Here is a 56228-nt window from a genome sequence, read left to right as displayed (position 1 = left end):
TACACGATTAGCCGCGAGCCTTCATCGTGTTGGTATCGCCTATACTTTCGGATTTCCGATGGAATCCTATGCAAACGGAAAGTGGAACAGTAGGACCGGTCGTGCGAATTTCGATATGCAAAGTATGTAGCGAGCCGGCGCCTCTCTACGGCGTCACCGACTTCAACAAGAGTTGCGAAGAACGGCGCGGACGATATTTGCCGCTCACAGGCGTTCCGGTCTATTACCACCGGTGCGATAGTTGCGGTCTCATCTTCACGAGTGCATTCGATCACTGGAGCAAAGGCGACTATCTGCAGCACATTTACAACGACGATTACGTGCTGGTCGACCCCGACTACATCGATATCCGACCCGCGGGCAATGCCGTTTTCATCCTCGATTTCATCAAGAAGGCTCACGCGCTGAGGTGCCTCGACTATGGCGGCGGCAACGGCAAACTGACGTCGTTGTTGCGTGAGGGCGGGGTTGACGGCCAGAGTTGGGACCCGATGGACGAGGGCGATGCGTCACCGTCCGGCTCCTTCGATTTCATCAGCGCATTCGAGGTTCTGGAGCACACGCCCGAACCGCTAGCGACGATTCAGCAAGCGCTAGGGCTGCTGAACGGGCGTGGCGTATTGTTGTTTTCGACGTTGACGATCGATCACGTGCCGCCGCGGGGTATGGACAACTGGTATATCGCGCCGCGCAACGGACATATCACGCTTTACACGAGGCGCTCATTGCAGACCCTGTTTGCGGGATTTGGATATCGGGTGCATCACTTCAACGACAACCTTCATATGGCGCTGAAAGATGATCCGAGCTGGCTGAGTTAAGACCTGCAAACGCGCTAACGCGGGAGGAATAACAGACTAAGCCGCCGGCACCACACCTACGATCCGCGTTCCGGCCAGCCGGTCATGCAAGAACTGCCGCGACGGATCGAGCCAGACCGCTGCGGCCCAGAGCACGATCCACACGGCGCTCAGAACGAGCGTGGCGGGAACGGGAAGCTTGAGCAGCGGATGCAACGCCAGCGGCGGCAAGAACCATAACCACGCAAAAACAAATCGCAGAACGGCGCGCACGATTGAAACCGGCGCTCCCCGCGCGTCGACTACTTTCAACCGCCAGGTTTTCATGGGCAGCGTCTGCCCGCCATGCGTCCAGAAATAGACGAAATAAACCGCGAGCACGAACCCGATCCACGTCATCAGAAGATTGTGGTGGGTGAGCCCGTTGCGTTGCTGCGTGAGTGTACTGAACAGATATCCGGCGATAAAAACAATCCCGAAGAGGATCACGCCTTCATAGAGCATCGTAGCCAGCCGGCGACGCAGCTTGGGCGCGATCAATTCGGGAGACTCGATAGATTCAAAAGACGCGCTCACTGTTCGCCTACGAGCCGTTGAACACTGAGGGCGCTTGCTGCGGTGAAACGGGAATCGGCGTTGCCGGCACAAAACTGGCAGCGCTGGGAATAGCGGGTGCGGCGGCCCCAGCAGATCCGGAAGCGCCCATTTCAGCGATAGCCTCGGAAGCGCGCGCATGTTCCCGCGCGGTCATCAGCCGGTCGATATCCTTGACTTCGGTTTTGCCGGTAGGCGGCGCGCTGACAACGGTTGGCCGGCGAGGCCTTTCGGTCGCGGCGAGCTTTTTCTTCTGGTCTTCTGGAAGCTTTTGGTAAGCATCCCAGGCGCGCTCCCGCTTTTCGACGGGAACGGACTTGGACACCTGATAATTTTCGCGGGCGACCTTGCGTTGATCCGGCGTCATGCGGACCCATTCGGTCATTCGCTCATGCAGGTGTTTTTGCTGATCGGGCGTCATCTTCTTGTAACGCGACGCGATCTTCATCCAATTACGCTTACGCTCTTCGCTGAACTGGTCCCATTGGGAGGCGAACGGCGCGAGCGCGACTCGTTGAGCCTCGGTAAGCCGTGCCCAGGCCATGGGACTTCCGGGGGACGAGAGCGAAGAAAGCGGCGACAGGACTTCTCCCGCGCTGGCCCCGGCAGGGGCGGCAGCAACGGGAACCGCCGAAGCGGACGAGTAGAAACGCGGATAGGTGGCGGCAAACGCGACGAGTCCCGCAATTGCGCATCCAAAGACAATCGCGAGGCCGCGCTTGTAACTCACCCGATGACTCCTGCGTTCTTTAATGATTGCGCGTCAGGTACGCGTTGAAACCGTGGTCGAGATAGGCGTCGAGCGGGAGGTTGTCGCTGAGCATGGCGGCGTCGATATCGGCGAGTTCCGCGGTGCGCTGCTGGTCCTCCCAGTAAGCGATGCCAGCCAGCCCGATGACGAGCGCGAGCAGCGGCCACGCCAGCGCGAGGCGCGAGAAGCGGCCACGTTTACCCGCAGGGCCAGATCCGGCGGCGCCGAACGAGCCCGGCGCCATGCCCGTTCCGGCGAGCGCGGGCGCAAAAACCGGCGCCGCGACCGCGACTTTTTCCGGTTTTTTGCGTGCGATCGCCGTCCGGCGCGCCGCCGCGAGCTTGTCGAGCGATGCGGCGGGCAGCGAATTGATATTTTCGTCGAGCGCGCGGCGTACCTTCAGCGCGAACTCGTTTTCCTTTTGATCGAGAGCGTTGCTCATAGCGTGATTCCTTTCGCCTTCAGCGCGTGTGCCAACGCATGCGTGGCCCGCGAGCAATGCGTTTTTACGCTGCCTTCAGAGCAGCCCATTGCAGCGGCGGTTTCGGCGACATCCATATCCTCCCAGTAACGCATGAGAAACGCTTCCCGTTGACGTGCTGGTAGTTTCTGGATCTCCGCGTCGATCAGGTTGAGCACCTGTTCACGCTCGAGCCGGCTTTCGCTGCTCTCCGCACCGACTGTCCCGTCCTGCGATTCGAAGGTCTCCAGGGGGTCGAATTCGTCGTCGTCGGCGTTGCCGAACGAGGAAAACAGGCTCACCCAGGTATTTCGGACCTTCTGCCGGCGAAAGTAATCGTGCGTCGCATTCTGCAGGATACGCTGAAACAAAAGCGGCAATTCGGGCGGAGGGCGGTCGCCGTATTTTTCGGCGAGCTTGATCATCGCATCCTGAACGACGTCGAGCGCCGCATCGTCGTCGCGTACGGTGTACACCGTCTGCTTAAACGCGCGTCTTTCGACGCCCGCCAGAAAATCGGCGAGTTCCTTGTCTGATGCCATCCGTGAGGCCCGGCGCAACGAGCGTGCGTCGATAAGGGTTGGTGAGAGGTTAAAACCTGCGGATGCTAGCAAACTTTCGAGTGAACAGCGAGGAAATGCATGGCTGTTACAGGCTGAAACACAGACATTTCTTCACAATTTCAGATAAATCCGAGCTTTTCGAGCCCGATTTCGGTGGGTTCCGATGGTTGTCGTGGAAATTTTTCCTTGACGAGAATTGTTGCGTCGGGATATCGTTTCCGACTCGCATCATAAAGTGAACTGTCTCTTTGAGGCGAGCCCAAGAAGCCCGCTTCCCATTAAGACGCGCCGCTTGAACCCGAGCCACAAGCCCGGCAGAGAGCACCCAATCAATTTTTTGCCGAAAATTCGAAAGGTGAATGTATGAATATGCCCAGCGCGGAATTCTCCACGTCGGATACGACTCCCCCCCTCGAAGCTGAATCCATTGGCGGCACCGTGCTCATGCGCGCGCTCGCTGACGAAAAAGTCGAGTTCATTTGGGGCTATCCCGGCGGCTCGGTACTCTATATCTACGACGAGTTGTACAAGCAGGACGATATCCAGCACATCCTCGTGCGCCACGAACAGGCCGCGGTTCATGCCGCTGACGCCTACGCGCGCTCCACGGGTAATGTCGGCGTCTGCCTTGTAACCTCCGGCCCCGGCGTCACCAATGCGGTGACCGGTATTGCCACGGCCTACATGGATTCCATCCCGCTCGTCATCATCAGCGGCCAGGTTCCTACCGCCGCGATCGGCCAGGATGCATTCCAGGAGTGCGATACGGTCGGCATCACGCGTCCGTGCGTCAAACACAACTTCCTCGTCAAAGACGTGCGCGAACTCGCTGCGACCGTCAAGAAAGCGTTTTATATTGCCCGTACGGGACGTCCCGGCCCGGTGCTGATCGACATTCCGAAAGACGTGTCGAAGACGCCGTGCAAGTACGAACCGCTCAAGACGGTGTCGCTGCGTTCGTACAATCCGGTTACCAAGGGCCATTCCGGCCAGATCCGCAAGGCCGTGCAGTTGTTGCTGTCGGCGAAGCGTCCGTACATTTATACGGGCGGCGGCATCATTCTCGCGAATGCCGCGCGCGAGCTGAACCAGTTCGCCGATCTGCTCGGTTATCCGGTGACGAACACGCTGATGGGCCTGGGCGGTTATCGCGCGGACAACAAGAAATTCCTCGGCATGCTCGGCATGCACGGCACGTACGAAGCCAACATGGCGATGCAACATTGCGACGTGCTGATCGCGATCGGCGCGCGTTTCGACGACCGCGTGATCGGCGACCCGGAGCATTTTGCGTCACACGCCAAGAAGATCATTCATATCGACATCGATCCGTCGTCCATCTCCAAGCGCGTGAAGGTCGATATTCCGATCGTCGGCGACGTGAAGGAAGTGCTGAAAGAGCTGATCGAACAGTTGCAGACGGCCGAACACGGTCCGGACACGGCGGCGCTCGCCGACTGGTGGAAGGACATTGAAGCGTGGCGTTCGAAGGACTGCCTCAAGTTCGACCGCGAAAGCGAGATCATCAAGCCGCAGTACGTGGTTGAAAAGGCATGGGAACTGACCGACGGCGAAGCGTTCGTCTGTTCGGACGTCGGCCAGCACCAGATGTGGGCGGCACAGTTCTACCGCTTCAACAAGCCGCGCCGATGGATCAATTCGGGTGGTCTCGGCACCATGGGCTTCGGCCTGCCGGCGGCCATGGGCGTGAAGATGGCGCACCCGGACGACGAGGTGTTGTGCATCACGGGCGAAGGCTCGATCCAGATGTGCATCCAGGAATTGTCGACGTGCAAGCAGTACAACACGCCGATCAAGATCATCTCGCTCAACAACCGCTATCTCGGCATGGTTCGCCAGTGGCAGCAGATCGAATACAAGAAGCGCTATTCCAGTTCGTACATGGACGCGCTGCCTGACTTCGTGAAGCTGGCTGAGGCGTATGGTCACGTGGGCATGCGCATCGAGCACACGCGCGATGTCGAACCGGCGCTCAAAGAAGCACTGCGCCTGAAGGATCGCACGGTGTTCCTCGACTTCCAGACAGATCCCACCGAAAACGTCTTTCCGATGGTCCAGGCAGGTAAGGGCATCACGGAAATGCTGCTCGGATCGGAAGATCTATAACGGCTGTTTTCCCTTGCGCGGCTCGCGCGCGCACGTCTTCACAAAAGACGATCGTAGCGCGCGGGTTTTGCGGGATCACGCTTTTCTATCTGGATAAATCAGGAACGCAATCATCATGAGACACATTATTTCCGTGCTGCTGGAAAACGAACCGGGCGCGTTATCGCGTGTCGTCGGCCTCTTTTCCGCACGCGGCTACAACATTGAAACCTTGACGGTGGCACCGACCGAAGACAGTTCGCTGTCGCGGCTGACCATCGTTTCCATTGGCTCGGATGACGTGATCGAACAGATCACAAAGCACCTGAACCGCCTGATCGAGGTGGTGAAAGTGGTCGACCTGACAGAGGGCGCCCACATTGAACGCGAGCTGATGCTGATCAAGGTGAGAGCGGTCGGTAAGGAGCGGGAAGAGATGAAACGGATGGCGGACATCTTCCGCGGCCGCATCATCGACGTCACCGAAAAAAGCTACACGATGGAACTGACGGGCGCGAGCGACAAGCTCGATGCCTTTATTCAGGGGCTGGATGCGACGGCGATTCTCGAAACCGTGCGCACTGGAAGTTCCGGCATTGGCCGGGGCGAGCGCATCCTGAAGGTTTAAATCGCTGTAACGAACTCGCGGTTATTAGCAGTTGTTAGCACCCAATTTCACAAATTAAATCAGGTAAAGGAACCACCATGAAAGTTTTCTACGACAAAGACGCCGATCTCTCCCTCATCAAGGGCAAGCAAGTCACGATCATCGGTTATGGCTCGCAAGGCCATGCACACGCGCTGAACCTGAAGGAAAGCGGCGTGAACGTGACGGTCGGCCTGCGCAAGAACGGCGCATCGTGGAGCAAGGCCGAGAAGGCCGGACTGAAGGTCAAGGAAGTGGCCGAAGCCGTGAAGGGCGCGGACGTGGTCATGATGCTGCTGCCGGACGAGCAGATCGCTGAAGTCTACAAGAACGAAGTGCACGACAACGCCAAGGAAGGCGCTGCGCTGGCATTCGCGCACGGCTTCAACGTGCATTACGGCCAGGTCATCCCGCGTGCCGACCTCGACGTGATCATGATCGCCCCGAAGGCGCCGGGTCACACGGTGCGCAGCACGTACGCCCAAGGCGGCGGTGTTCCGCACCTGATCGCCGTGGCACAAGACAAGTCGGGCGCAGCACGCGACGTCGCATTGTCGTACGCAGCCGCTAACGGCGGCGGCCGTGCCGGCATTATCGAAACGAATTTCCGCGAAGAAACCGAAACCGACTTGTTCGGCGAGCAAGCTGTGCTGTGCGGCGGTACGGTCGACCTGATCAAGGCTGGCTTCGAAACGCTGGTGGAAGCGGGTTATGCGCCGGAAATGGCGTACTTCGAATGCCTGCACGAACTGAAGCTGATCGTCGACCTGATCTATGAAGGCGGCATCGCCAACATGAATTACTCGATCTCGAACAACGCCGAATACGGCGAATATGTGACGGGTCCGAAGATCGTGACGGAAGAAACGAAGAAGGCGATGAAGCAAGTCTTGACCGATATCCAGACCGGCGAGTACGCAAAGAGCTTCATCATTGAAAACAAGGCGGGCGCGCCGACGCTGCAATCGCGTCGCCGTATCACGGCTGAGCACCAGATCGAAGTGGTCGGTGCCAAGCTGCGCGCCATGATGCCGTGGATTGCGGCAAACAAGCTCGTTGACCAGTCGAAGAACTAAAAAAGCCTGAACGACCGGCCTTGTGGGCTGGTCCTAGTGAAGACTGCAAGCCGTCCGGTGTCGCTTGGCGCCGGACGGCTTTTGCTATCCTACGGTTTTACTAAAAACATAGAACCCGTTCATGAACTATCCACATCCGATCATCGCGCGCGAAGGCTGGCCGTTTATTGCCATTGCGGCTGTCGTTGCCGTGTTGATCCAGGCCATTGGCGGCTTTGGTTTTGCCTGGCCCTTCTGGCTCCTGACGATCTTCGTCGTCCAGTTTTTCCGTGACCCGGCCCGGCCGATTCCCGTTCAGGCGAACGCCGTGCTGTGTCCTGCCGACGGCCGCGTCGTTGCCGTGGAAACCGCACACGATCCCTATGCGGGCCGCGAAGCGCTGAAGATCAGCGTGTTCATGAACGTGTTCAATGTCCACTCGCAGCGCTCGCCGGTGGATGGTGCGATCAGCAAGGTCGAATACTTCCCGGGTTCGTATCTGAACGCGGCTGTCGACAAAGCCTCGACCGAGAACGAACGCAACGCGATCGTCATTCAGACCGCAGCGGGACATACGGTGACGTCGGTGCAGATCGCCGGCCTGATTGCGCGGCGCATTTTGTGCTATGTCCACGTTGGCGAACCGCTTAACCGTGGCCAACGTTATGGTTTTATCCGCTTCGGATCGCGGGTCGACGTGTATTTGCCGGTGGGCAGCCGTCCGCGCGTCGCGATTGGCGAGAAGGTGTCGGCGTCGTCCACGATCCTTGCCGAGTTCGCAGAGCAATCAGCTTAAATAAGCGGTAAAACCAGGCTGCACAAGGGAGGACTCGATGGCGGCACTCAAACCGCGCCGGACGCGAAGCACCACAACACCCCCGCGGGCGTTTCGCCGCAATAAAGCGGCTCAGGACATCGGTGTGCTGGAAACGCGGCGTGCGAAGCGGCAACAGTTTTTGAGGAAGCGCGGCATTTATTTGCTGCCCAACGCGTTCACTACGGCCGCGCTGTTCTGCGGGTTTTTCGCGGTCGTTCAGGCCATGAACGTGCGCTTCGAGGTCGCGGCCATCGCGATCTTCGTCGCCATGGTGCTCGATGGCATGGACGGCCGTGTCGCGCGCATGACACATACGCAGAGCGCGTTCGGCGAGCAGTTCGACAGCTTGTCCGACATGGTGTCGTTCGGCGTCGCACCCGCGCTGGTCATGTACGAATGGATCCTGAAGGATCTGGGCCGATGGGGCTGGCTAGCGGCGTTCGTCTATTGCTCGGGGGCGGCGTTGCGCCTCGCACGCTTCAACACGAACGTAGGTGTCGTCGACAAACGCTATTTCCAGGGCCTTCCAAGCCCGGCAGCGGCGGCGCTGATTGCAGGGTTTGTCTGGCTCGCCACCGATAACCGTGTGCCGCTGAAGCTGGTCTGGCTGCCGTGGGTCGCATTTGCGCTCACCATCTACGCCGGCGTCACGATGGTGTCGAACGCGCCGTTCTACAGTGGCAAAGCACTCGATGTGCGTTTTCGCGTCCCATTCGCGGGCGTCTTGCTGGTGGTGGTTGCATTCGTGCTCGTATCGTCGGATCCGCCTTTGATGTTGTTCGGCTTGTTCGTGCTTTACGGGTTTTCTGGCTACGCATGGTGGGGATACATGGCCATGCGTGGGAGGCCGAATCCGGCCAGGTCGTCGGAGAAACCGCATTGAGCGGGGCGCGCATCGGCTTGTCGGCGGTGCGCGCTTTTAGCTTTTGTGCCGCCTCGCGACCAAAGGCTGCGCAGGAAACGTCAATCGGCGCCATCGGAAAGCCCAATTGCACGCTCTCAAAAATCTCGTTATAGTCTGCAAATGATTTTTTTCGCCCATCCCCTCTCGTCTCTCCTAGCTGGTGCGCCGCTACGCGCGCTACCGCTACTAGCGCGCCTACCGCGCTAAGCTTCCCGCCTCCCGTCTGCTCGTTCGTGGTTTTCGACGCCAGCGGTGGCGCGAACACCCGAATTCCGCATTGCTTTTCTCCACCGTTTTTTAAAATCTAAAAGCCCCCACTGGAGCCCGACATGGCAGACAAACTGATCATTTTCGACACGACCTTGCGCGATGGCGAGCAATCCCCCGGCGCGTCGATGACGAAGGAAGAAAAGATCCGGATCGCGAAGGCGCTCGAACGGATGAAGGTCGATGTGATCGAAGCAGGCTTTGCCGCCAGCTCTAACGGCGACTTCGATGCGATTCACACCATCGCAGGCTTGATCAAGGACAGTACGATCTGCTCGCTCGCCCGCGCCAACGACAAAGACATCCAGCGCGCCGCCGATGCCCTGAAACCCGCCGATCATTTCCGCATCCATACGTTCATCGCTACTTCAGCGCTGCATATGGAAAAGAAGCTGCGCATGAGCGCCGACCAGGTCTACGAACAGGCGCGTCTCGCGGTGCGTTTCGCCCGCAAGTTCACCGACGACGTCGAATTCTCGCCGGAAGACGGCAGCCGCTCGGATCTCGATTTCCTGTGCCGTGTGCTCGAAGCGGTGATCGATGAAGGCGCGACCATCATCAACATTCCAGATACCGTCGGCTACGCCGTGCCGGAGGGCTACGGCAACCTGATCAAAACCATCCGCGAACGCGTGCCGAATTCGGACAAGGCGGTATGGTCCGTGCATTGCCACGACGACCTCGGCATGGCGGTCGCGAATTCGCTGGCCGGCGTGCACATCGGCGGCGCGCGTCAGATCGAGTGCACGATCAACGGCTTGGGCGAGCGCGCGGGTAATACGGCGCTGGAAGAAGTCGTGATGGCGATGAAAACGCGCAAGGATTACTACGGGCTGGAACTTGGTATCGATACAACGCACATTGTGCCGACCTCAAAGCTCGTCTCGCAGATCACCGGTTTTGTCGTGCAGCCGAACAAGGCTGTGGTCGGTGCGAATGCATTTGCGCACGCGTCCGGCATTCACCAGGATGGCGTGCTCAAAGCGCGCGATACCTACGAAATCATGCGCGCCGAAGACGTGGGCTGGTCGACCAACAAGATCGTGCTCGGCAAGTTGTCGGGTCGTAATGCGTTCAAGCAGCGCCTGGAAGATCTCGGCGTGACGCTGGAGTCGGAAACGGATGTGAACGCCGCGTTCGTGCGCTTCAAGGAACTCGCTGACCGCAAATCCGAAATCTTCGATGAAGACATCATGGCGATCGTCTCGGAAGAATCGGCGGAAATGCAGGCGAAGGAAACGTTCCGCTTCGTGTCGCTCGCGCAGCACTCGGAAACGGGTGAGCAGCCGCATGCACGCGTGGTGTTTGCCGTCGATGGCATCGAAGTGCAAGGCGAAGCGCATGGTAACGGCCCGGTCGATGCGACGCTGCATGCGATCGAATCGAAAGTGACGAGCGGCGCCGAGCTGGTGCTGTATTCGGTGAACGCGATCACCACCGGCACGCAGGCGCAAGGCGAAGTAACCGTGCGTTTGTCGAAGAGCGGCCGGATTGTGAACGGCGTGGGCACGGACCCGGACATTGTGGCGGCATCGGCGAAGGCGTATCTCGCGGCGCTCAACAAGCTGCATTCGAAAGTCGAGAAACTGAATCCGCAGCTTTCGTGATGTGATTTTTTTGCAAACCAGCGAGGCACGTAACCGGTTGCCTGGCTGATTAAAAACGGCTCTCGCCAAAAGCGGGGGCCGTTTTTTATTGCGCCGGGCTGCCGTGCTATTTCACCGGTACTCGTTTAAAGAACGCCATGCGTTGCTGCAAACCCGGCCGTTCCCGTACCGTGCGCTCAAGTTGCCGGCATTCCACATGAATGCCGCGCGCGGGGGCATCGGCGACGAATTTATCGATGAGCTCACGCACGTCGGGATCGACGAAATCAGCGCGGCTTGCATCGACTATCACGGTCGCGTTGTCGGGAATCTGCTTGAGGTGATGCTTGAGCGACACCTTGCCGAGAAACGACACGTCCTTGCGAAACGACAGCAGGAAGTGGTCATCGTGCTGAGCGATGGTGATAGGCCGCTGCAGATTCGCATGAATGGCGAGCCCGATGCTGCACGCGATCCCCAGCAAGATGCCGATCAGCAGATCGGTCATCAGCACGCCCGCGATCGTCACGATGAACGGTGCAAAACGTTCGAATCCCTGTTTGGCGACGGCCGCGAACAGCGACGGTTGCGCCAGTTTCAGCCCGGTGAAGATCAGGATCGCGGCGAGGCAGGCGAGCGGGATCAGGTTGATCACGGCCGTCAGCGCAAACACGCTCGCGAGCAGCAGGACGCCGTGCACGACGGCCGACCATCGGCTCTGCGCGCCCGCGTGGACGTTGGCGGAACTGCGCACGATCACCGATGTGATCGGCAACGCGCCGATCGCGCCCGCCACCATGTTGCCGATGCCCTGCGCCTTCAGCTCCCGGTCGGGATGCGCGGTGCGCTTTTTCGGATCGATTTGTTCAACCGCTTCGAGGCTCAGCAAGGTCTCCAGACTCGCCACGATGGCAAGCGTCATCGCGAGCCGCCAGACGTCGGGATTGACGAGTTGCGCGAAGTTCGGCCAGTCGAACGCGGCGTTCAACGCGGCGAACGAAGCCAGCGACGGCAGCGACACGCGATGTTCAGCCGGCGGTGCAAAACCCGGCGCGGCGAAGTCGAGCGCCAATGTGATCGCGATACCAAGCATCACGACTGCCAGCGGCGCGGGCAGGGCCCGTACAAGCGCAAACCGGCGCATCGCGTTCGTTTCCCAGCTGGCCAGAATCGCGATGGACAAGAGGGCGACAGCGCACGCGGCAAGGGACATCGCGCCGAATGGCGTGGCGAGCGTGCCGGGCGTTTGCGCGGCGACATGAGCGCTGCCGCTGGCAAAACCGGCGGCGAGCGGCACCTGCTTGATGATCAGCAACAGGCCGATCGCCGCGAGCATGCCCTTGATCACCGACGACGGCACGTACGCCGCGAAGCGTCCGGCCTTCAGCATGCCGAAGCCAAACTGGATGATGCCCGCGAGCATCACCGCCATCAGGAAGGTGGAAAAGCTGCCGAGCTTCGCAATACCATCGACGACAATCACTACCAGCCCCGCCGCCGGCCCGCTCACGCTCAAATGCGAGCCGCTCAGCAGCGCCACCACCAGCCCGCCGATAATGCCCGACAGCAAGCCGGCAAACGGCTCGACCCCGGATGCATTGGCGATGCCGAGACATAGTGGCATCGCGACAAGAAAGACGACGGTGCCTGCGAACAGGTCGCGCGGAAAGGTTGTAAACGTTTCTCGTAGGTTCATGGGCTTTTTTGGGCGTGAGTGGGGCCATGCGACGCCAGGAAGGCATCGCACGGTGAAGGTTTGAAACGTGAGATTGAGCGGCTAGCGGCCGATGGCTTCGATCACGCGCTGGGCTGCGCTTGGTGCAGGCGCGCGTGCGGCCGTGTCATTCGAAGCGGCGGGAGGCTCGGCCTCTGCATCGGCGGGGTCTCCCGATGAAAGCACCTTGATGCGGCCGTCGCGCAAACCGAAGATCCAGCCGTGAACGCGCGGCGGCCGCTGGGCGTCGCGCACGATCGACGTATCGCGTAACGCGCGCGCTTGTTCGAGTACGCTCAGTTCCGCGAGCCGGTCGATGCGTGAATCCATGGTGCCGATGGCATCGAGTTCGCCGCCATGGGCACGCGCGAGCGTACACAGCGGCGCAATGCGGCGGTTGACGTGGGGCAGGGCATCGGACATTGGCAGTAAAGACGCTCGCACGCCGCCGCACCCGTAATGTCCGCACACGATCACATCATCCACTTTCAGCACGCTCACCGCGTACTCGAGGACGCTCATCATGTTGTCGTCAGTGGGCGAAAACAGGTTCGCGATGTTGCGATGGACGAACAAATCGCCAGGCTTGGAATGGGTAATGGTTTCCGCTGGCACGCGGCTGTCCGAGCAACCGATCCACAGTACGGTCGGACTCTGGCCCTGAGCCAGTGTTGCGAAGAAATCGGGGTCGCTGGCAGCCGTTTCAGCCGCCCAGCCCACGTTTTCGACAAGCATGCGTTTGGGTCGATTCATGGGTATCAGCTCCAAAAGCGTAACAAGAGGCACAACAGTGCAACGGCCAAATAATGCTGGAAACGAGATTCCGGCGTCATCGCTGCTGCGCGGTACAACCTTACGAAATACTTTCTATGAAAAGGTTCCGGCAGTCCAGGCATAAAAAAATGCCGCTTGACCAAGCGGCATTTTTTTTCGACGATAAAAAATCCTTCCACGCTACTCAGAAGATCCTCAGAAGAAAACTCGCCGGTCGGGATCATGAAGCGGATCCGGCGTTTTTTGCGTCAGGCGCAGGGTGCCCTGATCATCGAAGTAAAAGCTGTACATCATGTACCAGACGTTTGCTTCCATGTACCGATATGTCCAGACCTCGCGTTTCATCAGCGGAAAATAGGACGTCTCCACCGGACGCCCGAAGTTGACCAGCACGTCCTTGCGTGTCCAGGTGCCGATCTGCGCTTTGTAGAACTCGTTTTCATCGAGGACCTGGCGCACGCTCAGGATCTTTCCCGATGCGTCGATATCCGCCGCCGTGGTCACTTCACCCAGCGGTTGGGTTGGCCACATCAGGCGCTTGCCGCCGTTCGGCAGGTCGTAGACCTCTTTCGGCGGCCCGAGCCTTGCCGTGATGGTCGACGAGTCTGCGCCCGCCTGGTAGTTCTGCCAGGGCTGCGCGCACGCCGTGAGCAGCAGGGCAAGTGCCATTGCAGCCGCAGGTTTTCGTATTGCCTTGCTCAACATTGAAGCCTCCTTCGTGTTCGTATCCACGGACGGTCGTGGGTTTTTCTGCTGTTCTGCGCCGTGTCGCTTATTTTGACATGCAGGGTCGGTCGGTGGTTTTGCGGGTGCTTGAGCAAGTCCATGTCTATGGAACGCGCAGGCCCAGGCGGGTATTCCATTTCGATGCGGATTTTCCTCACGGTTGCGTGCAGCGCGCCGAACGTCCTATGATCCGCGGTTCGTTTCGCTTTCATTTATCCACGGATGGACTGTATGGACCTTGGCTTGCCGCGTGTGTTTTCTCCATCTCCAGGATGGGTCCGGCTTTTCGGTCGCGCATTGCGTGCCGGCAAGCGCCTGGCCGGTTCGCTTCTCGCGGCTTCATGCGTTGGCAGCGTCTTCCTTTGTCCCGCGTTCGCCGCAGAGAGCGCGCCTGCTTTATCGCCCATTCGCCTTGCCATGATCGAAGGCATGTCGGGGCCTTTCGCTAACGCAGGCGCTGCGGTCGAGCGCAATCTGCGCTTCGGTATCGAACGCGTGAACGCGAACGGCGGTGTCAGCCTGCCCGATGGCAAACACCTGCTCCAGCTCGTTGTACTCGACGGCAAGGGCAGCAGTGAAGCCAGCCTGGTCCAGTTGCGTGCGGCCATCGACCAGAACATCGGCTTCGTTTTGCAGGGCAATAGCTCGGCGGTTGCCGCGGCGCTCATCGAGGCCATCAATAAACAAAATGCCCGTGATCCCGGACATCGGGTGGTGTTCCTCAATTACTCCGCCGACGATCCCGCGCTCACCAACGCCGATTGCAGCTTCTGGCATTTCCGCTTCGATGCCCACGCCGGCATGCGCATGAACGCCCTCGCCGACGTCATCCAGCACGATGAATCGGTGAAAAAGGTCTATTTGTTTAATCAGGATTACAGCTTCGGCCACGATGTCAGCCACGAAGCCCAGCGCGCGCTGAAAGAGCGCCGCCCGGACATCGCGATCGTCGCCGATGAATTCATCCCGGCCGGCCGCGTCAAGGACTTCGCGCCGTACATTGCCAAAATCCGCGCAAGCGGCGCCGACGCGGTCATCACCGGCAACTGGGGCAATGACCTCACGTTGCTTGTCAAAGCCGCCCGCGAACAGGGTCTCGACACGCACTTCTACACCTTCTACGGCAACAGCCTCGGCGCGCCCGCCGCCCTGGGCGACGCCGGCGTGAAACACGTAGTGGCCGTGGCCGACTGGCATCCGAACGCAGGTGGCAGCGCTTCCGATGCTTACTACGGGGCCTTTCGCGCCCGTTTCCCGGCAGCCGCCGACGATTACCTCTTCCTGCGCATGCCGCTCATGATCGAGATGCTCGCGCGGGCCATGCAGCAAGCGCACAACGCCGACCCGGCCGCGGTCGCCCGCGCGCTGGAAGGCATGAAGCTCGACAACGGTTTCCAAAGCGCGGAAATGCGCGCCGCCGATCACCAGTTGATCCAGCCCCTTTATGTGATGGAAATGGACAAGGCCGGCACGCCGGGCGTCCATTTCGACAACGAAGGCTCCGGCTTTGGCTTTCGGACGCTGCTTGAAATCCCGGCAGCGCGGACCGCCATGCCGACCACCTGCCAGATGAAGCGTCCTGCGTCGTAAAACCAGGAAAGCTTTAGCCCCAAGCCTATTGCCTCATTTCATCCGTCCGCAGGAACCGGGTCGACGGCAAAAACCGCTGTGCTATAATTCGCGACTTGCCGTTCTTGGGAAGGGCCTTAAAACCCGAGCAAAACCCCGTCCGGCAAGGAATCCAAAGTCGAGTTATCGACTGCGGAAAGATGTAGAAAATCCACGGCACGGCCCTTCTTCCGTGACCGCCTGTCCGTTTCAAAGGAAAATCAAATGTCTACCGTAGTTGCTCATGCAAAGAAGTCCGACGTCGTCGCAGAATATGCGCGCGCCGCTAACGATACCGGATCGCCAGAAGTGCAAGTCGCACTGCTGACCACCCGTATCAACGAACTGACCGTTCACTTCAAGGCCCACACGAAAGATCACCACAGCCGCCGCGGTCTGCTGCGCATGGTGAGCCGTCGTCGTAAGCTGCTCGATTACCTCAAGGGCAAAGACGCCGACCGTTATCGTTCGCTGATCGAGAAGCTGGGTCTGCGCAAGTAAGCGGCTAGCGTTCACAACGAAATGCCTGTGTCAGTTTGCTGATACAGGCATTTTGTTTTTGAACGGCGCGCTCTTCACGAGCGCGGAAGTGGAAAAAGCGGGAAATATCGAAGGCTTGCATTAAAGCCAACCCCGGATCGGAAACCGATTCGACTACAGGGCCGGGCCTCGCCGCAGAGCTTTGTGTCATTCCAGCGCGTCATGCGCATCGCGTGTCGTGTTGCGTTGGAATGACATACACCCCTCTCTTGCGCGGTTCCGGTCATCGCTTGGCTTCGCGGTTTTCATCGGCGTGTGCGCGGGTTCCGGATGCTCCGGAGCACACGACAACACGCCAGGACGCTGCGAGGCATAACGAAGAAGGAGTGAGAATGTTTAAAAAGATCGTCAAGGAATTCAAGTGGGGACAACACAACGTTCGCCTGGAAACCGGTGAAATCGCACGTCAGGCCGGTGGCGCCGTGATCGTCGATGTGGAAGATACCGTGGTGCTCGCGACGGTTGTCGGCGCGAAAACGGCAAAGCCGGGCCAGGACTTCTTCCCGCTGACCGTCGATTATCTGGAAAAGACCTACGCAGCCGGCAAGATCCCGGGTGGTTTCTTCCGTCGCGAAGGCCGTCCGTCGGAAGGCGAGACGCTGATCTCGCGCCTGATCGACCGTCCGTTGCGTCCGCTGTTCCCGGAAGGCTTCTATAACGAAGTCCAGGTCGTGATTCACGTGCTGTCGCTGAATCCCGATGTGCCTGCCGATATTCCCGCGCTGATCGGCGCGTCGGCAGCGCTGGCTATCTCCGGCCTGCCGTTCAACGGCCCGGTGGGCGCTGCTCGCGTCGCGTATATCAACAATGAATTCGTGCTGAACCCGACGCGTCCGCAGATGAAGGAATCGGCGCTCGATTTGATCGTCGCCGGTACGGAACGCGCAGTGCTGATGGTCGAATCCGAAGCGCAACAGCTGACCGAAGAAGTCATGCTGGCCGCCGTGGTGTTCGGTCACGACCAGATGCAAATCGCTATCGATGCAATCCATGAGCTGGTCGCTGAAGGCGGCAAGCCGGAGTGGGACTGGACGCCGGCGCCGAAGAACGAACCGCTGATCGCACGCGTGACGGAACTGGCGCAAGCCGAGTTGCTGTCCGTCTATCAGATCCGCGACAAGTCGGCTCGCAGCGCCAAGCTGAAGGAAGTCTACGCAGCGACGACCGCCAAGCTGACCGAAGAAGCCGTTGCCAAGGGCGAAACGCCGGCGGACAAGGCGACTATCGGCAACGTGATGTTCGATATCGAAGCGAAGATTGTCCGTACGCAGATCCTGAATGGCGAACCGCGTATTGACGGCCGCGACACGCGCACCGTGCGCCCCATCGAAATCCGTACCGGCGTGCTGCCGCGTACGCACGGTTCGGCTCTGTTCACGCGCGGCGAAACGCAAGCGCTGGTGATCGCAACGCTCGGTACGAAGGGCGACGAGCAGAACATCGACGCGCTCGAAGGCGAGTATCGCGAACGCTTCATGCTCCACTACAACATGCCTCCGTTCGCAACCGGCGAAACGGGTCGCGTCGGTTCGCCGAAGCGCCGTGAAATCGGTCACGGCCGTCTGGCGAAGCGCGCATTGGTTGCTGTGCTGCCGAGCGCCGACGAATTCGGCTACTCCATTCGCGTGGTGTCGGAAATCACGGAATCGAACGGTTCTTCGTCGATGGCATCGGTCTGCGGCGGCTGTCTCGCGCTGATGGACGCTGGTGTGCCGATGAAAGCGCACGTCGCGGGTATCGCGATGGGCCTGATTCTGGAAGGCAACAAGTTCGCGGTGCTGACGGACATCCTGGGTGATGAAGATCACCTCGGCGACATGGACTTCAAGGTGGCGGGCACGGCGCAAGGCGTGACGGCACTTCAGATGGACATCAAGATCCAGGGCATCACGAAGGAAATCATGCAGGTCGCGCTCGCGCAGGCGAAGGAAGGCCGCATGCATATCCTCGGCAAGATGACCACCGCTGTTCCGGGTACGAACACGAACCTGTCGGACTACGCGCCGCGCATGATCACCATGAAGATCAATCCGGAAAAGATCCGCGACGTGATCGGCAAGGGCGGTTCGGTGATCCGTGCGTTGACCGAAGAAACCAACACGACCATCGACATCTCCGATGACGGCGTGGTGACCATCGCAAGCACGAGCAGCGAAGGCATGGCGGAAGCGAAGAAGCGCATTGAGAACATCACGGCCGAAGTCGAAGTGGGCCAGGTCTACGAAGGCCCGGTTCTGAAGTTGCTGGACTTCGGCGCAATCGTGAATATTCTTCCGGGTAAGGATGGTCTGCTGCACATCTCGGAAATCGTCAACGAGCGCATCAAGGACATCAACGACTACCTGAAGGAAGGCCAGATCGTGAAGGTCAAGGTCATTCAGACAGACGAAAAGGGTCGTGTGCGTTTGTCGGCGAAAGCGTTGTTGAACGAAGGCGGCGCGCCGATCGAACCGATCCAGCCGACGCAGCAGTAATGCGGTAAGTTTGGATGGCCGGCGCGTGAGATTCGCGCGCCGGCCGTTTTTGAATCCGATGGTTCGAATGTGATTCGATGTTATTGCGGGTTTCGGCTGAATGAGCCCGCAATGCCATAGGGTTATGCATCGCTGTTTCCCAGTGCGTCTTGAAGGATTAAGCAGATGAAAGCGATCGAAATCACCGAGTTTGGCGCACCTGACGTGTTGAAGCTGGGCGAGCGCCCGATGCCGGAGCCGAAGGCCGGCGAAGTGCTGATCAAGGTCGCGGCATCGGGCGTGAATCGTCCGGACGTGTTCCAGCGCAAGGGCGGTTATGCGCCGCCGCCGGGCGCCTCGGATCTGCCGGGACTGGAGGTGGCCGGTGAGATCGTGCGCGGTGACTTCGATCCGAAGCACAATCCGTTCGGTTTGAAAGCGGGCGACCGCGTGTGCGCGCTGCTTGCCGGCGGCGGGTATGCCGAATACGCGTGCGCGCCGCTGGAGCAATGCCTGCCGGTGCCCAAGGGGCTGACGGACATCGAGGCGGCGTCGCTGCCGGAAACGTTCTTCACGGTCTGGAGCAACGTGTTCGAACGCGCGCATCTGGGCAAGGGCGAGAACGGCGCGGAAGAAACGCTGCTGATCCAGGGCGGTTCGAGCGGTATCGGCGTGACGGCGATCCAGATTGCGAAGGCGCTTGGGCATCGCGTGTTCGTGACAGCCGGGAACAACGAGAAGTGCCAGGCGTGCGAAAAGCTCGGCGCGGAACGGGCGATCAACTACAACACAGAAGATTTCGTCGATGTCGTGAAGTCGCTGACGAACGATCGCGGTGTGGATGTGATTCTCGACATGGTCGCGGGCGACTATCTGCCGCGTGAGCTGAAGGCGCTGGCCGACGGCGGCCGCGTGGTGGTGATCGCGACGCTGGGTGGTTCGAAAGCAGAGATAAATCTCAACGAGGTGCTGCGCCGCCGGCTGGTGATTACCGGTTCGACGCTGCGGCCGCGCGCAGTCGCGTTCAAGGGCAGGGTCGCGGTGCAGTTGAAGACGTACGTGTGGCCGGAAATTGAAGCGGGGCGGATCAAGCCTGTCATCCATCAGGTTTTTCCCGCCGATCAGGCCGCCGCGGCTCACGCATTGATGGAAGGCAGCACGCACATTGGCAAGATCATGCTGGACTGGGGTCAGGTCGCCTGAGCCCAGGTCGAGAATTGAAATGACCGGCCGATCAGGTTTCGTTGTTTGACCGTTTTCCGCCGCTCACAGTAAAATCGCGTGTTGTGCTGGGGCGTTGTGTCCGAAAGTTCCATTTTTCTATTTCATTGATCGGCAGCCTCGCTGTTCGACGTGACAAAAGCCGAGACAAATGCCGAAAGAACAAGCCAAACGCACAAAGCTGGTGATCGGAAACTGGAAGATGCACGGCCGGCTGGTGGAGAACGCGGTCTTGCTGCAAGCGGTTGCCGCCGGTGCTGCGACGTTGCAGAAGGGCGTACGCACGGGAGTTTGCGTGCCGGCGCCGTATCTCGCGCAGGCGCAGGCGCTGCTGGGCGGGTCGCTGGCTGCCTGGGGTGTTCAGGATATCTCGGCTCACGTGCAGGGCGCTTATACCGGTGAAGTCGCAGCGGGCATGGCGGCAGATTTTGGTGCAACATTCGCGGTTGTCGGCCACTCCGAGCGGCGCGCCTATCATTGCGAGCATTCAGATCTGGTCGCGGTGAAAGCGCTGCGCGCACTGGAAGCCGGACTGACACCTATCGTATGTGTAGGCGAAACGCTGGAGCAGCGCGACAACGGTTCGACGGAGCAGGTAGTCGGCACGCAACTGGAAGCCGTGTTGCTGATGCTGAGCGAGGAGCAGGCCACAAAGATCGTCGTGGCGTACGAGCCGGTCTGGGCGATCGGCACGGGAAAAAGCGCGACGACCGAGCAGGCGCAACAGGTTCATGCATTCCTGCGTGCGCAGCTGGCGAGCAAGGGCGCGGCAGTGGCGAACGTGCCGGTGTTGTACGGCGGCAGTGTCAAGCCGGAGAACGCAGAAGAGTTATTCGCTCAACAGGACATCGATGGCGGATTGATTGGCGGTGCATCGCTGAAGTCCAACGATTTTCTTGCGATTTGCCAGGCTGCACAAAACGGTTCGGTTTAATCGCCGAGTTTAAGCTTTCGAAAATGTAAGCATTAAATCGTGACGCAACAGTGTCACGTGAACATTAAAGATTCGGGTGAACGGAATGCTGTATTTAAAGACTTTGATTATTGTTGTCCAGTTGCTGTCGGCGTTCGGTGTTATCGGCCTGGTATTGTTGCAGCACGGCAAAGGCGCCGACATGGGCGCGGCATTCGGCAGTGGCGCGTCGGGAAGCCTGTTCGGGGCAACCGGTTCGGCCAACTTCCTGTCCCGTACAACAGCTGTGCTCGCCGCGGTGTTTTTCATCTCGACGCTGACGCTCACATACCTCGGCAGCTACAAGCCGGCAGCGTCCGCAGGCTTGCTGGGCGGGGCGGCAGCGACTGCGCCTGCCGCGCATCCGGTGGTCGCTGCGTCGGGTTCCGCTGCGGGTTCGGCACCGGTTGCAGCGTCGGGTCCAGGCTCTGACGTTCCGAAATAATTTTTCGCCTGGATCGCTTTTTGTGCGTTGAACAAACTGGTTAACCCGGTTATAATTTTGTTCTTGAAGCGATTCCCGGCAATAAGAAGTTGTTTTTCCGGATTGCAAGACAGTGCCGACGTGGTGAAATTGGTAGACACGCTATCTTGAGGGGGTAGTGGCGAAAGCTGTGCGAGTTCGAGTCTCGCCGTCGGCACCAAAAGTTATCCAATGCCAGCCGCATGCATTGCTTCGGCTGGCATTGTCACTTCTGGCGAGTGAATCTGCTCAAGGTCTCTTGTGCATGTTTCTCGGCTTTAGTTGAAAATCGGTTGGGCAGTCGTCCCGGCCGGCATACCAGATCAAACCGATTTGAGGATAGTCGTGAATCTCTCAGCCTATTATCCCGTCTTGCTGTTCCTCGTCGTGGGCACCGGTTTAGGCATCGCTCTCGTGAGCATCGGTAAGATCCTCGGTCCCAATAAGCCTGACACTGAAAAGAACGCACCTTACGAGTGTGGCTTCGAAGCATTCGAAGACGCGCGGATGAAGTTCGATGTGCGTTACTATCTCGTCGCTATTCTGTTCATTATTTTCGACCTCGAAACCGCGTTCCTGTTCCCGTGGGGCGTTGCCCTGCGCGACATCGGCTGGCCCGGTTTCCTGTCAATGATGGTATTTCTGCTCGAGTTTCTGCTTGGTTTTGCCTACATCTGGAGAAAGGGTGGGCTGGACTGGGAGTAACGAGGTATCGGGTGGGTTGAAGATCACCGGATTGCTGGGCGGCTTTGGCTGGCTGCTCATCTGGAGTGAAAGCAAATGAGTATCGAAGGGGTCTTGAAGGAAGGGTTTGTCACCACCACGGCTGACAAGCTGATCAACTGGACGCGCACGGGTTCGCTGTGGCCCATGACGTTTGGTCTGGCATGTTGCGCGGTCGAGATGATGCACGCGGGCGCAGCGCGTTATGACCTGGACCGGTTCGGCGTGGTGTTTCGCCCGAGTCCGCGACAGTCGGACGTGATGATCGTCGCCGGCACGCTGTGCAACAAGATGGCGCCGGCGCTGCGCAAGGTCTATGACCAGATGGCCGAGCCGCGCTGGGTGATTTCCATGGGTTCGTGCGCGAATGGTGGTGGTTACTACCACTACTCGTATTCGGTTGTGCGCGGATGCGACCGCATCGTTCCGGTCGATGTCTACGTGCCCGGATGCCCGCCGACGGCTGAAGCGCTTGTGTACGGCGTGATCCAGTTGCAGGCGAAGATTCGCCGCACCAGCACCATCGCTCGTCAGTAATTGTCGTCAGTAAGTACGTCGATAAGTCGTGACGCCGGTCAGCACGCCAGTCAGCGTCATTGAAGTCCCATTAAGCCTCACCAAGGCCTGAGCCTCCCCAATATGGCAAGCAAACTCGAGACCCTGAAAGCGAACCTCGAGGCGGCGTTCGGCGACCGCCTGCAGAGCATCACTGAATCGCTCGGGCAACTGACCATCGTCGTCAAGGCGGCGAACTACGCCGACGTGGCGCTCAAGCTGCGCGACGACCGTTCGCTCGGCTTTGAACAACTCGTCGACCTGTGCGGCGTCGATTACTCGACGTACGGCGAAGGCGCCTACGAAGGCCCGCGGTTCGCGGCCGTCCTCCATCTTCTTTCGATCGCGAACAACTGGCGTCTGCGCGTGCGCGTGTTCGCACCGGACGACGAAGTGCCCATCGTGTCATCGGTAGTCGAAGTCTGGTCGTCGGCGAACTGGTACGAGCGCGAGGCATTCGACTTGTTCGGCATCGTCTTCGAAGGTCACCCGGACCTGCGCCGCATTCTCACCGACTACGGCTTTATCGGCCATCCGTTCCGCAAGGACTTCCCGGTGTCGGGATATGTCGAAATGCGCTACGACCCGGAAGAGAAGCGCGTCGTGTACCAGCCAGTGACGATCGAGCCGCGCGAGATTACGCCGCGCGTGATCCGCGAGGACCGCTATGGCGGTCTGAAACACTAAGAGAACGCCATGGCAGAGATCAAGAACTACACGCTCAATTTCGGCCCGCAACACCCGGCCGCGCACGGTGTGCTGCGCCTCGTGCTGGAGCTCGACGGTGAAGTGATTCAACGCGCCGATCCGCATATCGGCTTGTTGCATCGCGCGACCGAAAAGCTCGCTGAGACGAAGACCTTCATTCAGTCCGTGCCGTACATGGACCGTCTCGACTACGTGTCGATGATGGTCAACGAGCACGGCTACGTGATGGCCATCGAAAAGCTGCTCGGCATCGACATCCCGGTTCGCGCGAAATATATCCGCGTGCTTTTCGACGAAATCACGCGTGTGCTGAACCACCTGATGTGGATCGGCTCGCACGCGCTCGACGTCGGCGCAATGGCGGTGTTTTTGTATGCGTTCCGCGAACGCGAAGACCTGATGGACGTGTACGAAGCGGTGTCCGGTGCACGGATGCACGCGGCGTATTACCGTCCGGGCGGCGTATATCGCGATCTGCCTGACGCAATGCCGCAATACAAGGCGTCGAAAATCCGCAATGCGAAGGCGTTGTCGCGGATGAACGAAACGCGTCAAGGTTCGCTGCTTGATTTCATCGACGATTTCTTTACGCGGTTTCCGAAGTGTGTGGACGAGTACGAGACGCTGCTGACCGATAACCGGATCTGGAAGCAGCGGCTGGTGGGTATCGGCGTGGTCAGTCCTGAGCGCGCATTGCAGCTCGGCATGACCGGCGCGATGCTGCGCGGCTCGGGCATTGAATGGGATTTGCGCAAGAAGCAGCCGTACGAAGTCTACGATCAGCTCGACTTTGATATTCCGGTCGGTGTGAACGGCGACTGCTACGACCGTTATCTGGTGCGCGTGGAAGAAATGCGTCAGTCCACCCGCATCGCGAAACAATGTATTGAGTGGCTGCGCAAGAATCCGGGCCCGGTGATGGTCGACAATCACAAGGTTGCGCCGCCTTCGCGCGTGGGCATGAAGACCAACATGGAAGAGCTGATTCACCACTTCAAGCTCTTTACGGAAGGTTTTCACGTTCCCGAAGGCGAGACGTACGCGGCGGTCGAGCATCCGAAGGGCGAGTTCGGCATCTATCTGATCTCGGACGGCGCGAACAAGCCGTACCGCCTGAAGATTCGTGCGCCGGGTTATGCGCATCTTGCTTCGCTCGACGAAATGGCTCGCGGTCACATGATTGCGGACGCGGTGACGATCATCGGCACGCAGGACATCGTGTTCGGTGAGATCGATCGCTGAGATGCGCCCGAGAACCTGTGCCGCACCACGCCGGCTTGCTCGCACGATCGTGCTGGGCATGCCGGCGAAACAACAACAGCAGGACGCCAGGTCTGCCGCAAAAGAAGGGCGCGGCGGGTTTTCGTTCGGTAGGAACTGAAAGAGTCGTGTCTGAAATGATCTCAGCTGAAGGCCTGAAAGAAATCGATCGCGCGATCGCGAAGTATCCCGTGGACCAGAAACAGTCCGCGGTGATGTCGGCGTTGACCGTCGCTCAGGAAGAGCATGGCTGGCTATCGCCGGAAATCATGCAGTTCGTGGCTGACTACCTGAGCATGCCCGCTGTGGCCGTGCAGGAAGTGGCGACGTTCTACACCATGTACGAGACCTCGCCGGTCGGCAAACACAAGATCACGCTCTGTACCAACTTGCCGTGCCAGCTTGGGCCCGACGGCGGCTCGGAAAGCGCCGCTGAATACCTGAAGCAAAAGCTCGGCATCGACTTTGGCGAAACCACCGCCGACGGCAAGTTCACCTTGAAAGAAGGCGAATGCTTCGGCGCGTGCGGCGATGCTCCCGTGCTGCTCGTGAACAATCATCGTATGTGCAGTTTCATGAGTCGCGAACGGATCGACACGCTCCTCGAGGAACTATCGAAATGACGTCTCTTCACGACCGCCACATCCAGCCCCTGATTCTCGCCGGTCTCAACGGCGAGAACTGGCACCTCGAAGACTATGTGGCGCGCGGCGGTTACGCCCAGCTGCGCCGCATCCTCGAAGAAAAGATCCCGCAGGAGCAGGTCATCGCCGACGTCAAGGCGTCAGGCCTGCGCGGTCGCGGCGGTGCGGGTTTTCCGACCGGCCTCAAGTGGAGCTTCATGCCGCGTCAGTTCCCGGGGCAGAAGTACCTCGTCTGCAATTCGGACGAAGGCGAGCCGGGTACGTTCAAAGACCGCGACATCCTGCGCTGGAATCCGCATGCGCTGATCGAAGGCATGGCCATTGGCGCGTATGCCATGGGCATCACGGTCGGCTACAACTACATTCACGGCGAGATTTTCGAGGTCTATCGGATCTTCGAAAAGGCGCTTGAAGAAGCGCGTGCCGCCGGTTATCTCGGTGCGAATATTCTGGGTTCGGGCTTCTCGTTCGAATTGCATGCGCACCACGGTTACGGCGCGTATATCTGCGGCGAAGAAACTGCGCTGCTCGAATCGCTCGAAGGCAAGAAAGGCCAGCCGCGTTTCAAGCCGCCGTTCCCGGCGAGCTTTGGCGTGTATGGCAAGCCGACCACGATCAACAACACCGAAACGTTCGCAGCGGTGCCGTTCCTGCTGGCTATCGGCCCGCAGAAATATCTCGAGATCGGCAAGCCGAACAACGGCGGCACGAAAATCTTCTCGGTTGCCGGCGACGTCAATTTTCCGGGCAACTTCGAAGTGCCGCTCGGTACGTCGTTTGAGACCTTGCTCGAGTTGGCCGGTGGCGTGCGCGGCAAGTCGGTGAAAGCGGTGATCCCGGGTGGATCGTCGGCACCGGTGATTCCGGGCGAGATCATGTTGAAGACCGACATGGACTACGACTCCATCGCGAAAGCCGGGTCCATGCTGGGTTCGGGCGCCGTTATCGTGATGAACGAAACGCGCTGCATGGTGCGCTCGCTGCTGCGCTTGTCCTATTTCTATTACGAAGAGTCGTGCGGTCAATGCACGCCTTGCCGTGAAGGCACGGGCTGGCTGTATCGGGTTGTCCATCGGATCGAACACGGACTCGGGCGCAAGGAAGACCTGGATCTGCTGAACTCGGTCGCCGAAAACATCATGGGTCGTACCATCTGTGCTCTCGGCGACGCGGCGGCCATGCCGGTGCGCGGCATGCTGAAGCACTTCTGGGACGAATTTGAATATCACGTCGAGCATAAACATTGTCTCGTCGACGGACACGCGCATCATGCGCACACGTCCGAAGCGCTTACCGCGTGATCAGTGATCAGGCCAAGGACCATTCCCCATCATGGTTGAACTAGAAATCGACGGCAAAAGTGTAGAAGTGCCTGAAGGCAGCATGGTGATCCAGGCTGCGCATAAGGTCGATTCATACATTCCTCACTTTTGCTATCACAAGAAGCTGTCGATCGCGGCGAACTGCCGGATGTGCCTGGTCGAAGTAGAGAAAATGCCGAAGGCGGTTCCCGCCTGTGCCACACCGGTGTCGGCGGGCATGATCGTGCGTACGAAATCGGACAAGGCCGTCAAGGCACAGCAGTCCGTGATGGAATTCCTGCTGATCAATCACCCGCTCGATTGCCCGATCTGCGACCAGGGCGGTGAATGTCAACTGCAAGACTTGGCCGTGGGTTACGGCAAGTCGCAGTCGCGTTACAACGAAGAAAAGCGCGTGGTGTTCCACAAGAACGTCGGACCGCTGATCTCGATGGAAGAGATGACGCGCTGCATCCATTGCACGCGTTGCGTGCGTTTCGGTCAGGAAGTGGCCGGCGTGATGGAACTCGGCATGCTGGGTCGTGGCGAGCATTCGGAAATCACGTCGTTCGTCGGCAAGACGGTGGACTCGGAACTGTCGGGCAACATGATCGACCTGTGCCCGGTCGGTGCGTTGACGAGCAAGCCGTTTCGCTACAGCGCCCGCACGTGGGAGTTGTCGCGCCGCAAGTCGATCAGCCCGCACGATTCCGTCGGCGCGAATCTGGTTGTTCAGGTGAAGAACAACCGCGTGATGCGCGTTCTGCCGATGGAAAACGAAGCTATCAACGAATGCTGGATCTCGGACAAGGATCGTTTCTCGTATGAAGCGCTGAACAGCGACGAGCGTCTCACGCAGCCGATGCTGAAGCAGGGCGGCAAGTGGATCGAGACCGACTGGCAGACGGCGCTGGAATATGTGGCAAAGGGTATCAAGGGCATTACGGCCGATCACGGCGCGAATCAGATCGCTGCCTTGGCTACGGCGCATAGCACGGTCGAAGAACTGTATCTGCTCAAGCAATTCGCTGAAGGCGTAGGCTCGCCGAATGTCGATTTCCGTCTGCGTCAAAGCGATTTCTCGGCACCGGTTTCCGACAGCGCGCCGTGGCTCGGCATGAAGATCGCGGACCTGACGAACGTCGATACGGCGTTTGTGGTCGGTTCGTTCCTGCGCCGCGATCATCCGCTGTTCGCCGCGCGTTTGCGGCAAGCCGCGAAGGGCGGTGCGAAGCTCACGTTCCTGAACGCGACGAACGACGACTCGCTGATTCCGGCTGCGCATCGCGTGGTCGCGGCGCCGTCGGAATGGCTCGACCGCCTCGGCAGTCTGGCTGCGGCAGTTGCCGAGGCACGTGGCGTTGCGGTGCCGGAAGCGTTCGCTGGACATGAAGCGTCGGCGGCTGCGAAGGACATCGCCGCTTCGTTGTCGGCCGGTGACAAGCGTGTGGTGTTGCTCGGCAACAGCGTGGTTCAGCACCCGCAGTTTGCGCAGATCCAGGCCGTGAGCCAATGGATTGCGGACAACACGGGCGCAACGCTGGGTTATCTGACGGAATCGGCCAACACGGTTGGTGCGCATCTCGTCGATGCACTGCCGGGCGAAGGCGGCCTGAACGCACGCGAAGTATTCGAGCAGCCGCGCAAGGGCTACGTGCTGTTCAACGTCGAACCCGAATTCGATACCGCCAACCCCGCTCAAGCGCTGGCCGCATTGAAGCAGGCAGAAATGGTTGTCGCTTTGTCGGCATTCAAGCATGGCGCCGATTACGCCGACGTGCTGTTGCCCATCGCTCCGTTCACGGAAACGTCGGGCACGTTCGTCAATGCCGAAGGTACGGCGCAGACGTTCAACGGCGTCGTGCGTCCGCTGGGCGAAACGCGTCCGGGCTGGAAAGTGCTGCGCGTACTGGGCAGCTTGCTCGGCCTGAAGGGTTTCGAATTCGATACCGCTGAAGAAGTCCGCATCGCCGCATTGGGTACGGGCGATCTGACGGCACGCCTGTCGAACAAGACGGACGTGGCGATCAAGGCTGTTTCGAAAGCGGCTGCCAACGAAGGCAGTTACGAACGCCTCGCCGACACGCCGATCTATCACGCCGACGCGCTCTCGCGCCGCGCGGAATCGCTGCATCTGACGGCCGCTGCGCGCGATGCAAACGTAGTTGCGCTGCCGACGTCGCTGTTTGAGAAACTCGGTCTGAAAAACGGCGACGCAGTGCGTGTCGCTCAAGGCGATCTCGCGGTGGTCCTGCCGGCAGTTCGCGACGCGAACCTGGCGGAAAGCGTGGTGCGTGTGTCGGCGGGAACGTCGGCCGGTGCAGCGCTCGGGGCTCTGTTCGGTGAACTGGTAGTGGAGAAGGCGTAAATGGGCTTGTTCGATACGATCAACGCGGGCGGGACGCAGATTCTCGGCGTCGCCTGGCCGACGGTGTGGGCGCTAGTCCGCATTCTCGTGGTCTCGGTGGTGATCCTGCTGTGCGTGGCGTACCTGATTCTGTGGGAACGCAAGCTCATCGGCTGGATGCACGTGCGTCTCGGCCCGAATCGCGTGGGTCCGATGGGTCTGTTGCAGCCGATCGCCGACGTGCTGAAGCTGCTGCTGAAAGAAGTGATTCAGCCGACGCAAGCCAGCCGCTGGATCTACCTGATCGCGCCGATCATGACCGTGGTGCCGGCCTTTGCGGTGTGGGCGGTGATTCCGTTTCAAGCGAAAGCGGTGCTAGGCGACGTCAACGCCGGCCTGCTCTACGTGATGGCGATTTCGTCCGTCGGCGTATATGGCGTGATTCTGGCCGGCTGGGCATCGAACTCGAAGTACGCGTTCCTTGGCGCCATGCGCGCAGCAGCGCAGATGGTGTCGTACGAAATTTCGATGGGCTTCGCGCTTGTCGTCGTGCTGATGGTGACGGGCAGCCTGAATATGTCCTCCATCGTGGTGTCGCAGGAACACGGCATATTCGCGAACTGGGGCATCAACTTTCTTTCGTGGAACTGGTTGCCGCTGCTGCCCATGTTCGTCGTGTACTTCGTCTCGGGGATTGCGGAAACCAATCGTCACCCGTTTGACGTGGTGGAAGGCGAGTCGGAAATTGTCGCGGGCCACATGATCGATTATTCGGGCATGGCGTTCGCGCTGTTCTTCCTGGCCGAATACATCAACATGATCGTGATCTCGGCGATCGCAACCACGCTGTTCCTCGGTGGCTGGAGCGCACCGTTCGGTTTCCTGTCCTTCATCCCGGGCATTTTCTGGTTCGTGCTGAAGATCTTCTTCCTGCTGTCGGTGTTCATCTGGGCCCGTGCGACGTTCCCGCGTTATCGCTACGACCAGATCATGCGTCTCGGCTGGAAAATCTTTCTGCCGGTGTCGGTGGTGTGGGTGGTCGTGGTCGGGTTCTGGATCATGTCGCCGCTGAACATCTGGAAATAATGGGCGGATGAAATAACCATGAACGCATTACAGAATTTTTTCAAAACGTTTTTCCTGACCGAGTTATTGAAAGGTCTGGCGCTGACGGGCGGCTATGTGTTCCAGCGCAAGATCACCGTTCAGTTCCCGGAAGAGAAGACACCTATTTCCCCGCGTTTTCGTGGCCTGCATGCATTGCGCCGATATGAAAACGGCGAGGAGCGCTGCATCGCGTGCAAGTTGTGCGAGGCCGTGTGCCCAGCACTCGCGATCACGATCGAATCGGAAACGCGCGCCGACAATACGCGCCGCACCACGCGTTACGACATCGACCTGACCAAGTGCATCTTCTGCGGTTTCTGCGAAGAAAGCTGCCCGGTCGATTCGATCGTCGAAACGCACATTCTCGAGTATCACGGCGAGAAGCGCGGCGACTTGTACTTCACGAAAGACATGCTGCTGGCAGTGGGCGACCGTTATGAAACGGAGATCGCTGCGGCCAAGGCGGCTGATGCGCCTTATCGGTAAAACGCGGTAAAGCGGAGCGGGGCGCAGCATAGTGCGGTGCCCCTTGCTGTTCCTGCATTTGAATTGACCTGCTGTTCCGGCCCGCGCGCCAAGCTTGTAGGTTGCGTTCTTCAAACAACGCAACACGGCGCGTTTGTGTCAAAACACAAAGCCTAACGATGAACCGGTAATCATGGAATTCACGACCGTACTGTTTTACATCTTCGCGCTGCTGCTGGTTGTCTCGGCGCTGAAGGTGATCACTTCGCGCAATCCGGTGGCGTCCGCCTTGTTTCTCGTGCTCGCGTTCTTCAACGCGGCCGCGATCTGGATGTTGCTTGAGGCCGAATTCCTCGCCATTCTGCTGGTTCTCGTCTATGTCGGCGCGGTGATGGTGCTGTTCCTGTTCGTGGTGATGATGCTGGACATCAACCTCGACGCGCTGCACGGCGACTTCAAGAAATTCGTACCCATAGCCAGCATTGTGGGCGCGATCATCATCATCGAAACGGCATTGATCTTGTGGCACGGCTACGGCGCGACGGTGACGCCGGTGCATGACGCCATGCTGATCAACGGCGTGGGCGCCGGAGTGGCCCCGAACGCGGTGATGTCGAACTCGCACCTGATCGGCAAGGTCATCTACACCGACTACATCTTCGCGTTTGAAATCGCGGGCCTGATCCTGCTGGTGGCGATCATCGCGGCTATCTCGCTGACCGTTCGCGAGAAGAAGGACAGCAAGCGCCAGCGCATCAGCGACCAGGTCAAGGTGCGTGCGCAAGATCGCGTGCGGATTGTCAAGATGAAGTCCGAACAAGAAGCGCCGGACGCCACGACCAATCCGCCCGTGACCGGCAATGCCGGCGCCGGCACGGTCGACAACAAAGCAAAGGCTGAGGAGTAAATAATCATGTTGAGTCTTGCCCATTACCTTGTGCTTGGCGCGATCCTGTTCGCGATCAGCATCGTCGGAATCTTTCTGAATCGACGTAACGTGATCATCATCCTGATGGCAATCGAGCTGATGCTGTTGGCGGTGAACACCAACTTCGTCGCGTTCTCGCATTATCTCGGCGACATCCACGGCCAGATCTTCGTGTTCTTTGTGCTCACGGTGGCAGCCGCCGAAGCCGCGATCGGCCTCGCGATCCTGGTCACATTGTTCCGCAGTCTCGACACGATCAACGTCGAAGATCTCGATCAGCTCAAAGGTTAATTTCAGGCAAGACAGCTATGTCCATGACACTCAATGAAAACCTGCTGCTCGTGATTGCGCTGGCGCCGCTTGCCGGTTCGCTGATCGCCGGGCTGTTCGGCTGGAAGATCGGGCGCAAGGCTTCGCACCGCGTGACGATCCTCAGCGTGATGATCTCGTTTGTGCTTTCCTGCATCGTCCTTCTGGACGTGATGCAGGGCGCGAGCTTCAACGCGACCATCTACGAATGGATGACGGTCGGGCCGCTGAAGATGGAGATCGGCTTCCTGGTCGATTCGCTCACCGCGATGATGATGGTGATCGTCACCTTCGTCTCGCTGATGGTGCACATCTACACGATCGGCTACATGGCCGACGAGAAAGTGGGCTACGAGCGGTTCTTCTCGTACATCTCGCTCTTCACGTTCTCCATGCTGATGCTCGTGATGAGCAACAACTTCCTGCAGCTGTTCTTCGGCTGGGAAGCGGTGGGCCTCGTGTCGTACCTGCTGATCGGCTTCTACTTCACGCGTCCGACGGCCATCTACGCGAACATGAAGGCGTTCATCGTGAACCGCGTGGGCGACTTCGGGTTCCTGCTCGGCATCGGTTTGTTGCTGGCGTTTGCTGGTTCGCTGAACTACGGCGATGTGTTCGCGCATCGTACCGAACTGGCCGGCATGACGTTCCCGGGTACCGATTGGGGTTTGCTGACCGTGGCCTGTATCTGCCTGTTCATCGGCGCGATGGGTAAGTCGGCGCAATTCCCGCTGCACGTGTGGCTGCCGGACTCCATGGAAGGCCCGACGCCTATCTCGGCGCTGATCCACGCGGCAACCATGGTGACGGCCGGTATCTTCATGGTGACGCGCATGTCGCCGCTGTTCGAACTGTCGGATTCGGCGTTGTCGTTCGTGACGGTGATCGGCGCGATCACGGCGCTGTTCATGGGTTTCCTGGGTGTCGTGCAGAACGACATCAAGCGTGTGGTGGCTTACTCCACGCTCTCGCAACTCGGTTACATGACGGTGGCGCTTGGCGTCTCCGCTTACCCGGTAGCAGTGTTTCACCTGGCCACGCACGCATTCTTCAAAGCGCTGCTGTTCCTTGGCGCGGGTTCGGTGATCATCGGCATGCACCACGACCAGGACATGCGCAACATGGGCGGCCTGCGCAAGTACATGCCGATCACGTGGATCACTTCGCTCGTCGGTTCGCTTGCGCTGATCGGCACGCCGTTCTTCTCGGGTTTCTACTCGAAAGATTCGATCATCGATGCCGTGAAGGCGTCGCACATCGCAGGCTCGGGTTTCGCGTACTTCGCGGTGGTGGCGAGCGTGTTCGTCACGGCGTTGTACTCGTTCCGCATGTACTTCATGGTGTTTCACGGCAAGGAGCGCTTCCGTGGTCCGAAGCATCCGGAAAGCCCGATGGCTCTCGAAGCCGCCGCGCATGCACACGATTCACATGGTCACGATAGCCACGATGCACACGGCCATGACGATCACGGCCATGCTCACCACGAGCACGTTCCGCACGAAACGCCGTGGGTCATTACCCTGCCGCTGGTCCTGCTGGCCATCCCGTCGGTGATCATCGGTGCGATTGCGATCGGCCCGATGCTGTTCGGCGACTTCTTCGCGCACGGCGTGGTGTTCGACAAGGTAATCGCCATCGGCGACAACCATCCGGCGCTGCACGAAATGGCCGAGGAATTCCACGGCTGGTTTGCGATGGGCCTGCATTCGGTCTCGGGCTTGCCGGTCTGGCTGGCGCTCGCGGGCGTGGTCGTGTCGTGGTTCCTGTACTGGAAGCGTACGGATCTGCCGGGCGTGATCAAGCAACGTTTCCTGCCGATCTATAACTTGCTGGACAACAAGTACTACCTCGACAAGATCAACGATGTCGTATTTGCAAAGGGTGCGGTCGCCATTGGCCGCGGACTCTGGAAAGAGGGTGATGTCGCCGTTATCGACGGTATCGTCAACGGTCTCGCGAAGTTCGTCGGCTGGTTTGCCGGTGTGATTCGCTTCCTTCAATCCGGTTACATCTATCACTACGCGTTCGCCATGATTATTGGCATGTTGGGGCTCTTGACCCTGTTTGTAACGCTCGGCGGCAAATAAGGCGGGGACACCTATCTATGCACTCTTTACCCATTCTAAGTTTGGCGATCTGGTTGCCGATCATTGTCGGCATCCTTGTACTGGCAGTAGGCAATGACAGCAATCCGGGGCCTTCGCGCTGGCTTGCGTTGATCGGCTCGATTCTTGGGCTGATCGTCACCATTCCCCTGATTACCGGCTTTGACAACTCATCGGCTGCGCTGCAGTTTGAAGAGAAGTCGGTCTGGATCGAACGCTTCAATATCTCGTATCACCTTGGTGTCGACGGCCTGTCGATGTGGTTCGTCGTCTTGACCGCATTGATCACGGTGATCACGATCATCAGCGCGTGGGAAGTCATCACGGTGCGCGTGGCGCAATACCTGGCCGCGTTCCTGATTTTGTCGGGCCTCATGATCGGTGTGTTCTCGACCGCCGACGGCATGTTGTTCTATGTCTTCTTCGAAGCGACGCTGATCCCGATGTACATCATCATCGGCGTGTGGGGTGGGGCGAACCGGGTGTATGCCGCGTTCAAGTTCTTCCTGTACACGCTGATGGGCTCGCTGCTGATGCTGATCGCGTTGCTGTACCTCTACACGCAAACGCACACGTTCGATATCGCCATGTGGCAAGCAGCGAAGATCGGCTTCACGCCGCAGATCCTGCTGTTCATCGCGTTCTTCCTGGCCTTCGCCGTGAAGGTGCCGATGTGGCCGGTCCATACGTGGTTGCCTGACGCCCACGTGGAAGCGCCGACGGGCGGCTCGGTCGTGCTGGCCGCGATCATGCTGAAGCTCGGCGCGTACGGTTTCATCCGCTTCTCGCTGCCTATCGCACCGGACGCCAGTCACTTCCTGGCACCGGTGGTGATCACGTTGTCCCTGATCGCGGTGATCTACATTGGCTTCGTTGCGCTGGTGCAGGAAGACATGAAGAAGCTAGTGGCGTATTCGTCGATTGCGCACATGGGCTTCGTCACGCTCGGTTTCTTCATCTTCAGCCAGCTCGGCATGGAAGGCGCGATCATCCAGATGATCTCGCACGGCTTTGTCTCGGGCGCCATGTTCCTTTGCATTGGCGTGCTGTATGACCGCATGCATTCGCGCCGGATCGCGGACTACGGCGGTGTGGTCAACGTCATGCCGAAGTTCGCCGCATTCGCCATGTTGTTCGCGATGGCCAATTGCGGCTTGCCGGGCACCTCGGGTTTCGTCGGTGAATTCATGGTGATTCTCGCTGCGGTGAAGTTCAACTTCTGGATCGGTTTCCTCGCGACCTTCACGCTGGTTCTCGGCGCGGCGTACACGCTGTGGATGTACAAGCGCGTGCACTTCGGCGCGGTTGCGAACGAACACGTGGCGAAGCTGAAAGACCTCAACACGCGCGAGTTCTTCATGCTTGCCGTGCTTGCCGTATTTACGTTGTACATGGGCCTGTATCCGAAGCCGTTCACCGACGTGATGCACGCATCCGTAGAAAATCTGCTCTCCCACGTCGCGCAGTCCAAACTGCCGCTGGCCCAGTAACGCGTGCGGAGGAAATAAAAGATCATGCAAAACGCCCCCATGAGTGCTCTGTTACCCGACGGATTGTTGATGTTGATGATCGTCGTGGCCTGGTTGAACGACACCATCTTCGGCGAGAAGAGCCGTCACTCGACCTATCTGATTTCGGTTGTATCGACCATTGTGGTCGGTGTGTGGTTCGCCTTCCAGGCACTCGATCCCACGCCGCATTACTACTTCACGCGCATGTACGTGGTCGATCCGTTCGCGAGCGCCATGAAAGCGGTCGTGACACTTGGCTTTGCGGTATCGATCATCTATTCGCGCAAATATCTTGAAGATCGCGACCTGTTCCGCGGGGACTTCTTCCTGCTCGGTCTGTTCTCGCTGCTCGGGCAGTGCGTGATGATTTCAGGCAACAATTTCCTGACGCTCTATCTCGGCCTGGAACTGATGTCGCTGTCGCTGTACGCGGTGATCGCGTTGCGCAAGGACTCGCCGCAAGCCAACGAATCCGCGATGAAGTACTACGTGCTCGGTGCTCTCGCTTCGGGTTTCCTGCTCTACGGCATCTCGATGCTGTACGGCGCGACCGGCTCGCTCGAACTGAATGAAGTCGCGAAGGCGATCGCAACCGGCCGCATCAACGACGCAGTGTTGCTGTTCGGCGTGATCTTCGTGGTGGCGGGCGTGGCGTTCAAGATGGGCGCGGTGCCGTTCCACATGTGGGTGCCTGACGTGTATCAAGGTGCACCGACCGCCATGACCTTGCTGACCGGCGGTGGCCCGAAGGCCGCGGCGTTTGCATGGGGCCTGCGTTTCCTGGTGATGGCGCTGTTGCCGCTCGCAGTCGACTGGCAAGAAATGCTCGTGATCCTGGCCGCGTTGTCGCTGATCGTGGGTAATGTGACCGGTATCGTGCAGAAGAACATCAAGCGGATGCTGGCGTACTCGGCTATCTCGAACATGGGCTTCGTGCTGCTCGGCATGCTGGCGGGCGTAGTCGACGGCAAGGCTGACGGTGCGGCGAACGCGTATAGCTCGGCGATGTTCTACAGCATCATCTATCTGCTGACCACGCTCGGCACCTTCGGCATCGTGATGCTGCTGGCACGCAAGGACTTCGAAGCCGAAACGCTCGACGACTTCAAGGGCCTGAACCAGCGTAGCCCGGTGTTCGCCTTCGTGATGATGATCATGATGTTCTCGCTTGCCGGTATTCCGCCGATGGTTGGCTTCTACGCGAAGCTCGCCGTGCTCGAGGCCACCATGAACGCCGGCCTGACGTGGCTCGCGGTGCTGGCAGTGCTGTCGTCGCTGGTCGGTGCGTTCTACTACCTGCGTATCGTCAAGCTGATGTACTTCGATGCCCCCACGGACGCATCGCCAATCGTCGCGGACAACCTCAAGCGCGCGCTGCTCGCGTTCAACGGCCTGGCTGTGCTGGTGCTTGGCATTGTTCCCGGACCGTTGATGAACGCCTGCCTGGCTGCAATCTCGCACACCTTGCCGTTCCAGTTGTAATGTCGGCAGCGGGCTGGTTTATCGTGTTGTTGGCGCTGGTCGGCGCCAACCTTCCGTTCGCGAACCAGCGCCTTTTCTGCGTCATCCCGCTCAAGGCGGCGAAGAAAAGCGGCTGGATTCGCATCGCGGAAATAATCGTGCTTTATTTTTTTGTGGGTGCACTCGGCTTTATGCTTGAGGCGCGCGCAGGGAACCGCTTCGAGCAGGGCTGGCAGTTTTATGCGGTCACTTTCAGCCTGTTCCTGGTGCTCGCGTTCCCCGGCTTCACGTTCCGGTATCTCGTCAAGCGCCGCTGACGGCGACGGCCGTCGTGGCTTGATCCACGCGTTTAACGCTCACGCGTCCAACGCGTTTCCTTCAAGGTGCACGATGGCTGACATTTTTTCCACCGACTCCACCCAATCCCTTGATTTCCCCGATTCCGACGAAGGCCTGATCGAGAAAACGGTCGAGAGCAAGTTGGTGCATCAGGGCAAGTTCCTCACGCTCAAGCTCGATACGGTCGAATTGCCGGACGGCAAACACGCCACGCGTGAGTTCGTCGAACATCCTGGCGCTGTGATGATCCTGCCGCTTTTCGACGATGGCCGCGTGCTGCTCGAACGTCAGTATCGCTATCCGATCCGCAAAGTCCTGCTCGAATATCCGGCGGGCAAGCTCGATCCGAACGAAAGCGAACTGGCGTGCGCGAAGCGCGAGCTGCATGAGGAAACCGGTTATACGGCGCGCGAGTGGTTTTTCCTGACGCGTATCCATCCAGTGATTTCGTATTCGACCGAATTCATCGACTTGTATCTTGCGCGGGGATTGACAGCGGGCGAGAGCAAACTCGACGAAGGCGAGTTCCTCGAGACGTTGATCGCGGAGAGGTCGCAGATTTTCGAGTGGATCAGGAGCGGCCACATCAGCGATGTGAAGACGATCATCGGCAGCTTTTGGCTGGAAAGGATCATGTCGGGCGAATGGCAGTTGGGTGAACCGGTGAGCGATTGAGACGGCCGGTGTGTCCACAAAAAAGCGGCCGCGAAGGCCGCTTTTTATTTGTCTGATTAATCATGACAACGCATCTTTCGGCACGCGTTCCAGCGCCGGGCTAAAATTGAACGCATGTTCCCGCGATTTCATCAAACGGTCGCAGAAGCAAATTTACGAACGATCGTTCACAAAACGCGTTTTTGCGATTAAACTCTTTGGCAAGCCCCGATCAGCATGAAGGTTCTCGACTTGAAGTGCTCACACGACCATCGTTTCGAAGGCTGGTTTGCTTCGACCGATGAGTTCGAATCCCAGTTGTCGCGCAAGCTTGTGGCTTGCCCGGTGTGCTCGACAACGGAGGTGAGCCGCATGCCGTCGGCGCCGCGTCTGAATTTGTCGTCGAGTCGTTCGGATCAGAGCGAGAAGGCGGCCACTGGCTCGAACGCGGAGCCAGCGGCCCAGCCGCCGCAAGACGCCGATCACGCGCTTCAGGCACGCGCGCTGCAATTCATGCGGGAAATTCTCGCGAAGACGGAGAACGTGGGCGAGCGTTTTGCCGAGGAGGCGCGGCGCATGCATTACGACGAAGCGCCGGCGCGAAATATTCGCGGCGTCGCAACGCCCGAAGATGCGCACGCCTTGATGGAAGAAGGCATCAACGTGATGCCGTTACCGGTGCCGGCCGCACTGAAAGAGCCGCTGCAATAAGCTGATTACGTTCAGCTAAAGGCGCGTCTCCTCATGGCCGACCCGGGTCATGACAGGAGACACAGCGCATGGACCTGAACTATTCCCCCGCCGACGACGCATTCCGTGCCGACATCCGCGCCTGGCTCGACGCCAACCTGCCGCAAACTCTGCGCACCAAGGTACTCGATCACAAACGTCTAAGCCGCGACGACTACGCGAGCTGGCACAAGCTGCTCGGCACGCGCGGCTGGTCGGTCGTCGCGTGGCCGAAGGAGTACGGCGGTCCCGGCTGGGACGCGACGCAGCGCCATATCTGGGACGAAGAATGCGCACGCATCGGGGCGCCGGGCGTATTGCCGTTCGGCGTATCGATGGTGGCGCCCGTCATCATGAAATACGGCAGCGACGCGCAAAAAGCCTACTACCTGCCGCGTATTCTCGATGGTACCGACTGGTGGTGCCAGGGTTATTCGGAACCGGGTTCGGGCTCCGATCTGGCATCGCTTAGGACACGCGCCGAACGCCAGGGCGATCACTACGTGGTCAATGGCCAGAAAACCTGGACCACGCTCGGCCAATTCGCCGACATGATGTTCTGCCTCGTGCGCACGGATACCGGCGCGAAGAAGCAGGAAGGCATCTCGTTTCTTCTCATCGATATGAAAACGCCCGGCATTACCGTGCGTCCGATCATCACGCTCGATGAAGATCACGAAGTCAACGAAGTGTTCCTCGAAGACGTGAAGGTGCCGGTTGAGAATCTCGTCGGTGAGGAGAATCGAGGCTGGACCTATGCAAAGTATTTGCTCGGCCATGAACGCACGGGCATTGCGCGCGTCGGGCAATCGAAGCGTGAACTGGTGTTCCTGAAACGGCTTGCTGCCGGTCAGAAGAAGGGCGGCGTTTCGTTGCTCAACGACCCGCTGTTCTCCGCAAAAATCGCGGCGCTGGAGATCGAAATGATGGCGCTTGAAGTCACCGTGCAACGCGTGGTGGCGAGCGAGGCGAATGGACGCGGACCGGGACCGGAGGCATCGATGCTCAAGATCAAGGGCACTGAAGTCCAGCAGGCGCTGACCGAACTCATGGTCGAAGCGGTCGGCCCGCAAGCCGCCGCGTTCGATCCCGCGTATCTCGAAGGCGAACGCGAGCACAGTCTTGCCGGCGACGACGATGCCGCGCCGCTTGCCGCGTACTACTTCAACTTTCGCAAGACGTCGATCTATGGCGGCTCGAACGAAATTCAAAAAAACATCATCGCGCAGATGATTCTGGGACTGTGAGGAGCGGCACATGGACTTCAATTTCACCGATGAGCAACACCAGTTCAGGGACGCATTGCGCCGGTATCTCGACAACGAATACACGTTCGACGCACGGCAGAAGATCGTGGCGTCGAAGGAAGGTGTCAATGCAAAACATTGGACAGCGTTCACCGAGCTTGGCTTGACGGCATTGCCGGCGCCTGAAGCGCAGGGCGGTTTCGATGGCACTCCCGTCGATATGCAGGTCGTGATGCAGGAACTCGGACGTGCGCTGGTAGTGGAGCCGTACTGGGCGACGGCGGTGGGTATCGAAGCGTTGCGGCTGGCGGGCGGCGATCCCGCCGACGCGTTGCTCGAACGCGCCGCCGGCGGCGAGATCAAGCTCGCGGTGGCATTTCACGAACCGCATGCCCGCTACGATCTTTTCTCCATCGATACCACCGCGAAAGAGAATGGCGATGGCTTCGCGCTGAGCGGCCAGAAGTCGCTAGTCCTGCACGGCGCGCAGGCTGACTACTGGATTGTGCCGGCGCGATTAAACGGAGAAGTCGCGTTGTTCGCGGTTGCGCGTGAAGCGGGGAACGTAGAGATCACGGAGTATCGGACGATCGATGGCCAGCGCGCCGCGACGCTCACGTTCACCGGTACGCGCGCCACGCGTCTCGGCGGCGTCAAGACCGGCGCAGCCACGCTCGAGCGCATTGCCGACTACGCCACGTTCCTGCTGTGCGCCGAAGCCGTCGGTGTACTCGACGCGCTGAATCACGCAACGGTCGAATACACGAAAGAGCGCAAACAGTTCGGCACGCCGATCGCGCGTTTCCAGGCATTGCAGCATCGCATGGTCGAGATGCTGATTCATGCCGAGCAGGCGCGCTCGATCACGTATCTGGCAGCCGCACGATACACGAGCGAGGACGCCGATGAACGCCGCCGGGCAGTTTCAGCGGCCAAGGTTCGCGTCGGTCAGGCAGCGCGCTTCGTGGGTCAGCAGGCGGTGCAGTTGCATGGCGGCATGGGCGTGACGAACGAACTCGCGGCGGCGCACTGGTTCAAGCGTTTATCGATCATCGAGACCACGCTGGGCGATGTCGATCATCATCTCGCACGGTTTGCGTCGCTGCCTGGATTCGCCAACACCGACGTTTAATTAATCGATGCATTGAAAAGGAGAGCGGCGATGACGTTCAGCTATGAGGATTTCGAAGTTGGATCGGTGGCGCAATTGGGCGGTCATACGTTTCTGAAAGAAGAGATTATCGAATTTGCCGGGCATTATGATCCGCAACCTTTTCATTTGAGCGAGGCGGGTGGCGAGGCATCGCCGTTTGGCGGATTGATCGCCAGCGGCTGGAACACGTGTTCCGCGATGATGGGCATTCTGGTGCGCGACATGCTGTCCGATTCCACATCGATGGGTTCACCGGGACTCGATAACATCCGCTGGATCAAACCAGTCCGGGTGAACGATACCGTGAGATTGACGGTGCGGGTATTGAGCAAGCGCGTGTCCGCCAGCAAACCGGATCGGGGAATCGTGGGTACGCGCTGGGAGGCCTATAACCAGCACGACGAACTGGTATTGACCGTGGATTCAGCGGCTATATTCGGGCTTCGTCACCCGGGAGAGACTCAATGACATTAACGAGCGCGGCCGAGTTCAAGGCCGCGGAGGGCAGGGACGAATATGTGAGCGAGTGGTTGGAAATCGATCAATCACGCGTCAACAAATTCGCCGATGCCACCAACGATCACCAGTGGATCCACGTCGACGTAGAAAGAGCGAAAAAAGAATCGCCGTTTGGTGGACCGATCGCGCATGGATTCCTGACCCTGGCACTGATCCCGATGTGGCTGGAACAGTGTGTGCCGATGCAGCAAAAGATGGGTGTGAATTACGGCATGAACAAGGTGCGCTTCATGTCGCCGGTGCCGGTTGGAGCGAAGCTGAGGGCGAAGTTCGTCGTGGGAACGGTGACGGACGTGGAAGCAAATGGCGTGCAGGTTATCTGGCGCGTCACGCTGGAGAAAGAAGGAAGTGACAAGCCGGTATGCATCGCGGAGTTCATCACCCGGCATTATTTTTGAAGTTTCGTGGCTGTGGCTCCAATGTGCAGTAAGCAGGCAGGCTTCTCGAAAGAGGAACCTGCCGTCGCGCATTTAACGCCTCGCGTACTGCTGCGCGCCGAATAAAACTTCGCGTTGTTTATCGCCCGTGAGTTCTTTGCGTGCCGAGGCCAGTACTTCAACGCCTCTCACAACAGCCGGCCGCGCGGCGATGGTCTCGAACCATCGCTTGACGTTCGGGAATTCGTCTAGTTCGATCCCTTGGTTTTTCCAGGACCGCGTCCACGGGAACGTCGCGATATCGGCGATGGAATATTCATTTCCAGCGAGAAACCGGGTCACGCCCAATTGTTTATCCATCACGCCGTACAAGCGTCTGGCTTCGTTCGAATATCGGTTAACCGCATATTCGATCTTCTCAGGCGCATAAATCCGGAAATGATGCGCCTGGCCGAGCATGGGTCCGACACCGCCCATCTGAAACATCAACCATTGCATGGTCGTATACCGGCCGACAGGATCCTGAGGCAAAAACTTCCCCGTCTTCTCAGCGAGATAAAACAGAATCGCACCAGATTCAAAGAGCGCTAGCGGCTTACCATCCGGTCCATCGCTATCGATAATCGCGGGAATCTTGTTATTCGGGCTGATAGCCAGAAACTCGGGCGTGAACTGATCGCCGGCACCGATATCGATGGGAATCGCTTTGTACTCAAGTCCGACTTCTTCGAGCATGATATGAATCTTGTGGCCGTTCGGCGTGGCCCAGCTATAGACATCGATCATCTTTGCTCCTGGTGCTGAACTCGGGAAATGGCGACCCTGCGCAAGCAGAAGTCGCCACTCAAAAACGCTGCCGAAAATTAGACCATAGTTCGCAAGAAGACGCTGAACGCGGGCTCACGCGTACCGTGAAAGCTCCAGCTTGGCGATGGCGTTCCGATGCACTTCATCGGGCCCGTCGGCGAGCCTCAACGTCCGTGCGTGGGCATAGGCGTAAGCCAGCGGAAAATCATCCGACACACCGCCCGCGCCGTGCGCCTGAATCGCCCAATCGATGATCTGGCACGCGATATTCGGTGCAACCACCTTGATCATCGCGATCTCGCCGCGCGCGCCCTTATTGCCGACGGTGTCCATCATGTAAGCCGCTTTCAGGGTGAGCAGACGCGCCTGTTCGATCATGATGCGGGCCTCGGCAATACGCTCCTGCGTCACGCCGTGCGCGGCAATCGGCTTGCCGAAAGCAACGCGTTGCAGTGTGCGCTTCGACATCAGTTCGAGCGCGCGTTCAGCTAATCCGATCAGGCGCATGCAGTGATGAATCCGGCCCGGCCCAAGGCGCCCCTGCGCGATTTCAAAACCGCGTCCTTCGCCGAGCAACATATTCGACACCGGCACGCGGACGTTTTCCAGCGTGATATCCATGTGGCCGTGTGGCGCGTCGTCGTAACCGAAGACCGGGAGCGGCCGATGCACAGTGATGCCGGTTGCATCGGCGGGAACGAGGATCATCGATTGCTGCTGATGTTTCGGCGCGTCCGGATCGGTCTTGCCCATCACGATATACACCTTGCAGCGCGGGTCGCCGGCGCCTGACGACCACCATTTGTGGCCGTTGATCACGTAGCTGTCGCCGTCGCGCGCGATGCTGCACTGAATGTTCGTGGCATCCGACGAAGCCACGTCCGGCTCGGTCATCAGGAACGCCGAGCGAATCTCGCCTTGCAGCAGCGGTTCGAGCCATTGCAGCTTTTGCTGATCGCTGCCATAACGTTCGATGGTCTCCATATTGCCCGTGTCCGGCGCGCCGCAATTGAACACTTCGGGCGCCCATGGCACGCGGCCCATGATCTCGCAGAGCGGCGCGTATTCCAGATTGCTCAGTCCGGCACCGCGCTCGGAGGCGGGCAGGAACAGATTCCACAGGCCGGCATCACGGGCTTTTTCCTTGAGCGTTTCGATGAGCTCCGTCGGAATCCATGCGTTGCCGTTTGCTCGGTTTGTCGCGACTTCACGGTTGAAAACGCGCTCGTTCGGATAGATGTGTTCATCGAAGAAGCTCGTCAGCTTTTGGCGCAGTTCCTGCACTTTCGGCGTGTAATCGAAATTCATGTCGTCTCCTTGTTGGGCTCTATTCACCGACTTTCTGCGCATACGACCACGCGAGTTCAGCCATCGGTTTTGCGCGCTTTCCTGCGTCGATAGCTTGTGCGCTCGCCGCCGTGCCTTCGCTCACGCGCTTCATGATTCCCTGCAGGATCGCGGCGATGCGAAACATGTTGTAGGCGAGGTAGAAATTCCAGTCGCCCTGGATTGCGAGGCCCGTGCGGGCGAGGTATTTCGCGACGTATTTGTCTTCATCGGGAATGCCGAGCGCCGCCCAGTCGAGGCCGCCGATACCGCGAAATTGCGTCGGGTCGACGTGCCACGCCATGCAGTGGTAAGCGAAATCGGCGAGCGGATCGCCGAGCGTGGACAGCTCCCAGTCGAGCACGGCAAGCACGCGTGGTTCGGTCGGATGGAAGATCAGGTTATCGAGCCTGAAGTCGCCATGAACAATCGATACACGCTCCGCCGGCGCGCCTTCTGCGCTACGCGGAATATGCTTCGGCAGCCATTCGATCAGCTTGTTCATCGCGTCGATAGGCTCGGTCTCCGACGCAACGTATTGCTTGCTCCAGCGACCGATCTGACGCTCGAAGTAGTTGCCGGGCTTGCCGTAGGTTTCGAGGCCGGCTTGTGCGATATCGACCGAATGGAGCGCCGCGATTACGCGGTTCATCTCGTTGTAGATCGCACCGCGTTCGGACGGTGTCATGCCCGGCAGCGCCTGATCCCACAACACGCGTCCTTCGATGAACTCCATCACGTAGAACGCGCGCCCGATGACGCTTTCGTCCTCGCACAGGGCGAACATTTTTGCGACCGGAACGTCGGTGCCCGCGAGCGCATCCATCACGCGATATTCGCGATCGATCGCATGCGCCGATGGCAACAACTTCGCCGCCGGCCCTGGCTTCGAGCGCATCACGTAACTGCGCGCGGGCGTGATCAACTTGAAGGTAGGATTCGATTGACCGCCGGCGAATTGCTCGACGCTGACCGGACCGGCGAAGCCGTCAACGCGGGTTTCCAGCCACGCCGATAACGCCGGGATATCGAACTGTTGCCGCTCGTTGACCGGACGCGTTCCTTCGAACGCTGAAAAATCCTGTGGTGCGGGCGTATCGTTTGAAGCCATCGTTGTCTCCTCCGGTCTTGCGTTTGTTGAGCGTTCGTTAAGCGCTCGTTAGGGACCCCGCAGACCCGCGCCGTTTTCGACGCTGTCGTTCTGCGGTCAAGCCGCATGGTGACTGTTACTTCATGAGCGATTTAAAGCGGACAAATTGCGCGTAGAGCAGTTCCATCGTCGTGTTTCGTACGGTGGCGTGAAGCGGCGAGGGCGGCGAATGGTTTAGCGCGCGGATCACCCAGTCGCCCGGTTTATCGCCGACATCGAGCGCGTTGATACAGCCCGTGGTCTGCGAAAGATGGCCGAAAAACGTGCGGCCGCCACTGGTGATCGCATGCGACAACAACGCGCGATTGACCCCGCCGTGCAGCACAAGCAGCACGGTGTCCCACGATGCATCGTCGCGCAGTCGTTGCAGCGGCGGCAGCACGCGATCAAGCAATTCACCGATGGTTTCGCCACCAAGAAACGCCGTTGTTTCGGGCACGATGCCATCGAAGACGCTGAGAAACGCGCGCTCGAAATCCTTCGGCGGAAGGTCCCCCAGCCGGCCGCCGCGAATCTCCTGCCATTGCGGCCAGACATCGATATCGATCTGCTGACCGGTTTCGGCCAGCACGCGTTGCGCCGTCTCAAGCGTGCGCGGCAAGCCGCTTGCGATGACTTTATCGAAGCGAATCTGCTGCGCTTTGAACTCGCGTCCCGCGGCGCTCGCTTCGTCGCGGCCGCGTTGATTCAGCGGCACGCTTTCCGGATCGATGGCGCGGCCGCTTGCATCGAAGTAAGTGACGTCGCCGTGACGCATCAGGAAGATGCGGCGGCGTTTGGGCAGTTCGTACGTAGACGTGGTGGAGGTCATTTGTAGAGCGGTGGCCGCTTTTCGAGGAACGCGTTGATGCCTTCGAGCGCGTTGCCGTTATGCAGTGCATCGACGAAACCATCGCGTTCGGCGTCTAGTTGTTCCGCTAGCGGTTGCGTCTCGGCAGCAGCGATCAGCGTCTTGATCCGAGCCAGCGCTTTCGGCGCCATGTGACCCAGTTCGTCCGCCCAGGCGATGGCGGCATCGAGCGCCGCGCCCGGCTTCGTTACGCGGTTCACTACACCGACTTCGTTCAGCCGTGTTGCGCCAATCGGCTTTGCTTCGAGCAGGATTTCGGTGGCGAGCGCACGCGGCAACGCGCGTGTGAGGAACCACGAGCCGCCGCCATCGGGCGTGAGGCCCACGCGGGCGTAGGACATGACGAACTTGGCATCGTCGGCGGCGACCAGCAGATCGCACGCAAGCGCGAGCGAGAAACCCGCGCCGGCCGCCGCGCCTTCCACGGCCGCGATCACCGGTTTCGTCGATGACCTCAGCGCCACGATCCATTCCCCGAGCATGTCGATACTCGCTGCCTGTACCGAGGGATCCTTCGCACGATTCTCGAGCAACCGGTTCAGATTACCGCCGGCGCAAAAGAAGTTATCGGCGCCGGTCAGCACGATGGCGCGCACCGATGTATCGCGTTCAGCCGTATTCATCGCTTCGATGCCGGCTGCGTACATGTCCGGATGCAACGCGTTGCGCGCGCCCGGATTGGACAGCTTGAGAACAAGCGTAGTGTCGCTTTCGGCGGGCCGGACGGAGAGCAGTTCGGCGCTCATTTTGCGGCCTCATCGGAGGTCAGGGACAGGCCGAGTTGCGCACGGCGCGTGAGCCACGGCGACGGACGATATCGCGGATCGCCTAGCGCAGCCTGCATGTTGCGCAGGATCGTGAGCAGGGTGCTCGCCCCGAGCGCGTCGCCGAGGGCGAGCGGGCCGCGCGGATAGCCAAGACCAAGCGTCACGGCGAGATCGATATCGGCTGGCGTCGCGATGCGCTGCTGCGCGATATCGCAACCAATGTTGACGATGGTCGCGACCACACGTTGCGCGACAAAGCCGGTCGAGTCGCGGATCACGGTGACGGGAACGCCATCGAAAGCGAAGAGCGCGTGCGCGGCGTCGCGGAATTCGGCAGTAGTGGCGGGCGTTGTCATGATCGTGCGGCGCGCGGCGTCGGCGAGCGGAAACAATGTATCGATAGCCACCGTGCGCGACGCATCCAGCTTTTCCGCGACGCACGCCGTGGTCGCGTCGTGACCGAGCGGCGTGACGATGATCAGCGAATCCAAGGCGGGCGTGCCGCCGGTATCGATGGTGACATTCGCTTCCATCTTCGCGATCAGCTTGAACACTTCCTCACGTGCATGGGCAGATGAGCGGCTCACCCACACGCGACGCGGCAGCGTTGCAGGCGCCGGCGCTTCCTCGGGGATCTGCTGCTTGCCGTCCACATACTTATAAAAACCTTCTCCGACCTTGCGCCCGATCAAACCACCGGCGAGCCGCGTGCCCGTAATCGGAGAGGGTGTAAAGCGCGGCTCTTCATAGAACTGGTGATAGATCGACTCCATCACCGGATGCGAGACGTCGAGCGCCGTCAGGTCGAGCAACTCGAATGGTCCGAGCCGGAAGCCGGCTTGTTCGCGCATGATCCGGTCGATATCGGCGAAACTCGCCACGCCTTCGCTCGCGATTCGCAGGCCTTCGGTATTCATGCCGCGCCCGGCGTGATTCACGATAAACCCCGGCATGTCCTTCGCGCGCACGGCCGTGTGGCCCATCTGACGGCCGAGCGCCATCAGCGCGTCGCCGGCGGCGGGATCACCCCGCAAGCCGTCGATCACTTCGACCACTTTCATCAGCGGCACGGGGTTGAAGAAGTGGAGGCCAACCACGCGCTCCGGTTTTGCACACCCGGCGGCAATCGCGGTAATCGATAACGACGACGTGTTCGACGCTAGGATGCACTGCTCGCCGACCACACCCTCCAGCTCGTGGAACAACTCCCGCTTGATCTCCAGCTTTTCCACAATCGCTTCGATCACCACATCGCAATCGGCCAGATCACCGATCGCGCCGGCCGCATGAATGCGCGCCAGCGCGGCGTGCGCGTCGGCTTCGTTCAGCTTGCCTTTTGCGGCGAGTTTGTTCAGGGTATCGGCGAGATAGTCGCGCGCGGCCGCGATGGCTTGCTGGTTGGTGTCGTACAGACGCACGCTCAGGCCACCCAGCGCCGCGATCTGCGCAATGCCGCGTCCCATGGCGCCGCTGCCGACAATGCCCAAGGTCCGAATCTCTATGTCGCGAAAACTCATGGCGTGTCTCACTCCTTATTTGCTAGATTAGCACGATCGTACTGTTTATGAGGTGACCCCAAAAGGCCGCCGATTGCCTGCTTTGCTTAAAAACGAAAGATGTCCAGGAGACTCAAGATGCTCAAGCTGTATGGTTTTCCACTGTCCAACTACGTGAACAAGGTGAAGTTCGTGCTGCTCGAACACGGCATCCCGTTCGAGGAGGTGCGCGCGAATTTCGGCCAGGACGAAGCAACACTCGCGCGCTCGCCGCTCGGCAAGGTTCCGTACGTGGAAACCGAAGCCGGATCGCTGTGCGAGTCGCAGGTGATCGTCGAATATCTGGCGAGCGTCTATCCGGAGAAGCCCATTTTTTCCGCCGATCCGTTCACGGCCGCCAAGGAGCGCGAGATGATCGTGTTCATGGAAACCCACCTGGAACTGGCCGCCCGCGAGCTATACAAGCAGGCGTTTTTCGGCGGCACCGTGACCGACTACACGAAGGCGCGCGCGGAAAAACGGCTTCGGCACGGCATTGCGGGATTCAGGCGGATTGCGAAGTTTGAACCGTACGCGCTCGGCACGACCTTCAGTATCGCCGATGTGAGTGCATTCGTGAATTTGCCGCTGATCGGGCTGACGACGAAAGCGATTTATGGAGGAGATTTTCTGCTGGACGCGGGGATCGACTGGAAGGTGCACAACAAGCTGGTAGGCGAGCGGCCGGCCGCGCAAAAAGTAACGGCGGACCGGCTCGCGTTCATGGAAGCACAGAAGAAAGCGCTGCCGAAGATCTAGTCTTTAAAGACTGGCGAGACGCTCGAGCGCGGTGCGCAGCGTCTCTTCCTTTTTCGCGAAGCAAAAGCGTACGACGCCCGATTCATGGCTCTCGTGATAGAAGGCTGAGACGGGAATCGCGGCAACGCCAATTTCGCTCGTGAGCCATTGCGAGAACTCGGCTTCGGGCAGCTCGCTGATGGCCGAATAGTCGACGCACTGGAAATACGTGCCGTCGCAAGGCAGCAGCTTGAAGCGTGAGTTGGCGAGGCCATCGCGGAAAAAATCGCGCTTTTGCTGATAAAAAGCAGGTAATTCCAGGTACGGTGCGGGATCTTTCAGATATTCCGCGATGCCGACCTGCATCGGCGTGTTCACCGTGAACACGTTGAACTGATGGACCTTGCGAAATTCAGCGGTCAGCGCGGCGGGCGCGGCGACGTAACCCAGCTTCCAGCCCGTCACGTGAAAAGTCTTGCCGAAACTCGACACCACGAAGCTGCGCGCGGCCAGGTCCGGATAGCGGCACACACTTTCATGCGGGGCGCCGTCAAAGACCATGTGTTCGTAGACTTCGTCGGAGAGAATCAGCACGTCGGTGTCGCGCATGATCTCGTCGAGCTTTTGCAAGTCGGCGGTGCGCCAGACGCGGCCGGTCGGGTTATGCGGCGAGTTGATGATCAGCAGGCGCGTTTTCGGCGTGATCGCGGCGGCGAGCTTGTCGAAGGGCAGCGCGTATTCGGGCGCTTCCAGCGATACAAACACCGGTTTGCCGCCCGCCAGTTCGATTGCGGGCACATAGCAGTCGTACATGGGCTCGATCACGATCACTTCGTCGCCCGGATGCACGCAGCACAAGATGGCGGTCAGGATGGCCTGGGTCGCGCCGGCCGTGACCGTGATCTCACGTTCGACGTCGTATTTGCGCCCGTACAGGCGCTCGATCTTTTCGCTGATCGCGTGGCGCAGCGGCGCGGCGCCGGCCATCGGCGGATATTGGTTGTGGCCATCGCGCATGGCGTTCGACACCGCGTCCACAATGCGCGGATCACACGCGAAATCGGGAAACCCCTGGCCGAGATTGACCGCGCCTTTTTGCGTCGCGAGCGCGCTCATGACCGTAAAGATGGTCGTGCCGACGTTCGGCAGGCGCGAGGTGATGGCGGGAACAGCGGACGGGTTTGGAAGGTCGTGCGAGGCGTTCATGATGTGGGCGATCGGCTGCGCTAAAGGAAAAGGTGTCCCATTTTAAACATCGAGAGCGTTCGTTTCCGTATTAGCCTCAATGTGTGCTTCAAAGCTGGTCACGAACGGCGCGGGCTGGGCGATTCGAAACCCGAAGTCGCGTGCGGTCCGCTTGGCGAGTTTAAGCAGCGCGCGATCCTTCGATACCAGCCAGTCCGCCTTGATCGCGTGCGCCAGTTCGAGAAACTTCTGGTCGTCGCGATCACGGCATTTCGGCAATGGCGGCGCGTCTTCGGGCAGCGGTTCGGGTTCGACGAGTTGCGACAGCCGCGCGACAGTTTCAAGCGCGTCGGCCTTTTTCACGGCAAAGCGCACGAACTGTGGATAGTCCAGCACATACGTCAGTTCTTTGAGGCAGCGCGAGTCGATCAGCGCTTCCAGCGTACCGGCTTCGAGCGCGGCGCGAATCGGGCGCGTGATGGGGTCGTCGAATACCAGGATGTCGATCCAGACATTCGAATCCAGCACGGCGCGCAGCGCGGGGGATTTTTTCATTCGATACAATCGAGGGTTTCCGTCTTCATCGTTGGCAGCATGCCGGCGAGCCCCTATGATAATCGTTCTCTCGCCGGCCAAATCGCTCGACTACGAGACCCCGCCTCACGTCACCAAGCACACGTTGCCTGAATTCACGGCGGATTCCGCTGAATTGATCGACGCTCTGCGTAAGCTCTCGCCACAGGAAATCGGCAGCCTCATGCATATCTCCGATCCGCTCGCGCGACTGAATTTCCAGCGTTACGCGGACTGGTCTCCGACGTTCGGCACGCATAATTCAAAGCAGGCCATGCTCGCTTTCAATGGCGACGTCTACGAGGGTTTTGACGCGAAGTCGCTCCACGCTCCGGATCTCGACTACGCGCAAAACCACGTGCGCGTGCTGTCGGGGCTTTACGGATTGCTGCGGCCGCTGGATCTGCTGCAGCCGTATCGGCTGGAGATGGGCACGAAGTTCGCCAATGCGCGAGGCAAGGATTTGTATGCGTTTTGGGGCGAGCGCATCACGTCCGCACTGAACGCGCAGATGAAAAAGCAGAAGGGCGCGCGCGTGCTGGTCAACTGCGCGTCGGGCGAGTATTTCAAGTCGGTCCAGCCTAAGCGTCTGGACGCGTCGGTGGTGTCGCCCGTGTTCCAGGACTGGAAGAATGGCCAGTACAAGATCATCAGTTTCCACGCGAAACGCGCGCGCGGCTTGATGGCGCGGTTTGCGGTGCAAAATCGGATTGACGAGCCAGAAGGTCTGAAAAATTTCGACAGCGAAGGTTATGCCTTCGATAACAAGGCATCGACTGAAACGACTTATGTGTATCGCCGACGGCTCAGTCTATAAAGCCTCGACGGTATCAATCAAGGAAGCGTCATGAGCATCTCAATCACGAGTCAATTCGATGCAGGCGCGATCGACGTCCTGTCCACCGACAATCCCGCGGCTATTCGCCTGCGGGTCCGTCCCGACAGCCACGCCGATTTCGCGCAGTGGTTTTACTTCCGCGTCTCGGGCGTGCGCGACGAGCCGCTCACGATGACCTTCGAGAACGCCGCCGACTGCGCATTCGCCGACGGCTGGCGCGACTATCGCGCGGTAGCGAGCTACGACCGGATCAACTGGTTCCGCGTGCCGACGCGTTACGACGGCCGTGTGCTGACCATCGAGCACACGCCCGATTTCGACGCTGTCTACTACGCGTATTTCGAGCCGTATAGTGAAGAGCGCCACGCGGGTTTCCTCGGCGCCGTGCAGCAGATGCCGCACGCGACGCTGACGGAAATAGGCCGGACGGTGCAGGGCCGGCCGATGTCGCTGGTGACGCTAGGGCTGAGCGAAGAGGCGGAGCAACCAGCGAAGCCCAAGAAGAATGTGTGGATCATCGCGCGCCAGCATCCTGGCGAAACGATGGCCGAGTGGTTCGTTGAAGGTCTGATCAAACGGTTAGCCGGTTGGGGCGACTGGGCGGGTGATCCGGTCGCGCGTTTGATCTTCGATCACGCCGTGTTCCATATCGTGCCGAACATGAATCCCGATGGCAGCGTGCTTGGCAACCTGCGCACGAATGCAGCGGGTGCGAACCTGAATCGCGAATGGATGGAGCCCGACGCGGCGCGCAGTCCCGAAGTGCTCGCCGTGCGCAATGCCATTCACGCACTGGGCTGTGATCTTTTCTTCGATATCCACGGCGACGAAGCGTTGCCTTACGTGTTCGTGGCCGGCTCGGAGATGCTGCCCGGCTTCACCGAAAAACAGGCGCAGGAACAGAAGGCGTTCATCGAATGCTTCAAGCAGGCGAGCCCGGATTTTCAGGACGTGTACGGCTACGAGGCGAGCAAGTACCAGACGGACGCGTTGAAGCTGGCGTCGAAGTATGTCGGCAATGAGTTCGGTTGCTTGTCGCTGACGCTCGAAATGCCGTTCAAGGACAACGCGAATCTGCCGGACGAGCGGGTGGGGTGGAACGGTGAGCGCAGCGCAGCGCTGGGGGCGTCGATGCTTCAGGCGATCCTGCGGCATCTGCAGGCGTTCTGACGCTAGCGAGTGGAGTGAACCGAACTCACGCGCGCAGTACGTGTGGTTCGACGCGCTTCAATCAAAAGGGCGTGATCTCTGAGACTGACGATCACGTCCTTTTGTTTTGGCGTTAGTGGTTCTTTTTGCCCGACGATTTTTTTGTCGTCTTGCCGCCGGCTGCTTTCGATTTCGATCCCGCCTTGCCCTTGACAGCGCCATGCCGGCCTTTTGCGCCGTGGCCCGAGCGGGGTTCGGCGCGTGGTCTGGCCGATGGCACGGGATCGTTCCAGCCGAAGGCCAGCATCTGGCTGCCGACATAGCCGCAGCGGAACTTGAGTGTCGACGGGCTGGAGTCGCCGTCCTTGGTTACCCCGAGGCCTTCGACCGTCACGACGTTGTCGACCTTGATGCGCTGCTTATGTTCGTCGAAAGAGTCGTTCCACGGGACGATACTGCCGTGGGCGGAATCGAAGGAACTGGCCGGAAACTCCACATGGTCAAACGCCGTCGATGTACTCGCCACGAAGCTGCCATGCGCGGCGCAATCGGCCATCAAGGGATTGGCGTTGAAGTCGGTGACGAAGTGATTGACGAGCTCGTTGCGTTCGTCGAGCGTGTCGGCGAACGCGGTAGCGCTGCAAGCGGCCGACACGAATGTCGCCATTGATGCAATCGCCACCAGCCGGCCGACCAACCGGAGCAGTCGACGCGGTACTTGAATACTATCCATCGGGTTCTGCACTAAAGAGACAACAGGCACGTAAGATGCCCGACAGTGAACGGGAGTTCCATCTTATATTAAATTCTTCGCAAGCCCACCGACGATGGTCGGCCTCGGCACAGGCTCCACGATGGATTGCGCGATGGATTGTGATGCGGGACTGCGTTTGAAATCGATGCAGCGTTCAGACGCGCGGCCCACGATCGAGCCGATAACGCCGGACGTCGAATGTGGTGATCCAGGTAGGCCGGTAGACGGTGATCAGGATGGTGAACACGCCGGTGAATAACGCTTCGCCTGCCACCAGCAGTGACGCGGCCAGCGTAAATCCAGCCGGGACAATAAGCCGGCCATCGGCGAGTACGATCTGCAACAGCAGTCCCGCGGAGCACGCCACCGCAACGGCGCATGCCGACGTCAGGAAACCGTGACCGAGGATGAAAACGAAGAGGCTGCGCGGGATCCACGCCTGGATGGCCTTCTGTAGCAGAGAGGACACGGCGACGGGCAGTGCCCCAAACAGTATGAAGGTCACAGGAACGCCGGGCCACGATGCATCCAGCACGACGGCGGCCAGCCCGGTGGTCACGGCCATGCCGACCAGAGCGAGTTGCCAGTCGAACAGCGTGACCATGAGCGTGGCGCCAAGCAAATGAATGGCGGGACCGTCTTCGAACCAGGTGTTGCAAGCCCACAATACCGTCACTGCAACGACGATTCCGAACCAGACATGCTGAAGCGTCCCGTCCTGCAACCGGCGAAACGGGTTCTGCCAGATTGCAAGCGCGAGCACGCCCGCAGTGACAATCCAGCCACCTATTGCGAGCCAAAGCGGAAGAGGTGTGTAGAAGAAACCCATAAATCTTATATTACTCGTTTGTGCCCGAAAACGCGTGCATTGACTGTGCCAGGGGGGATTTTCCAACACACAACGAGCGGAATCACGCGTTGTGTGTTGGTTTTGAAATGACCGCGTTCAGTCGCCGAAGCGGGGTTGAGGTTCGGCTGCCATCGGCAACAAATGCTCTTCAACCTCCGGAAGCGGCGCGTAAGTCAGCAAGGCGGTGGCGCGTAGCGGCAGCGGGCCGGCGTCACCAAGCGCAGGTCGTGGCGATGCGTCGGCTTCGCGTTTCAGAACCGCGTTTCAGAACCTCGAGATAGCCGTTCTGCCAACCGTTATAAATAGCGATGGCGGCGGCGCGGTTCGGCGCCCCGCGTTGCTGGACGATACCGCCCAGGTAGATCTTGACCGTACCCTCGCTAATCCCAAGTGTCTTCGCGATGATCCTTTAATCCGTGGTCAAACATGGCTGGCGCGTCTTACAAAAAAAGGCCGTTCCAACGGATGTTGGAACGGCCTTTGTGTCTCGAGAAGTTACGGTTGAATCCTTCAGGATTTCCGTCGCACAGCATTTCGCGAGTTCGAATGCGCTAACGACTCAATTGCGACGCTCTCTCGCTTCGATCGCGTACGTTGACGCAAACCACGGGTCGATGATGTTCGGCGCAAGAGCCGTAACCGGTACGGCCTCTCAAGTCAGTGAAAATGCGGTTGGGCGGGCTCAGCGTCTTCCGGCATTTCCGCATGGACGATTTCGCCAAGCGGATCCGCGTACAGCGGCACGCCGCAGTCGTCGCAATACTCCGGCTCGAAACGGCCAGTATGCCGACGCACGTCAGTTACGCCCGAGCGCTTCAACAACGCAACGATCTCTTCGACAGGACCGTCCGCGCCTTCGAGTTCGGCTGCGTCTTCCGCCACGCTAATTTCGCCGTTTTCCCGTCCGTAGAGTGGCCAGACGACGCCATAGATCACGTCGTTATTTCCACGGCGCGTAAAGCCGATCCGATATTCGTCCACGCGCTGCTCGCCGAACCCCGCAATCACGGCGCGCAGCTCGTCGGGCGCTGTGCCGAGGGTATCGAACAGGTATCGAACGGCGGTGCGGACCGAGTGTGGCCGAACTTGTTCGTCTGCGTCGCGGCAAGCCGAATAGTAGGCGTCGGGCAGCAGGCATTCGAACTCACAGCCGGGCAGGACGGCCGCAAAGCTTGCGCCGCCTTGCGCCGCCCAGCGTTCGAGGCACTGACCGCGTTCGATTCGGGCGCCGGCCGTTTCCTCTTGCCACCGAAACAACGCTGCGCCGGTGGGCACGACGGCCATGGCAAGCAAAAAGCGCGGATCGGCGAGGATCGGTGACGTCTCTGGCAAGTCGGCGAGATTAAGGCGCGCAGGCGCGTGGCCGAGCACGGTTTGCATGAGTTGCTGCGCGACGCGTGCTGTTTCCACATGATGCCGCGGCAACTGGTCGATGCTGTAAAGATACGGTGCAACCGCGACCTTGGCGCCTTCCGCGAGCACATGCGCTTGCAGTTGAGTGCGCAATGCGTCGACCACATCGGCCTTGAGCGGCCCGGATGGGATCGAGTAACGCGTCCACGCCAGCACTGGTGCGGCAATTAGCAGCGCTTCGTGCGGCACGCCGTCGATCTCGGTTGCGAACGACTCGCTTTGCGTTTCCGCCATGTCGGCGAGCGCGCCATAGGCGTCCGGGAACTTCAATTGGAGGTGGTCGAGTGCGGCATCGAGCGCAGTCTGGTTGCCGTTGCGAACAATTTTTCCGAGAAGCGTGTCGAGGCGCGCTTCCCAGAACCGGTCTTCTATACGGCTGCCCGACGCGAACAGCGAGAGCGAAAGACCGACAAGCTTGTCGGCGTCCGGGGGGAGTCGTTTGGCGATTCGCGAGCGCATAGGGAGGCAGTTATCAGGTGCAGAGAACCTTAGATTGTAGTCGCTATGAGTCCGCTTGAACCATCAGGGCACCGCCTCTCTGCGATGCGGGTTTTTGAGCGCATTGTCAGAGCGGATGAAGTGATCGCTGAAATTCTTTTCGCGAACCCCTTGCGCGGGGATGAAACGGGCACTAGAATTCCGTTCCTTCGCTTCTCGATGAGGCGAAGGGAAGTGAGAAGGTGGGTGGGGCGTGGCGCGATAGAGGATGCCGCGGAGCCAAGCAGGACGGGCTTCGCAGCGAATCGGAAAGTCGGGGTTGAGTAAAAAACCTGTTGACGAAACGCGAAGCGCCGGACATAATCTCGTTTCTGTGCTGCGACTGCAGCGACGCGAAAGCGGCGGATCTGGAA

The 56228-nt window shown here is 59.6% G+C and carries 57 protein-coding genes, 1 tRNA gene and 1 pseudogene; 38 read left to right on the top strand and 21 right to left on the bottom strand.

Annotated elements, in window-relative coordinates:
* The first annotated feature begins 101 nt into the window (after positions 1–101).
* Complete coding sequence (locus M0D69_RS27570; RefSeq protein WP_301785033.1) at positions 102–821, top strand: class I SAM-dependent methyltransferase; 720 nt, start codon at positions 102–104, stop codon at positions 819–821.
* Positions 822–857: 36 nt separating this feature from the next.
* Here the strand turns inward: M0D69_RS27570 and M0D69_RS27565 are convergent, their stop codons facing one another.
* The 4 genes from M0D69_RS27565 to M0D69_RS27550 are packed head-to-tail and all read right to left on the bottom strand — an operon-like array spanning position 858 to position 3147.
* Positions 858–1376, bottom strand: coding sequence for an RDD family protein (locus M0D69_RS27565; protein WP_301785032.1), 519 nt, complete (start codon positions 1374–1376; stop codon positions 858–860).
* 7 nt (positions 1377–1383) lie between these two features.
* A complete protein-coding gene (locus M0D69_RS27560; RefSeq protein ID WP_301785031.1) occupies positions 1384–2124 on the bottom strand; it encodes a DUF3106 domain-containing protein in 741 nt (246 codons plus the stop codon).
* 19 nt (positions 2125–2143) lie between these two features.
* Entirely contained in the window at positions 2144–2587 is a 444-nt protein-coding gene (locus M0D69_RS27555) for a DUF3619 family protein (protein WP_301785030.1), read from the bottom strand.
* Positions 2584–3147 carry an RNA polymerase sigma factor gene (locus tag M0D69_RS27550; RefSeq protein ID WP_301785029.1) on the bottom strand — a complete coding sequence of 188 codons (564 nt, stop codon included), beginning with the start codon at positions 3145–3147 and terminating at the stop codon, positions 2584–2586. The genes M0D69_RS27555 and M0D69_RS27550 overlap by 4 nt, the downstream gene beginning before the upstream one ends.
* Before the next feature lie 384 nt (positions 3148–3531).
* Here M0D69_RS27550 and M0D69_RS27545 point away from each other — a divergent pair, with 384 nt between their 5' ends.
* The 6 genes from M0D69_RS27545 to M0D69_RS27520 all read left to right on the top strand — a co-directional run bounded on the left by M0D69_RS27545 (position 3532) and on the right by M0D69_RS27520 (position 10570).
* Positions 3532–5295 (top strand): acetolactate synthase 3 catalytic subunit, encoded by a 1764-nt coding sequence (locus M0D69_RS27545; RefSeq protein WP_301785028.1) that lies wholly within the window; start codon positions 3532–3534, stop codon positions 5293–5295.
* Positions 5296–5410: 115 nt separating this feature from the next.
* Entirely contained in the window at positions 5411–5902 is a 492-nt protein-coding gene (ilvN, locus tag M0D69_RS27540) for an acetolactate synthase small subunit (RefSeq protein WP_047844600.1), read from the top strand.
* Positions 5903–5979: 77 nt separating this feature from the next.
* On the top strand, positions 5980–6996 hold the full coding sequence (ilvC, locus tag M0D69_RS27535; RefSeq protein ID WP_047844599.1) for a ketol-acid reductoisomerase: 1017 nt from the start codon (positions 5980–5982) through the stop codon (positions 6994–6996).
* A gap of 121 nt (positions 6997–7117) precedes the next feature.
* Positions 7118–7771, top strand: coding sequence for a phosphatidylserine decarboxylase (locus tag M0D69_RS27530; protein WP_301785027.1), 654 nt, complete (start codon positions 7118–7120; stop codon positions 7769–7771).
* 37 nt (positions 7772–7808) lie between these two features.
* Complete coding sequence (gene pssA / locus M0D69_RS27525; protein WP_047844597.1) at positions 7809–8675, top strand: CDP-diacylglycerol--serine O-phosphatidyltransferase; 867 nt, start codon at positions 7809–7811, stop codon at positions 8673–8675.
* A gap of 350 nt (positions 8676–9025) precedes the next feature.
* Positions 9026–10570, top strand: a complete 1545-nt coding sequence (locus M0D69_RS27520; protein ID WP_301785026.1) for a 2-isopropylmalate synthase — start codon at positions 9026–9028, stop codon at positions 10568–10570.
* Positions 10571–10676: 106 nt separating this feature from the next.
* Here the strand turns inward: M0D69_RS27520 and M0D69_RS27515 are convergent, their stop codons facing one another.
* The 4 genes from M0D69_RS27515 to M0D69_RS27500 all read right to left on the bottom strand — a co-directional run bounded on the left by M0D69_RS27515 (position 10677) and on the right by M0D69_RS27500 (position 13742).
* Positions 10677–12245, bottom strand: a complete 1569-nt coding sequence (locus M0D69_RS27515) for a SulP family inorganic anion transporter (RefSeq protein WP_301785025.1) — start codon at positions 12243–12245, stop codon at positions 10677–10679.
* Between the two features lie 81 nt (positions 12246–12326).
* Positions 12327–13016, bottom strand: a complete 690-nt coding sequence (locus tag M0D69_RS27510; RefSeq protein WP_301785024.1) for a carbonic anhydrase — start codon at positions 13014–13016, stop codon at positions 12327–12329.
* Positions 13017–13021: 5 nt separating this feature from the next.
* The gene (locus M0D69_RS27505; protein WP_301785023.1) at positions 13022–13261 is read right to left on the bottom strand and encodes a hypothetical protein; all 240 of its coding nucleotides are present in this window, start codon (positions 13259–13261) and stop codon (positions 13022–13024) included.
* Positions 13233–13742 (bottom strand): hypothetical protein, encoded by a 510-nt coding sequence (locus tag M0D69_RS27500; RefSeq protein ID WP_301785022.1) that lies wholly within the window; start codon positions 13740–13742, stop codon positions 13233–13235. The genes M0D69_RS27505 and M0D69_RS27500 overlap by 29 nt, the downstream gene beginning before the upstream one ends.
* 336 nt (positions 13743–14078) lie before the next feature.
* Between M0D69_RS27500 and M0D69_RS27495 the strand changes: the two genes are divergently transcribed.
* From M0D69_RS27495 to M0D69_RS27360, 28 genes are all read left to right on the top strand, one after another.
* On the top strand, positions 14079–15353 hold the full coding sequence (locus M0D69_RS27495; RefSeq protein WP_301785044.1) for a branched-chain amino acid ABC transporter substrate-binding protein: 1275 nt from the start codon (positions 14079–14081) through the stop codon (positions 15351–15353).
* A 243-nt stretch (positions 15354–15596) separates the two neighbouring features.
* Complete coding sequence (gene rpsO, locus M0D69_RS27490) at positions 15597–15872, top strand: 30S ribosomal protein S15 (protein ID WP_056353993.1); 276 nt, start codon at positions 15597–15599, stop codon at positions 15870–15872.
* A 365-nt stretch (positions 15873–16237) separates the two neighbouring features.
* Positions 16238–18385 (top strand): polyribonucleotide nucleotidyltransferase, encoded by a 2148-nt coding sequence (gene pnp, locus M0D69_RS27485; protein WP_301785021.1) that lies wholly within the window; start codon positions 16238–16240, stop codon positions 18383–18385.
* Between the two features lie 165 nt (positions 18386–18550).
* Positions 18551–19567: an NAD(P)H-quinone oxidoreductase gene (locus M0D69_RS27480; RefSeq protein ID WP_301785020.1), complete on the top strand. Its 1017-nt coding sequence runs from the start codon at positions 18551–18553 to the stop codon at positions 19565–19567.
* Between the two features lie 169 nt (positions 19568–19736).
* Positions 19737–20519 carry a triose-phosphate isomerase gene (tpiA, locus tag M0D69_RS27475; RefSeq protein WP_301785019.1) on the top strand — a complete coding sequence of 261 codons (783 nt, stop codon included), beginning with the start codon at positions 19737–19739 and terminating at the stop codon, positions 20517–20519.
* Positions 20520–20604: 85 nt separating this feature from the next.
* On the top strand, positions 20605–20982 hold the full coding sequence (secG, locus tag M0D69_RS27470; protein WP_301785018.1) for a preprotein translocase subunit SecG: 378 nt from the start codon (positions 20605–20607) through the stop codon (positions 20980–20982).
* Positions 20983–21096: 114 nt separating this feature from the next.
* A tRNA-Leu gene (locus M0D69_RS27465) sits at positions 21097–21181 on the top strand.
* A gap of 164 nt (positions 21182–21345) precedes the next feature.
* Complete coding sequence (locus M0D69_RS27460) at positions 21346–21705, top strand: NADH-quinone oxidoreductase subunit A (RefSeq protein ID WP_056353980.1); 360 nt, start codon at positions 21346–21348, stop codon at positions 21703–21705.
* A 75-nt stretch (positions 21706–21780) separates the two neighbouring features.
* Complete coding sequence (locus M0D69_RS27455) at positions 21781–22260, top strand: NADH-quinone oxidoreductase subunit B family protein (RefSeq protein WP_027819582.1); 480 nt, start codon at positions 21781–21783, stop codon at positions 22258–22260.
* A gap of 102 nt (positions 22261–22362) precedes the next feature.
* The gene (locus M0D69_RS27450) at positions 22363–22965 is read left to right on the top strand and encodes an NADH-quinone oxidoreductase subunit C (protein ID WP_301785017.1); all 603 of its coding nucleotides are present in this window, start codon (positions 22363–22365) and stop codon (positions 22963–22965) included.
* 9 nt (positions 22966–22974) lie between these two features.
* The gene (locus tag M0D69_RS27445) at positions 22975–24228 is read left to right on the top strand and encodes an NADH-quinone oxidoreductase subunit D (RefSeq protein WP_047844585.1); all 1254 of its coding nucleotides are present in this window, start codon (positions 22975–22977) and stop codon (positions 24226–24228) included.
* 155 nt (positions 24229–24383) lie between these two features.
* Positions 24384–24869, top strand: coding sequence for an NADH-quinone oxidoreductase subunit NuoE (nuoE, locus tag M0D69_RS27440; RefSeq protein WP_301785016.1), 486 nt, complete (start codon positions 24384–24386; stop codon positions 24867–24869).
* Complete coding sequence (nuoF, locus tag M0D69_RS27435) at positions 24866–26191, top strand: NADH-quinone oxidoreductase subunit NuoF (RefSeq protein WP_301785015.1); 1326 nt, start codon at positions 24866–24868, stop codon at positions 26189–26191. Before nuoE ends, nuoF begins: the two co-directional genes overlap by 4 nt.
* 31 nt (positions 26192–26222) lie before the next feature.
* Positions 26223–28559: an NADH-quinone oxidoreductase subunit NuoG gene (gene nuoG / locus M0D69_RS27430; protein WP_301785014.1), complete on the top strand. Its 2337-nt coding sequence runs from the start codon at positions 26223–26225 to the stop codon at positions 28557–28559.
* A complete protein-coding gene (nuoH, locus tag M0D69_RS27425) occupies positions 28560–29624 on the top strand; it encodes an NADH-quinone oxidoreductase subunit NuoH (RefSeq protein ID WP_301785013.1) in 1065 nt (354 codons plus the stop codon).
* 18 nt (positions 29625–29642) lie between these two features.
* On the top strand, positions 29643–30131 hold the full coding sequence (nuoI, locus tag M0D69_RS27420; RefSeq protein ID WP_047844580.1) for an NADH-quinone oxidoreductase subunit NuoI: 489 nt from the start codon (positions 29643–29645) through the stop codon (positions 30129–30131).
* A gap of 172 nt (positions 30132–30303) precedes the next feature.
* A complete protein-coding gene (locus M0D69_RS27415) occupies positions 30304–31017 on the top strand; it encodes an NADH-quinone oxidoreductase subunit J (RefSeq protein WP_301785012.1) in 714 nt (237 codons plus the stop codon).
* 6 nt (positions 31018–31023) lie between these two features.
* A complete protein-coding gene (nuoK, locus tag M0D69_RS27410; protein ID WP_031360677.1) occupies positions 31024–31329 on the top strand; it encodes an NADH-quinone oxidoreductase subunit NuoK in 306 nt (101 codons plus the stop codon).
* Positions 31330–31346: 17 nt separating this feature from the next.
* Positions 31347–33434, top strand: a complete 2088-nt coding sequence (gene nuoL / locus M0D69_RS27405; protein WP_301785011.1) for an NADH-quinone oxidoreductase subunit L — start codon at positions 31347–31349, stop codon at positions 33432–33434.
* Between the two features lie 17 nt (positions 33435–33451).
* The gene (locus M0D69_RS27400) at positions 33452–34942 is read left to right on the top strand and encodes an NADH-quinone oxidoreductase subunit M (RefSeq protein WP_301785010.1); all 1491 of its coding nucleotides are present in this window, start codon (positions 33452–33454) and stop codon (positions 34940–34942) included.
* A gap of 24 nt (positions 34943–34966) precedes the next feature.
* Positions 34967–36445, top strand: coding sequence for an NADH-quinone oxidoreductase subunit NuoN (gene nuoN, locus M0D69_RS27395; protein ID WP_301785009.1), 1479 nt, complete (start codon positions 34967–34969; stop codon positions 36443–36445).
* Positions 36445–36741: a DUF2818 family protein gene (locus tag M0D69_RS27390; RefSeq protein WP_301785008.1), complete on the top strand. Its 297-nt coding sequence runs from the start codon at positions 36445–36447 to the stop codon at positions 36739–36741. The genes nuoN and M0D69_RS27390 overlap by 1 nt, the downstream gene beginning before the upstream one ends.
* A 73-nt stretch (positions 36742–36814) precedes the next feature.
* Positions 36815–37438: an NUDIX domain-containing protein gene (locus M0D69_RS27385; protein WP_301785007.1), complete on the top strand. Its 624-nt coding sequence runs from the start codon at positions 36815–36817 to the stop codon at positions 37436–37438.
* Positions 37439–37654: 216 nt separating this feature from the next.
* Positions 37655–38128, top strand: coding sequence for a DUF1178 family protein (locus M0D69_RS27380; protein WP_301785006.1), 474 nt, complete (start codon positions 37655–37657; stop codon positions 38126–38128).
* 68 nt (positions 38129–38196) lie between these two features.
* On the top strand, positions 38197–39393 hold the full coding sequence (locus M0D69_RS27375) for an acyl-CoA dehydrogenase family protein (RefSeq protein WP_301785005.1): 1197 nt from the start codon (positions 38197–38199) through the stop codon (positions 39391–39393).
* A gap of 10 nt (positions 39394–39403) precedes the next feature.
* Positions 39404–40525 carry an acyl-CoA dehydrogenase family protein gene (locus M0D69_RS27370; RefSeq protein WP_301785004.1) on the top strand — a complete coding sequence of 374 codons (1122 nt, stop codon included), beginning with the start codon at positions 39404–39406 and terminating at the stop codon, positions 40523–40525.
* A gap of 30 nt (positions 40526–40555) precedes the next feature.
* Complete coding sequence (locus M0D69_RS27365; RefSeq protein ID WP_301785003.1) at positions 40556–41014, top strand: MaoC family dehydratase; 459 nt, start codon at positions 40556–40558, stop codon at positions 41012–41014.
* Complete coding sequence (locus tag M0D69_RS27360) at positions 41011–41463, top strand: MaoC family dehydratase (protein ID WP_301785002.1); 453 nt, start codon at positions 41011–41013, stop codon at positions 41461–41463. Before M0D69_RS27365 ends, M0D69_RS27360 begins: the two co-directional genes overlap by 4 nt.
* 72 nt (positions 41464–41535) lie before the next feature.
* Here M0D69_RS27360 and M0D69_RS27355 read toward each other — a convergent pair whose 3' ends face one another.
* The 6 genes from M0D69_RS27355 to M0D69_RS27330 all read right to left on the bottom strand — a co-directional run bounded on the left by M0D69_RS27355 (position 41536) and on the right by M0D69_RS27330 (position 47859).
* Positions 41536–42228, bottom strand: a complete 693-nt coding sequence (locus M0D69_RS27355; protein ID WP_301785001.1) for a glutathione binding-like protein — start codon at positions 42226–42228, stop codon at positions 41536–41538.
* Between the two features lie 114 nt (positions 42229–42342).
* Positions 42343–43557: an acyl-CoA dehydrogenase gene (locus tag M0D69_RS27350; protein ID WP_301785000.1), complete on the bottom strand. Its 1215-nt coding sequence runs from the start codon at positions 43555–43557 to the stop codon at positions 42343–42345.
* Between the two features lie 19 nt (positions 43558–43576).
* Positions 43577–44686 carry a phosphotransferase gene (locus M0D69_RS27345; protein ID WP_301784999.1) on the bottom strand — a complete coding sequence of 370 codons (1110 nt, stop codon included), beginning with the start codon at positions 44684–44686 and terminating at the stop codon, positions 43577–43579.
* Between the two features lie 115 nt (positions 44687–44801).
* Positions 44802–45536: a histidine phosphatase family protein gene (locus tag M0D69_RS27340; RefSeq protein ID WP_301784998.1), complete on the bottom strand. Its 735-nt coding sequence runs from the start codon at positions 45534–45536 to the stop codon at positions 44802–44804.
* Positions 45533–46321, bottom strand: a complete 789-nt coding sequence (locus M0D69_RS27335) for an oxepin-CoA hydrolase, alternative type (RefSeq protein WP_301784997.1) — start codon at positions 46319–46321, stop codon at positions 45533–45535. Before M0D69_RS27335 ends, M0D69_RS27340 begins: the two co-directional genes overlap by 4 nt.
* Positions 46318–47859 (bottom strand): 3-hydroxyacyl-CoA dehydrogenase, encoded by a 1542-nt coding sequence (locus M0D69_RS27330; protein ID WP_301784996.1) that lies wholly within the window; start codon positions 47857–47859, stop codon positions 46318–46320. The genes M0D69_RS27335 and M0D69_RS27330 overlap by 4 nt, the downstream gene beginning before the upstream one ends.
* Before the next feature lie 117 nt (positions 47860–47976).
* On the opposite strand from M0D69_RS27330, the gene M0D69_RS27325 reads away from it, so the two are divergent.
* Complete coding sequence (locus M0D69_RS27325; RefSeq protein ID WP_301784995.1) at positions 47977–48636, top strand: glutathione S-transferase family protein; 660 nt, start codon at positions 47977–47979, stop codon at positions 48634–48636.
* A 3-nt stretch (positions 48637–48639) separates the two neighbouring features.
* Here M0D69_RS27325 and M0D69_RS27320 read toward each other — a convergent pair whose 3' ends face one another.
* Positions 48640–49821: a pyridoxal phosphate-dependent aminotransferase gene (locus M0D69_RS27320; RefSeq protein ID WP_301784994.1), complete on the bottom strand. Its 1182-nt coding sequence runs from the start codon at positions 49819–49821 to the stop codon at positions 48640–48642.
* A 42-nt stretch (positions 49822–49863) separates the two neighbouring features.
* On the bottom strand, positions 49864–50355 hold the full coding sequence (locus M0D69_RS27315; protein WP_301784993.1) for a putative toxin-antitoxin system toxin component, PIN family: 492 nt from the start codon (positions 50353–50355) through the stop codon (positions 49864–49866).
* A gap of 55 nt (positions 50356–50410) precedes the next feature.
* Here M0D69_RS27315 and yaaA point away from each other — a divergent pair, with 55 nt between their 5' ends.
* Positions 50411–51190: a peroxide stress protein YaaA gene (yaaA, locus tag M0D69_RS27310; protein WP_301784992.1), complete on the top strand. Its 780-nt coding sequence runs from the start codon at positions 50411–50413 to the stop codon at positions 51188–51190.
* A 30-nt stretch (positions 51191–51220) separates the two neighbouring features.
* Complete coding sequence (locus tag M0D69_RS27305) at positions 51221–52381, top strand: M14-type cytosolic carboxypeptidase (protein ID WP_301784991.1); 1161 nt, start codon at positions 51221–51223, stop codon at positions 52379–52381.
* A 112-nt stretch (positions 52382–52493) separates the two neighbouring features.
* Here M0D69_RS27305 and M0D69_RS27300 read toward each other — a convergent pair whose 3' ends face one another.
* From M0D69_RS27300 to M0D69_RS27280, 5 genes and pseudogenes are all read right to left on the bottom strand, one after another.
* A complete protein-coding gene (locus M0D69_RS27300; RefSeq protein WP_301784990.1) occupies positions 52494–53093 on the bottom strand; it encodes a hypothetical protein in 600 nt (199 codons plus the stop codon).
* A 175-nt stretch (positions 53094–53268) separates the two neighbouring features.
* Entirely contained in the window at positions 53269–53943 is a 675-nt protein-coding gene (locus M0D69_RS27295) for a hypothetical protein (RefSeq protein WP_301784989.1), read from the bottom strand.
* A gap of 277 nt (positions 53944–54220) precedes the next feature.
* Positions 54221–54373: pseudogene (locus M0D69_RS27290) on the bottom strand (LuxR C-terminal-related transcriptional regulator); the annotation flags it as partial.
* Between the two features lie 248 nt (positions 54374–54621).
* A complete protein-coding gene (locus tag M0D69_RS27285; protein WP_301784988.1) occupies positions 54622–55836 on the bottom strand; it encodes a DUF2863 family protein in 1215 nt (404 codons plus the stop codon).
* 63 nt (positions 55837–55899) lie between these two features.
* Positions 55900–56228 (bottom strand): hypothetical protein (locus M0D69_RS27280; protein ID WP_301784987.1); only part of this gene is annotated, 329 nt, incomplete at its 5' end.

Source organism: Caballeronia sp. SEWSISQ10-4 2 (assembly GCF_030464885.1).
Classification (GTDB): Bacteria; Pseudomonadota; Gammaproteobacteria; order Burkholderiales; family Burkholderiaceae; genus Caballeronia.
The sequence above is the reverse complement of the archived record's forward strand: the minus strand, read 5'-3'. Positions and strand labels throughout refer to the sequence as shown.

Bases quoted from the DNA above. Each gene is read 5' to 3' on its own strand.
- M0D69_RS27545 (WP_301785028.1), top strand. From the start codon at position 3,532: ATGAATATGCCCAGCGCGGAATTCTCCACGTCGGATACGACTCCCCCC.
- M0D69_RS27355 (WP_301785001.1), bottom strand. From the start codon at position 42,228: ATGATCGATGTCTATAGCTGGGCCACGCCGAACGGCCACAAGATTCAT.
- M0D69_RS27390 (WP_301785008.1), top strand. From the start codon at position 36,445: ATGTCGGCAGCGGGCTGGTTTATCGTGTTGTTGGCGCTGGTCGGCGCC.
- nuoN (WP_301785009.1), top strand. From the start codon at position 34,967: ATGCAAAACGCCCCCATGAGTGCTCTGTTACCCGACGGATTGTTGATG.
- M0D69_RS27500 (WP_301785022.1), bottom strand. From the start codon at position 13,742: ATGTTGAGCAAGGCAATACGAAAACCTGCGGCTGCAATGGCACTTGCC.
- M0D69_RS27445 (WP_047844585.1), top strand. From the start codon at position 22,975: ATGGCAGAGATCAAGAACTACACGCTCAATTTCGGCCCGCAACACCCG.
- M0D69_RS27480 (WP_301785020.1), top strand. From the start codon at position 18,551: ATGAAAGCGATCGAAATCACCGAGTTTGGCGCACCTGACGTGTTGAAG.
- nuoH (WP_301785013.1), top strand. From the start codon at position 28,560: ATGGGCTTGTTCGATACGATCAACGCGGGCGGGACGCAGATTCTCGGC.
- M0D69_RS27510 (WP_301785024.1), bottom strand. From the start codon at position 13,016: ATGAATCGACCCAAACGCATGCTTGTCGAAAACGTGGGCTGGGCGGCT.
- M0D69_RS27325 (WP_301784995.1), top strand. From the start codon at position 47,977: ATGCTCAAGCTGTATGGTTTTCCACTGTCCAACTACGTGAACAAGGTG.
- M0D69_RS27415 (WP_301785012.1), top strand. From the start codon at position 30,304: ATGGAATTCACGACCGTACTGTTTTACATCTTCGCGCTGCTGCTGGTT.
- M0D69_RS27515 (WP_301785025.1), bottom strand. From the start codon at position 12,245: ATGAACCTACGAGAAACGTTTACAACCTTTCCGCGCGACCTGTTCGCA.
- M0D69_RS27370 (WP_301785004.1), top strand. From the start codon at position 39,404: ATGGACTTCAATTTCACCGATGAGCAACACCAGTTCAGGGACGCATTG.
- M0D69_RS27505 (WP_301785023.1), bottom strand. From the start codon at position 13,261: ATGATCCCGACCGGCGAGTTTTCTTCTGAGGATCTTCTGAGTAGCGTG.
- M0D69_RS27340 (WP_301784998.1), bottom strand. From the start codon at position 45,536: ATGACCTCCACCACGTCTACGTACGAACTGCCCAAACGCCGCCGCATC.
- M0D69_RS27400 (WP_301785010.1), top strand. From the start codon at position 33,452: ATGCACTCTTTACCCATTCTAAGTTTGGCGATCTGGTTGCCGATCATT.
- M0D69_RS27450 (WP_301785017.1), top strand. From the start codon at position 22,363: ATGGCAAGCAAACTCGAGACCCTGAAAGCGAACCTCGAGGCGGCGTTC.
- ilvC (WP_047844599.1), top strand. From the start codon at position 5,980: ATGAAAGTTTTCTACGACAAAGACGCCGATCTCTCCCTCATCAAGGGC.
- M0D69_RS27380 (WP_301785006.1), top strand. From the start codon at position 37,655: ATGAAGGTTCTCGACTTGAAGTGCTCACACGACCATCGTTTCGAAGGC.
- M0D69_RS27335 (WP_301784997.1), bottom strand. From the start codon at position 46,321: ATGAGCGCCGAACTGCTCTCCGTCCGGCCCGCCGAAAGCGACACTACG.
- yaaA (WP_301784992.1), top strand. From the start codon at position 50,411: ATGATAATCGTTCTCTCGCCGGCCAAATCGCTCGACTACGAGACCCCG.
- nuoG (WP_301785014.1), top strand. From the start codon at position 26,223: ATGGTTGAACTAGAAATCGACGGCAAAAGTGTAGAAGTGCCTGAAGGC.
- M0D69_RS27330 (WP_301784996.1), bottom strand. From the start codon at position 47,859: ATGAGTTTTCGCGACATAGAGATTCGGACCTTGGGCATTGTCGGCAGC.
- M0D69_RS27375 (WP_301785005.1), top strand. From the start codon at position 38,197: ATGGACCTGAACTATTCCCCCGCCGACGACGCATTCCGTGCCGACATC.
- nuoE (WP_301785016.1), top strand. From the start codon at position 24,384: ATGATCTCAGCTGAAGGCCTGAAAGAAATCGATCGCGCGATCGCGAAG.
- nuoF (WP_301785015.1), top strand. From the start codon at position 24,866: ATGACGTCTCTTCACGACCGCCACATCCAGCCCCTGATTCTCGCCGGT.
- M0D69_RS27300 (WP_301784990.1), bottom strand. From the start codon at position 53,093: ATGGATAGTATTCAAGTACCGCGTCGACTGCTCCGGTTGGTCGGCCGG.
- M0D69_RS27455 (WP_027819582.1), top strand. From the start codon at position 21,781: ATGAGTATCGAAGGGGTCTTGAAGGAAGGGTTTGTCACCACCACGGCT.
- M0D69_RS27305 (WP_301784991.1), top strand. From the start codon at position 51,221: ATGAGCATCTCAATCACGAGTCAATTCGATGCAGGCGCGATCGACGTC.
- nuoL (WP_301785011.1), top strand. From the start codon at position 31,347: ATGTCCATGACACTCAATGAAAACCTGCTGCTCGTGATTGCGCTGGCG.
- M0D69_RS27295 (WP_301784989.1), bottom strand. From the start codon at position 53,943: ATGGGTTTCTTCTACACACCTCTTCCGCTTTGGCTCGCAATAGGTGGC.
- secG (WP_301785018.1), top strand. From the start codon at position 20,605: ATGCTGTATTTAAAGACTTTGATTATTGTTGTCCAGTTGCTGTCGGCG.
- rpsO (WP_056353993.1), top strand. From the start codon at position 15,597: ATGTCTACCGTAGTTGCTCATGCAAAGAAGTCCGACGTCGTCGCAGAA.
- M0D69_RS27520 (WP_301785026.1), top strand. From the start codon at position 9,026: ATGGCAGACAAACTGATCATTTTCGACACGACCTTGCGCGATGGCGAG.
- nuoK (WP_031360677.1), top strand. From the start codon at position 31,024: ATGTTGAGTCTTGCCCATTACCTTGTGCTTGGCGCGATCCTGTTCGCG.
- M0D69_RS27320 (WP_301784994.1), bottom strand. From the start codon at position 49,821: ATGAACGCCTCGCACGACCTTCCAAACCCGTCCGCTGTTCCCGCCATC.
- M0D69_RS27350 (WP_301785000.1), bottom strand. From the start codon at position 43,557: ATGAATTTCGATTACACGCCGAAAGTGCAGGAACTGCGCCAAAAGCTG.
- M0D69_RS27555 (WP_301785030.1), bottom strand. From the start codon at position 2,587: ATGAGCAACGCTCTCGATCAAAAGGAAAACGAGTTCGCGCTGAAGGTA.
- M0D69_RS27550 (WP_301785029.1), bottom strand. From the start codon at position 3,147: ATGGCATCAGACAAGGAACTCGCCGATTTTCTGGCGGGCGTCGAAAGA.
- tpiA (WP_301785019.1), top strand. From the start codon at position 19,737: ATGCCGAAAGAACAAGCCAAACGCACAAAGCTGGTGATCGGAAACTGG.
- pssA (WP_047844597.1), top strand. From the start codon at position 7,809: ATGGCGGCACTCAAACCGCGCCGGACGCGAAGCACCACAACACCCCCG.
- nuoI (WP_047844580.1), top strand. From the start codon at position 29,643: ATGAACGCATTACAGAATTTTTTCAAAACGTTTTTCCTGACCGAGTTA.
- M0D69_RS27360 (WP_301785002.1), top strand. From the start codon at position 41,011: ATGACATTAACGAGCGCGGCCGAGTTCAAGGCCGCGGAGGGCAGGGAC.
- M0D69_RS27385 (WP_301785007.1), top strand. From the start codon at position 36,815: ATGGCTGACATTTTTTCCACCGACTCCACCCAATCCCTTGATTTCCCC.
- M0D69_RS27345 (WP_301784999.1), bottom strand. From the start codon at position 44,686: ATGGCTTCAAACGATACGCCCGCACCACAGGATTTTTCAGCGTTCGAA.
- M0D69_RS27315 (WP_301784993.1), bottom strand. From the start codon at position 50,355: ATGAAAAAATCCCCCGCGCTGCGCGCCGTGCTGGATTCGAATGTCTGG.
- M0D69_RS27530 (WP_301785027.1), top strand. From the start codon at position 7,118: ATGAACTATCCACATCCGATCATCGCGCGCGAAGGCTGGCCGTTTATT.
- ilvN (WP_047844600.1), top strand. From the start codon at position 5,411: ATGAGACACATTATTTCCGTGCTGCTGGAAAACGAACCGGGCGCGTTA.
- M0D69_RS27365 (WP_301785003.1), top strand. From the start codon at position 40,556: ATGACGTTCAGCTATGAGGATTTCGAAGTTGGATCGGTGGCGCAATTG.
- M0D69_RS27285 (WP_301784988.1), bottom strand. From the start codon at position 55,836: ATGCGCTCGCGAATCGCCAAACGACTCCCCCCGGACGCCGACAAGCTT.